This is a genomic window from Acinetobacter sp. Gutcm_16 (assembly GCF_028649355.1).
Taxonomy (GTDB): domain Bacteria; phylum Pseudomonadota; class Gammaproteobacteria; order Pseudomonadales; family Moraxellaceae; genus Acinetobacter; species Acinetobacter johnsonii.
The window spans coordinates 1-55,080 of the sequence record NZ_JAQSUV010000006.1 but is presented as its reverse complement, the minus strand read 5'-3'; the positions used below and the strand labels follow the sequence as shown (position 1 = coordinate 55,080).

Below are 55,080 nucleotides of genomic sequence, written 5' to 3'. Positions count from 1 at the left end.
CGTTCGTTTCCGTCTATCTCGTCGGTATGGGGTGCATTCTAGAGGATTTCTAAAGCTTTGCAAGTGCTTTTAACTGGTTGTTTTATCGGGTGTTGTATTTTTATGCACTAAAAAGGTTCAAAAACATGCAGTCACACACCTAACCCAATAATTTTAAAGCAAAAATATAAATTTAATATTTCTGCTCTCTTTTTTCATTACTTTTGCACTGCTGCTGCTTTAATATTCACACTGAGAATTTTAACAGGTTGTTTCGGTACATCTTGATGTGGCCCTGCACGTCCTGTCGGTACTTTAGTGATCTTATCCACCACATCCATACCTTTAGTAACCTGACCAAAAACCGCATAACCTGCGTTATTGGTACTTCTATCTAGAAAGTTATTATCCACCACATTAATAAAGAACTGACTGGTTGCAGAATGCGGTAGGTTGGTTCGTGCCATCGCCAAAGTGCCACGTTTATTCGATAAACCATTGCTTGATTCATTTTGAATGGCTGGTCGAGTTGGCTTTTCTACAAAGTCCGCAGTCATACCCCCGCCTTGCACCATGAAACCCGGAATGACGCGATGAAAGATCGTGCCGTTATAAAACTTAGCTTTCGTATAGTCTTCAAAGTTTTTTGCTGAGATGGGTGCTTTATCATTAAACAGTTCAATTTCGATGTTGCCCATTGATGTTTTCATTTCAACAATCGTGTTATTTGCCATGACCGCCATACTCATACATGTAGCCGCCACTGCAACTAAACTCTTCTTTAACATTTCGTTACTCACAGCATTCAGATGTTATTAGATTTCGGTATATTAATCGTTCAGTATAAATAAAACACTACTTCTTCTAAGAAAACGAGAATAACGATGAATGAAGCTTTAGCCCTGTCTCAATTGAGTCAATTTCCACCTTGGCATTTACAAGGTGAAGCCTTTATTTTGAATTATTGGATTAGTCCGCAATTTATTCGACAATATAAAGCGTTTCGTATTGCCCCGTCCCCGATTGGTCGTGTGGTTCAAGTCATGTTGGTGCGTTATCATCAATCCCCTGTTGGACCTTATGATGAACTACTTTTACTCGACCATCCTTTACTGAGCAAACGGCGTTTAAGTTCGATTCCTAAAATTTATGTGTCTACACAGATTTCAGTTGAACATGGTCAACAACTTTGGGGTATTCCGAAAGAGTTCGCTCAGTTTGACTGGCATACGCAGCACGAAACAACACAATGTCAACTCAGCACTCAAGACCAAACCCTGTGTTTAACACTCACCCAGTGCAAAAAGGCACGTCCGTTTTATATTAATAGTCATCACATTCCACGTTCTATGCTCAAAATACAGCAAGCATGGCAAGGTCAACGTTATGAGTTTTCTCCACAGTTTCGCGCAAAGCTAATGAAACTGAAAAAATTTGAATGGCAAAACCATACCACTCTCTTTCCAGACTTTGGCCAAGCCAAGGCTCTACAAAGTTTTTATGTCCCGAGCTTTCAGCTCGTTTTTCCAGAAGCCAAAATCCGCTCTAAATAAAAAAAGAATGTTCCACGTGAAACATTCTTTTTAAAATTCATGCTTTTTTATTTGGCATTCTTATCCCAAAATTTTCTAAAATCCTTTGCCATATCTATGGTGATTTTTTTTGCCCGACGAGAAATGATGGTGAAGTTCACAAACCCATGGGGTTGATCTAGATAATTCTGATAATAAACCTTATTGCCCTGCTGCTTTAATTTGATGGCATAAATTTCACCTTCATCATGCAATAAATCATGACCTGCGGTGATGACAAAAGCGGGTGCGACACTTTTTAATACGCCATAAGTCGGCGAAACAATAGGATCATCCAGAGCTACCTGATGTTGTTCAGCATACAACGACGTCACTCTATCGACATCTTGCCCCGTTAAGGTCAGTCCATCTTTATAAGCAAAGAACGATGGATGGCGACTTTTGAAATCGACCACGGGGTAAATTAACAGTTGTGCACTTGGCGCATAAGCTTTTGCTGCAGTTCGCTGTGCCACCACGGCACTGATATTACCACCAGCACTATCGCCTGCCACCGCAATTCGGTTTTTCAAAATTTTGAACTGACGACGGTTTTGATAGACCCACGCCAAAGCATCTTCACAAGATTGAATTAATAAATTCGGGCCAACTTCTGGCGCCAAAGGATAATCAATACTGAGCACCTGTACTTTGGCATGGATTGCAAGTAAGCGACAGACTTCATCATGACTGTCGAGACTGCCGACCACGAAGCCGCCGCCATGATAAAACACCAGCATCGGAAGTTTCTTATTCGGTGCAGGATGATAATGCCGCGCAAACACAGTTCCACTTTGTAAAGGTAGACGTAAATCCTCCACTTGTTTTACAGCACTGGGTTTGGCGGTCAACATTTGAATTTGATGATCAAACAATTTACGCGAACGGTGGTAGTCTTCAAAAATAAAGCCCGATTTGCCTTGCTTATATTGAGCTGCCATTAAGCATTTAATAAAGGGGTCCAGTTGTTCAAACTGGTAAGGATAACCCAGCGCTTTAACCAAGCCTTCTTGTGCTACCGTCGGTAAGCGATCAATCACTCGGGCCGCACTGCCTTGGCCTTGTTCCATCCATTGTTGTAAAGTTTGATTCAACACGCCCATATCAATAATATCCTTTTATCGTTCTTCATATTCTCTACATGATCAGCACTTATGTGACCATTCTCTTATATAAGTCTTCACATCAAGATACATAGCAATACGCCCTATACGCTAATCTTCTTTTAAGAGCTTGTCATTGACAATTTTTATGCCGATTTAGGAGTGTTTTGCTACTCCGTTTTATGAAGGAGACCTGCCATGACTAAAAAAATAATATTCCTCTCGCTCATCAGCACCTTGTTTGTTGGTTGTGTGGCTTTTCCTGAGGATGGCTATTATGACGGACGCTATGATTATGACGATCGACGCTACGACCAGCATGATCGCTATGAACGTGAACGAGACCGCCAACGTTGGGAATACCAACAACGACAAAACCACATTGAACGCGAACGTCGCGAGGCAGACCGAAACCGCCAAAGACATGCTGAATGGGAACGCCAAAACCGCGAACAAGAACGGCAACGTATTGAAGCTGAGCGCAAACGGATCGCTAATCAACGTCATCAAGACTGGCAACAGAAAAAGCGTGATCAAGAGCGATTAAACCAAGAACGTAAACGCTATGATGCTGAGCGTCATCAACGACAAAATGCCGAACGCAAACGTCGTGAGCAAGAGCGTCAACGAACTGAAGATCGACGCAAACAATCCAATAACGATCGCAAGCAACGTCCCGATGATCAACGCCGCGATCAAAACAAAGGTTGGGATAACTCACGTCAAGAACGATAAAATCGTCATCGCACATCAGACTGATGAAATAACACGGCTGAACAGCTTGAGTTATTTACTCCCTAAAAAAGACCTTCACGGCATCCTGTGAAGGTCTTTAACAAAGCGAATGTAAGAGAAGTTCTCTTTTAAGCTTTATTGTTGTGTTGTCGCAGGTGTAGATTGGATGGGTTCAATCTGAGCCGCAGGATCTGCTTGAACCTCGACTCCAGCACTTCCCTCAACGGTTGCTGTTGCATCTGGTGCCGTGGTCACTTGAGCAGACTCTGGTGCAGTACTGGTTTCATTTGAGCTACAGCCCACAATGGCAAATGCTGAACCTAAAAGCGCTAGAGACAATAATGCAGTTTTCTTATTTAACATTCTTTCATTTCCTTTTACGTCATACAAAAATAGCAAAGCCAAACTTTGCCCTGCCTATCTTTGTCAAATCCGAAAACTTTTACACACGTGCTGAGTTGTAGTTTTTGCAGACTCGAGTACAACTTGTGCAATTTTTTATTAATTGGGCACAAATATCACCTTAGCACTACATCTCCACAGCAGCTCAAGTTAATATGCTGATTCTGCATTATTTCTTTCTTCGGTGAGCAGCATAAATAGGAACTCTATGCTTAGCCCATCAACTCTTCAGCATTGCAGAACTCTTGTATGCTGATACACGATTAAATAATGTTATTTTTAAATTTTAAGCAAAAAAAAGCTTAACCCAAGGCGGATTAAGCTCGAAAAAACATATAAAAATAAAGAAACCACAGCCTTAAAAATCGAATTTTGAGCGCAAAGCTCGAATCACTCTGACAGCATTATACCTTTACACTGAATAAAGTACTTTTGGGAGACGTACTATTCAAAAACCTAAATCTCTAAATTAGGAGGGTTTCCCCAAGCTATCCAAATAGATCGCAGTCACCATACTTTGCTCTCTCCACAAAGTATGATCACCGCTGATGAACTCATTATGTGATTAAGCGAAAAATTAGTAAAACAGATAAATTTAATTAAAATAATTCAATGTAACGATTAGATTTTTTCAACATCAAAAAACTAAAGCCAGATTGGAAATGAACCTTCGGACAGAATAAGCACTAAGAAAGCCTGATTTCAGCAATTTTTTATCAAAAATACATGAATTAATCACTGAAGCCGCTTGAATTTTTGGCTGTTGCCCCGACCTTTTGTAGTAATCCTGAATTCAATAACGCATGGCAGTTCAGATTAACCCAGTTAACACTGATGCCTGAAGGACTGTACATGTTTAAGAACCCATTTAAACGGAGTAAATCAATGGCGACTGAGCACAATCAAGAAGCTCAAGATCTAGGGCAAGAGCAAGCGGATTCACAAACAGCGCAAACTCAAGCTGAAACGGAGCAAGCTGAAGTTTCAGTTGAGGATTTACAAGCTCAAATTACCAATCTTGAAGAAAGCTTAAAACTTGAAAAAGCACGCACTGCAAATGCTGTATACGAAGCACAAAAAAGTGTAGAGCGTATTCAACGTGAATCCGATAAGCATAAAGACACCGTTCTCGAAAAATTCGCAAAAGAGTTACTGGACTCAGTGGATAATTTAGAACGTGCCATTAGCGCATCAGGTGAAGAAAAAACACCAATGTTTGAAGGTGTGGAACTGACGTTGAAATCGTTACTGACTGCACTGGAAAAATTTGGTGTGGTTGCAGTTGATACAGCAAATGGTTTCAATGCGGACTTGCATCAAGCAGTCGGGATTGATCCAAATGCAAAAGCCAACGAGATCGGAACGGTATTGCAAAAAGGTTATACCTTAAATGGTCGTTTGCTCCGTCCAGCAATGGTCATGGTTGGCGCATAAGCCCTATAAATTGGAGAGTTTGTAAAATTTTTTCTTCATTATCACTTGAAAAAAATTGAACGGCTCTCATATCGAATAACAAGCAAAAACATTGCAAAAATTTTTGAGGAATCATCCAAATGGCTAAAATCATTGGTATTGACTTAGGTACAACAAACTCTTGTGTCGCTGTACTTGAAGGCGACAAAGTTAAAGTGATCGATAACGCTGAAGGTGCACGTACAACACCATCGATTATTGCGTATAAAGATGGCGAAATCTTGGTGGGGCAGTCTGCAAAACGTCAAGCAGTAACTAACCCTAAAAACACATTATTCGCGATCAAACGTTTGATCGGTCGTAAGTATCAAGACCAAGCGGTTCAAAAGGACATCGGTCTTGTCCCTTACAAAATCATCAAAGCAGACAATGGCGATGCTTGGGTTGATGTAAACGACAAGAAACTTGCACCACAACAAATCTCTGCTGAAATCTTGAAAAAGATGAAGAAAACAGCAGAAGATTACTTAGGTGAAACGGTTACTGAAGCGGTGATTACTGTTCCTGCTTACTTTAACGATGCGCAGCGTCAAGCAACCAAAGATGCGGGTAAAATCGCAGGTTTAGAAGTTAAACGTATCATCAACGAACCAACGGCTGCTGCACTTGCGTTCGGTATGGACAAAAAAGAAGGCGACCGTAAAATCGCGGTTTATGACTTAGGTGGTGGTACTTTTGACGTATCTATCATTGAAATCGCTGACTTAGATGGCGACCAACAAATTGAAGTATTGTCGACTAACGGTGATACCTTCCTTGGCGGTGAAGACTTCGATAACGCTTTAATCGAGTTCTTGGTTGAAGAGTTCAAGAAAGAACAAAACTTCAACTTGAAACAAGATCCACTCGCATTACAACGTTTGAAAGAAGCTGCTGAGAAAGCAAAAATCGAGCTTTCTTCATCAAATGCAACTGAAATTAACTTGCCGTACATCACGGCGGACGCAACTGGTCCTAAACATTTAGTGATCAATGTAACGCGTGCAAAACTTGAAGGTTTAGTGGCTGATTTGGTTGAACGTACCATCGAACCTTGCCGTATTGCACTTAAAGATGCAGGTCTTTCAACGTCTGAGATTTCTGATGTGATCTTGGTGGGTGGTCAGTCTCGTATGCCACTTGTACAACAAAAAGTACAAGAGTTCTTCGGTCGTGAGCCACGTAAAGACGTGAACCCTGACGAAGCGGTAGCAATGGGTGCTGCGATTCAAGGTGCGGTATTGTCTGGTGACAAAACTGACGTACTTCTTCTTGACGTGACGCCGTTGACACTTGGTATCGAAACCATGGGTGGCGTGTTAACAGCAATTATTGAGAAAAACACCACGATTCCTGCGAAGAAATCTCAAGTGTTCTCAACTGCTGCGGACAACCAACCTGCTGTAGACATTTCTGTGTTCCAAGGTGAACGTAAAATGGCACAGCAAAACAAATTGTTGGGTAACTTCCAATTGGGCGACATTCCACCTGCTCCACGTGGCGTGCCACAAATTGAAGTATCGTTCGACATTAACGCTGACGGTATCTTAAAAGTATCGGCTAAAGATAAGAGCACTGGCAAAGAGCAATCTATCCAGATTAAAGCAAACTCAGGTTTGTCTGATGCTGAAATCGAAGCAATGATCAAAGATGCTGAAGCAAATGCTGAAGAAGATCGTAAGTTCGAAGAACTTGCGAAAGCACGTAACGAAGCGGATGCATTGGTATCTTCTGCTCAAAAAGCAGTGAAAGATCTAGGCGAGCAAGTAACTGCTGACGAAAAAACTGCTGTTGAAACTGCAGTCGCTGAGCTTGAAACTTCGACCAAAGAAAATGATGTAGAAGACATCAAAGCGAAAACTGAAGCACTTCAAAACATCATCATGCCGATCACGCAACGCGCTTATGAAGCTGCTCAAGGTCAAGGCGGTGCTGAAGGGTTCGACCCGAATGCATTCGGTGGTGACGCTGGTCAACAACAAAAAGCGGACGATGGCGTTGTAGATGCTGAGTTCACTGAAGTAAAAGATGACAAAAAATAATTTGTCTCTTTAATAAAAAACCGCGCGAAAGCGCGGTTTTTTATTACCTAAATATTGTTGTTTCACATTCCACTTTTACATTAGGCTGATAAAAAATTTAGATCTCAGCCTTCAATGAAAACTGTACAGTTGTGCCTCATCGTCCTCATTACTACCTTCGGTTCTGCATGTACCACAATAAGCCCCTCCGTAGAAACAGCTAAAAACCAACATCAGCAAAGCACGCAGCAGCAGATCCAACAAGCCTTCAATCAACTCCAAACCACGGGGGTGATTGTCATTAAGGATAAACATGGCTTACACAGCTACGGCAATGACTTGAGCCGTGCTCAGACACCCTATGTACCCGCCTCTACCTTTAAAATGCTGAATGCCTTAATCGGACTAGAACATGGTAAAGCAACCAGCACCGAGGTATTTAAATGGGATGGTCAAAAGCGCAGCTTCCCTGCTTGGGAAAAAGACATGACTTTAGGGCAAGCCATGCAAGCATCTGCCGTTCCCGTTTATCAGGAGCTTGCACGGCGTATTGGCCTAGACCTGATGAAAAAAGAAGTGCAGCGCATTGGATATGGCAATCAACAGATTGGCACAGTTGTCGATAATTTTTGGTTAGTCGGTCCACTGCAAATTACGCCTGTTCAAGAAGTCCTTTTTGTAGAGAAGCTGGCCAATATACAACTCGCTTTTAAGCCAGATGTGCAACATACCGTACAAGACATGCTGCTGATTGAACAAAAACCGAATTATAAACTCTATGCAAAATCAGGCTGGGGCATGGACCTAGAACCGCAAGTGGGCTGGTGGACAGGCTGGGTCGAAACAGCAACAGGTGAAAAAGTGTATTTTGCTTTGAATATGCATATGAAAACAGGGATTTCAGCTAGCGTGCGTGAGCAACTGGTCAAACAAAGTCTGACAGCGTTGGGAATAATTTAAACCCACAAAGAAGACGCATTTTTTATGTTGCAAAGGTATTATTTACGCTAAAGTAGCTAAAAATAAAGATATATGAAGAAATATGCGTCAAAGTCTCTTGTTTGCTTTACTGGGCTTTTTAGGGTTGATTCTGTATCAAAATATACAACAGCCCCAGCTGCGTCTCAACCCACTGCTGGATCGGCTCACCCATCCTTTCGATCAGCGTATTCGCTATCGTATTGCGGAAGTCGATCCACGTTTTGCTCTTAGTGAACATGAGTTAAAGCAGATTAGCCAGCAAGCCACGGACATTTGGAAACAGGGTTTGGGCCAAGACTACTTTGTCTATGACCCTAATGCTCGGCTCAGTATTCGACTCATTTATGACCAGCGTCAAGATGAGTCGTTACAACGCCGCGATCAACTGTCTAAACTGACACAAAATGAACACGGGCTGAGTCAAAAAAATAATGAACTCAAAGCCATGCAACAAAATCTGGCACGTCACTCAGGGGCCTTAGATGTGCAAAAACAGAGTCTACAAGAACTTAGCCAAAACTATAATGCCATGATCCGTCAGTATAACCAGCACGGCGGAGTTCCTGCTTCGCAGCAAGCGGCCGTACAACAGAGTTTGGCGCAGCTGCATCAACAGCAACACGTTTTAGACCAACAAATTGCCAGCTTTAATCTGCAAGTGAATGCCTACAACCAAAAGATAGATGAGCTGAACCGTTTGGATCAAGGTCACAATCTGGCCATCGACCAGTTCAACCAGCGCTTTCAACCCCGTTTATTTGATAAAGGACTGTTCAATGGGCGTGAAATTCATATTTATGAGTTTGAGTCCAAAGAAGACTTACGTCTGACTTTAGCACATGAATTTGGCCATGCCCTCGGCATGAAACATCATAATGATCCGAAAGCCCTGATGTACCCAATGCTAGAAGAGCAAGACATCCAGCATTTTCGTTTACAAAGTGCCGATATTGCGTTGTTTAATGCCCGTTGAAGTGATGGATTGCTAAAAATAATTACCTAATTTCAATATGTGTATGAAATACAATCACAGCACATCTTGACTCGGGTTCATGTTATTGTAAATAATTGAATATCCACTAGAAGCTTTGGAGACGAATGTGAGTTACTACCATATCTTAATCGAAGTAAATGACCACATCAGTACGATTGAAGAAACTCGTGATATCGAAATCTTTGATATTGTTGAGATTCAACCTTATCTCCATTCTATTCTATTGCCCTATTTTAATGAGCAGCTGTTAGAACTTGAAGATGAAAATTTAGAGTTTAAGGATGTTTTACATCTGGAAGTGAAACAGACGCTTTTACCGATCAATGACTTGATCGAAGAAGAACAGAAACTGTTACCGAGTGACACCGATGTCACCATTACTGCCTATGAAGTTTTTAATAACCGTGACTTAAGCCAAGATGTTACCACGATTATTTTTGACTTACTCGATGCAATTAAACTCGATTGAAAGTAAATGATTGCACATAAAAAAGCCCTCATCATGAGGGCTTTTTTAATCAGATCAGGCTTAGATCGAGAAAGATGAACCACAACCACAGGTCGTTGTTGCATTTGGGTTTTGCACGATGAAACGTGAACCTTCTAAACCTTCAATATAATCCACCACTGAACCGACCAAATATTGATAACTCAATGAGTCAACCAACATTTTCACATCACCATTGATAAATTCTGCGTCGTCTTCATTTTGGTTTTCAGCAAAGTTAAAACCATAAGAAAAACCTGAACAACCACCGCCCGTGACATATACACGAAGCATTAAATCTTGATTACCTTCACTGTCACGTAATTGACGTACTTTATTTGCGGCATTGTCGCTTAGTTCAAGTGCTTGGGCATTCATCTTAGATTCCTCAGTTCGGTTCAGCTGTCTTTCAAATCAAAAAGACCATATTTCGAGTATAGCATACTCAATATATGAGCCCTATTTGAATATTTAAAGTCAAATCAGACTAATTTTCTCAAGATTGTTTGTAATTTTCATCCTGTAGTCCACATTCAAAGTTTTTCGCCGCTTGCTTACAACGGAATTGCCATAACAGTTTCATCATTCGCTTATCGTAAATACCGCGGTTGGTGAGATCAATTCGTGCTTCCCGCATCATCTTTTGATAACCGGGTTGATCTGCAGCGGGCACCTGCATCCAATATTTTTGCGGAATTTCAGCTTTCATTTTACCCAAAATACCGAATGCACGCGGCAGCTGGCCTTTGACCCATTCCCGTGATTTTTGCCCATAACCTGCAGGGAATTTATCCGGACGAATGATAATATTGCCTGTGACCTGTAAAATCGGATAATTTACAATCGCCCCTTTCGTCCCCAAGCCTTTATGTAACTCTAAGGGCTTAAAAACCGCTGCAGGCGCACCAATAATGTCGACTTGACCGTTATTGAACTTTGCACCAAAGTTCGTGACATCGGCACTCACAGCTTGCGCACCAATTTGTTGAACCATGACTTTTTGTGCTTGGTCATAGTCTAAAACCGCAATTTTCTTGCCTGCGGCTTTTGCTACGGTATTGATGCTACGGTCATTCACCAATAAAAAGGCATCCCCCACAGGAATCACACCTGCCACTTCATACTTGCCATTGACCATATGTTTAGCAAAAGTTGGGCTGGCCAAGCCTTGCATCACTTTAACCGCTAAATTGAGATCGGGAATCGCACCAATTGCGTCGAGTGAGCCTGTAAACGAATTAAATTGACGCCCGCGCATGCCTGTAACACTAATGGCATCGCATTTTCCTGCTTTAAAATCCTCAGCAATCACGGCTTCGTTTTGTCCGACCCGCAGTTCAATATCCGTGCCCCAGTTTTTAGCCGCCAACTGATAATCTTTCATCAAACTATAGACATCACCATTTTTACCGACTAAGTCGAATACACAAACCACTTGTTTGGCCTGTGCCATCGCTGTTGCAGAAATGACTAATGTCCCGATACTGAGGCTTTTCATCCACTGTTTCATGTATCTTCCTTTTGACTTATTGTTGTTTATTGTGATGAGCCATTCACTCGTGCTCTTTGTTATTTTTTAATGTCCCGACTGACACTTCACTCGGTTCAAAACCACTCATTTCCTACGCGCTATATAAATTAGCGGCATCAAGACCAATTAAATCGGTCGTTTAAAAGCAAAAAAAGAAAGCCCAATTAAACTGAGCTTTCTTTGATTACACTCGGCAAATTACTCACCACCCAGTGAGCATTCAAAGTTGGCTTTATCCACCGAGCAACGGGCTTTTTTCAACACCGACATCATTGCTGGATCATAAATGCCTCGTTTGGTCATATCCATCCGACCATCACGCAGCATTTTTTGATATTTGGTTTTGTCTTCTGCTGTGAGGTTCATTTTGTATTTTGCAGGAATGCCTGCTTCTAAACGACCAATCATCGCGATGCTTTTCGGTAGGTTTTTCACAAACCAATCTCGCGATTTTTGTCCAAAGCCTGCGGGGAATTGATCTGGGCGAATCACAAAGTCAGCTGTCACTTGTAGTACAGGGAAGTTAAACATGGCGCCGTTCGTGCCTAAACCTTTATAAATTTCTAGGGGCTTATAGGCATAAGCAGGTGCGCCGACCATATCAACTTGACCATTATTAAACTTCGCCACAAAGTTAGACACATCGGAAATCACCGCTTGCGCACCGACACGTTGCACCATGATTTTTTGGGCATCGTCATAGCCCAAGACTGCAAACTTTTTACCTGCCGCTTTTTCAATGGAATTAATACTTTTATCTCGTACAAAAATAAAAGCCGAACCTAAAGGCGCAATCCCTGCCACTTCGTATTTTTTACCGCTAAGATTGGTCACCATTTTTGCTGCATTACGCTGATCCAATGCAAAAGTAATCGCACGTTGTGCAATGGCATTGCTTGGCGCTCCGCCCAATGCATCAATAGAACCGACAAATTTATTGTACTGGCGTGCACGCATAGCGGTCATAAACACGCCATCACACTTGCCTGCTTTAAAGTCGTTGTCGGCAACGGCTTCATCCTGACGAGGGATTAAATTAATTTCAGCTCCCCAGCCTTTTGCCGCCAAAGCCCATTCTTGCGCCATTTGATACGACTCACCAGATTTGCCAAGCAAGTCAAATACACAGATGTCCACTTTGGCCGCTTGTGCTGTCGACGCTACACCCAAAGCAGAAAAAGCAGCGAGTGCGAGGGTTAATTTTTTCATTCTTGTGTCCTTGTTCGTTTTGTTGTTTGACAGGTGTCCATACACATGCAAAATATTAAGCAAGTTAAAATTAAAAAAATAGAGCATTTACTCAAAAATTACTGTCAATTGGGCAAATTTTTTTCTTTTCTCTCTTTTTTATTTTCACAGGATTAGTAAAAGCATTTTAAATTCATCACATTAAAATAAAAATCCTGCATCATCCGTTTTACATGAATGATGCTTAATATTACAAAGAAATACAGATTTTCACCTTATTCACCGCCCAATGAACATTCAAAATTGGTGCGTTCAACCGTACAGCGGGCTTTTTTCAACACGCGCATCATCCCTGGGTCATAGACCCCTTGTTTGGTTAAATCAATGCGCCCTTCCCTTAGCAAGCGCTGATATTTTTCTTTGTCTTCCTTGCTGAGTTGCATTTTGATTTTACTGGGAATGGCAGCTTCCAATCGCTGCACCATAGCAAAGGATTGCGGAATTTTTTGCAAAAACCATTGCCGTGATTGCTCGCCAAATTGAGCAGGAAAACGCTCGGGTCTGACAATTAAATCTGCAGTGACATTGACTACGGGAAAGTTAAGCATAGCCCCTTTAGAGCCTAGACCTTTTTCAATTTCTAAGGGTTTATAGGCATATGCAGGTGCAGCAACCACATCGACTTCGCCCGTATTAAACTTTTTTATAAAGTTGGAAATATCCGACATTACAGGCACAGCACCCACTCGCTCCACCATCACCCGTTGTGCCCGGTCATAATGCAGGATGGCAAATTTTTTACCTTGCGCTTTTTCGATGGTATTCAGACTTCGGTCTTTTACAAAAATATAGGCTGAACCAATCAAGCCGATACCTGCCACTTCATAACTTTCCCCTTGTAATGTGGTGGTCATGCGCTTGGTATTTCTAGGATCCAACACATATTCCACCGCCTTTTGTGCAATTTTATTGCTTGGCACTCCGCCTAAGGCATCAATCGAACCTGCGAACTTGTTATAGGTGCGCGCGCGCATTGAGGTCATATACACCGCATCGCATTTATCATTTTGAAAGGCTTTATCGGCCAAGTCTTCGTCCTGAAACGAAATCAACTGTACTTGTGCACCCCATTTTTTACTGACCAAAGCCCATTCTTCTAAGAATTTATAAGACTCCCCTGCTTTACCCAGTAAATCAAAGACACAGACCTGCTGCTTCGCCTGCACCATACTTGAGAAGCCGCACAGGGCTAGCGTCGATAAAATAAAAAATCCTTTTCTTTTCATTATTATCCCTTCATATTTTTGTTTTACTGGGAAAATATATCTGTGTGCTATTCCTCAATATAGGTCAAAAAAGGTCAATTTTTAGCTTTCCGACCAAAGGTCAAATGGTTTCATCCCCCCCTTAAAAGAAACGCTTAGAGATTTCAGTTCAGATAAATTTTGAATGTTTAGTCTTTTGCTGACGCATCCATTAGAATAGGCGCACCTTTTTCTGATATTTGATAGTTCCATGATTCAGCTTGATCAAGTTTCATTGCGCCGTGGTGGACGAGTGTTATTTCAAAAAGCATCCATGCAAATCCATCCGGGTTGGAAAGTTGGTCTCACCGGTGTCAACGGTGCTGGAAAATCAACCCTGTTTGCTGCGCTCTTAGGCTCGATAGGTCCTGATGATGGCACCCTAAGCCGCCCTGCCGTATGGACGGTGGCACACATGGCACAGGAAGTAAAAGCCTTAGATATGGCCGCGATTGATTTCGTCCTGACCGGTGATGAAGAATATTGGAACATTCAACAACAGCTCAACCATCCTGAACAGTTAACTGACACTGAACTGGCTGATTTACATGGCCGATTCGACGAAATTAACGGTTATTCCGCGCCCGCTAAAGCCGCTCAGCTTATGGCGGGTCTGGGTTTTATGGAACATCAAAACCAACTCTTGGTTTCGAGTTTCTCTGGTGGATGGCGAATGCGTTTAAACTTAGCGCGTACCCTGATGAGCCGTTCGGATCTATTATTACTGGATGAACCGACCAACCACTTAGATCTCGATGCTATTTTATGGTTAGAAGATTGGTTAAATGCCTATACGGGCACCCTGATTTTAATTTCGCATGACCGTGATTTCTTAGATGCCATTACCAACCGTATTTTACATATCGAAAATCAAGAACTCACCCTCTATAGCGGCAACTATTCCACCTTTGAAACCACTCGTGCAGAACGTTTAGCACAACAACAACAAGCCTATGAAAAACAGCTCGAAACACGGGTACATATTCAAAAATATATTGACCGTTTTAAAGCCCAAGCCACTAAAGCACGTCAGGCACAAAGCCGAATTAAACAATTGGAACGGATGCAGCTGCTGGCCCCTGCGCATGTCGACACCCCGTTTACCTTTAGCTTCCGTGAACCCACCAAAATGAGTTCACCACTGCTGACTTTAGAGCAGGCTGATATTGGTTATGGCGACAAACTGATTGCCACCAATATCAATATACAAATCACCCCGACGAGCCGAATTGGCTTATTGGGGATGAATGGTGCAGGTAAATCAACTTTAATCAAATCTTTGGTTGGTGATTTACCTTTATTGGCAGGACAACGCAAAGCCTCAGAACTGCTGAATATTGGCTATTTTGCACAGCATCAAATGGATTCACTGGATGAGTCGGCCAGCCCAATGCTGCAATTGGCACGGATTGCGGATAAAAAAATCAGTGAAGCGACCTTACGTGCCTTTTTAGGCAGTTTCGGCTTTAGTGGCGAGCGAATGGATACCCCTTGCGAGAGCTTCTCAGGTGGTGAACGTGCGCGTTTGGCATTGGCTTTAATCGTGTGGTTACGTCCTAATGTCTTGATTCTAGATGAACCGACCAACCATTTAGACTTAGATATGCGCCATGCGCTGACCATGGCTTTACAAGACTATGAAGGTGCTGTGGTCTTGGTTTCACACGAACGCCAACTGATTGCCAGCGTGTGTGATGACCTCATTTTAGTCCATGCTGGAAAATCCACCGAATTTGAAGGCGATCTTCACGATTATGCCAACTGGTTACGCCAAGCGCGCCTAGAAATGATTAAACAAGGCGGAATCGTAGCGCCGATCGTATCTAAAGTCAGCACTCAAAAAACTATGGTTTCAAAGGTTGATAAAGAAGCACAGCGTAAATTGGCCGCACAACGCCGTGAACAAACGCGCCCGATTCGTAAAAACATCGAAAAATGTGAAAGTCTGCTGGCAAAACACCAGCCACGTTTACTCGACATCGAAAGTTTACTCGGTGATGCTGGCCTATATGACGCTGCACGCAAAGATGAACTCATGAAACTGATGAATGAGCAAACCGAACTTAAAAGCCAAATCAGTGAAGCAGAAGAACAAATGCTAGAGCTGATGATGGAGCTTGAGGAGCTCGAAAGCTCATTCGAAAACGAATAATCTTTCCTCATACACCCTGCCCGCCATGTTTATGCATCGCGGGCATTTTTATGTCTTAACCATTTTGATTGATTTACTTTGCTGCAACACCAATCGATTTCCAAAAACATGCCTTTCGGTCTATACATGTAATTCAATAAGACACGCATAGTCTGAGCATTTTAAAAATATAAGTGATTGAAATTAAAATTATTGCTTAATAAATAAAGCGATAAATTGATTGATTTTTATTATTTAGAAATTCTTAAAAAGCAAAAAACAAGATTGTTTAATTTAGCTTAATTAATTGAATATTCAACTATATACAGCCCTATTTCCATGCATTTCACAGCTTAAAGCCAAATATAATCTTCACAACAGACAGCGAATCTCCATCATGTGCAGACATACACCTTTCAAGACAACAAGTTTTGAATTTAAAAAGAGGGAATAAATTTAAAAGATCTGATTTAAATTTAAAAATAAGGCAGAGTTTTAAATTTAAAGACCGCACTTAAAACAGCTGTGGATAAAATTATACGTATTTTAGCAGCTGATATAAAGTGCTATTTTTATTTATCCACAGGCCAGTGCTGTTTATTTATCCAGTTGTTTTAGGCAAATCCATCCTCTTTTTTACGCTCCTTTTCCTTAATTTAATGCAGCTCTTTGTGCCTTTAAAAAACGTAATTCTTGTATTTTCCATCCCTGATCAAAGACCCATGTTTCTTGGATTTGTTGGCGATTTTCAACCAAACCGATCAACACCTGACAGCGTGTTTGGTCACGATTAAACTCAAATTCTTCAAATTCGACGTCGGGTTTTTGAGGTTTCCAAACGCCATTTTTCACAGCATGCGCGATCTTTTCATAGCGCGTATAGTTACTCTCTACACGATCAGCTTGTTCATAGACCACTTTAAAATGCTCATCTTCATATTGAGCTAAAACCTCATAATTACCCGTAAAAAATGCATTCACCCAAATGTCGCGTACTTGTTCTAGTTGATTATCCATCATAATGACCTCACATTTTGCACTGTGCAAAAGACTTGATACTCACATCATGACATCGCTATAAGTCAGTTTAATAACAGTATGCACTGTTTATATTTTATTCAAAATCATAAAAAATGCTGTAAAAAAAAGCACCCCGTAGGGTGCTTTTATGGCTCATTTTGTAAAGCACTTAGGCATCAATATCCGCATTCAGTGCATTTTCTTCAATAAATGCACGACGTGGCTCCACATCATCACCCATCAAACAAGAGAACATACGATCGGCTTCAATCGCATCCTGAATAGTAACTTGCAACATGTTGCGGTTTTCAGGATCCATGGTAGTTTCCCAAAGCTGCTCCGCATTCATCTCACCCAAGCCTTTATAGCGTTGAATCATCATGCCACGACGGGAATCAGATAAAATATGTTGCCATACCTGATGGAAGCTAGTGACTGCAATTTTGCGATCACCTTTTTGTAGGTATGCGCCATCTTCAAGCAGCGTAAACCAGCTCTTAGAGTTCTTCAACAAACGTGCATATTCACCAGAACCCAATAAGCCTGCATCTAATAAATAGCTGTGTGGTAGATTGTGTACATAGATGGTGATACGAGGCAAGTAAGTCTCGATTTTTTGACCATCTGCTAGCTGTTTTTCAAACGTTTCTAAGCTTAACTCTGGACGCAAGCTCGGTTGAATCTCTGCCACAGCACTGCGCACTTGTTCAGCCCACTGCTCGACATAAGCTCGGTCATGGTTTTGATCAAGCTTAAAGCCTTCAACCGAAATCAACGCATCTAAGACACTGGCAGGATAACGTACAGTTAAACGCTGTAGGCTCTTCTGAGACGTTTGATAATCTGCAATCACATTCGCCAAAGCTTCACCACGGATTGCAGGTGCAGCAGCACTGATATGCAATTCAAGCTCATCAATCGCGTTTGAAATTAAATAAGTTTCAAGCGCATCATTATCTTTCAGATATTGCTCTTGCTTGCCTTTTTTCAGCTTATACAGTGGTGGTTGAGCAATATAGATATAACCACGTTCCACCAGTTCAGGCATTTGACGGAAGAAGAAGGTCAACAATAGGGTACGAATGTGCGAACCATCTACGTCAGCATCGGTCATGATGATGATCTTGTGATAACGTAGTTTGTCCGGATTGTACTCTTCACGACCAATACCACAACCCAATGCCGTAATCAGCGTGCCAACCTCTTGAGATGAAATCATCTTGTCAAAACGCGCACGTTCTACGTTTAGGATTTTACCTTTCAACGGTAAAATCGCTTGCATCTTACGGTTACGACCTTGCTTAGCTGAACCGCCTGCAGAGTCACCCTCGACTAGATACAATTCAGACAATGCTGGATCTTTTTCTTGGCAATCTGCGAGTTTACCTGGTAAGCCTGCAATGTCTAATGCACTTTTACGACGCGTCATTTCACGCGCTTTACGTGCTGCATCACGAGCACGAGCCGCATCAATGATTTTGCCTGCAATTGATTTTGCAGCTTGCGGGTTTTCAAGCAAATATTCAGAGAATGATTTATTCATTGCCTGTTCAACCGCAGGTTTCACTTCACTTGAAACCAACTTTTCTTTAGTTTGTGAAGAGAATTTCGGATCAGGCACTTTCACTGAAACAATCGCAGTTAAACCTTCACGTGCATCATCACCAGAAACCGCTACTTTCTCTTTTTTGAGTAAGTTTTCGTTTTCCATGTAGCTGTTTAGACCACGCGTTAATGCCGCACGGAAACCTGCTAAATGCGTTCCACCATCTTTTTGTGGAATGTTGTTGGTAAAGCAACGTACGTTTTCTTGATAGGTATCATTCCACTGCAACGCCACTTCAACACCAATGCCATTTTCAGCCTGTACGGTGAAATGGAAAATGTCATTCAGATGGGTTTTGCCTTGGTTAATATATTTCACAAACTCAGACAGACCGCCTTCGTAGTCAAACACATGTTCTGCATGAATACGCTCGTCACGCAAAACAATGCGCACGCCCGCGTTTAAGAAAGACAATTCACGTAAACGACGTGCCAAAATATCAACATTGAAAATGGTTTGGCTAAAAGTTTCAGCACTTGGCCAAAAACGGACAGTTGTCCCTGTGGTATCCGTATCCCCCACAACAGTCAATGGGTAAACAGGATCACCGTGTTTATATTCTTGTTGATGAATATGACCTGCACGATGAATCGTCAGTTCCAACTTACGTGACAAGGCATTCACTACAGATACGCCTACACCATGTAGACCACCTGAAACCTTGTAGCTATTGTCATCAAACTTACCACCTGCGTGCAGAATGGTTAAAATCACTTCTGCGGCAGAAACCCCTTCTTCAGGGTGAATATCGGTCGGAATACCGCGCCCATTGTCCGATACGCTTACAGATTCATCTTCGTGAATCGTCACCAAAATTTCATCACAGTGACCTGCAAGCGCCTCATCGATCGCATTATCCACCACCTCAAACACCATATGGTGTAAGCCCGAACCATCATCCGTATCACCAATATACATACCCGGACGTTTACGTACTGCATCCAATCCACGTAATACTTTGATACTAGAGGAATCATAAGCTTTTTCTGTGGTTTGTTCCGTTTGAGAAGCAGCTTGTTGATCTTCTGAACTCATGGTTTCTCCCTAGCGAAAAATAGGTCTATCCCGTGATGGGTAAAATCTAAAATCATTGTGCGACAACTTGAACTTGACCGTTTTCAACACAGAATAATTGATAAGAAATAGATAAATCATGTAAGTGATTTTTGACTGATTCATACTCTAAAGTGGTAATAAAAACTTGACTACCCAGTTGGCTCAATCGCTCAATTAAACGTTGTTGTGCTGTTAAATCTAATTCTGCTGTCAGATCATCTAATAATACCACAGTTTCCTTATTACAAGCATGTAGCATTGCAATCTGTGACAGTTTTAAGGCTATGATTAACAGCTTTTTTTGTCCACGTGACAGCACGACATCGGCATCGCCAAGGCTTGTTTTTAAACGCAAATCTGCCTTGTGTGGACCATACTCGGTATATCGCCGTTCAAGGTCTTTTTGATGATGACTTTGCAGGTCATTCAGTAACCCTAACTCGGTATGAAAGCCAGGGCTATATTCTAACTGAACCTCGATATCTGGCAGCAGGTGTTTTAAATCTTGCTCAAAAAAGCCCTTCCACTGCTCCACAATGCTGACGCGCTGCGAATGCAGCATTTCCCCATAATCACTGAGCATTTTGTTCCACGGCTCCAAATCTGCCAGACTTAGATTCCGTCGTGTTTTTAGTAAACTATTACGCTGTTTTAATGCTCGTGAATAATATTGCCATGCATGATAAAACTCAGGTTCCACGTGGAACATCAGCCAATCTAATAGTTGCCGTCTAGGCTTAGCACCATGATCAATAATATCGGTACTTTGCGGATCAATCAGTTGTAAAGGAAGAATCTTAGCCAACTGACCTTGAGTGGCAATGTTGTCGCCATTGACCTTGATGAGCTGTTCACCAGACAACAGCTTTTGCATCCCAATTTTTTCAGAACTGGATTGGGCAAAGACAATCGCGTCGTGGGTATCGGTTTGAATATAGTGTTTCGGAATATGGGTCCGAAAGGAACGTCCTGTCGCCAACAGATGAATGGCTTCTAAAATTGAGGTTTTACCTGAACCATTTTGTCCATAAAAAACATTAAACGGTTGCAATCCATGGAGAGCAACCGTTCTGAGATTTCGAACACGTTCGATGTTTAAACGCGTGATTTGCATGCCTGAACCTAGGGCTTAAACACGCATTGGCATGACCACATAGGTCTGATCTTGATGAGCTGGATCTTGCACTAGAACCGATTGATTTGCTTCGGTCATCGTCATTGACACATCATCACCATCCAATGCGCCTAAGACTTCCAATATGTATTGGGCATTAAAAGACATTTCCATTGGCGCATTATTATATTGAATCGCCAAATCTTCTACGGCTTCGTCTTGCTCTGGGTTATTGGCACGTAGCTGCAAAGTATCTGCGGCAAAGTTTAAGAACACACCACGTAGTTTTTCATTACTTAAAATCGAAACACGTTGTAAAGATTGCTTAAAGACATCATGTGCAATTAACACATTTTTATCCCCACCACGTGGAATCACACGACGATAATCAGGGAATTTACCGTCAATCAGTTTAGTGGTGAAACGAACCGTTGTATCCCCTTGTTCTTTGTCACGGCTGGCAATAGAAATGGTCACATTCAATAGTTCACGACCAATCAACAACGCCAATTGTTCATCTTCAATGCTCAATAAACGCTGTAGTTCACCCACCGCTTTACGTGGAACAATCGCTTGAATCAATTGAGTAGCATTTGAGCTAGCAACAGTTTCACACAGAGCTAAGCGGTGGCCGTCTGTGGTCACTGCACGCAATTGATTATTATCAATTTCAAGCAAGGTTCCCGTGAGATAAAAACGCACATCCTGCACAGCCATAGCAAATGCAGTTTTTTCAAATAGGCGCTTTAATTCACGCTGTGTCACCGCAACTTGCGTGCCTTGCGTGTTCTCTGTGGTCAATAACGGGTAATCTTCAGCCGGTAAAGTCCCCAACACAAAACGGCTATTACCAGACTTTAAAATACAACGTTGATCTTCAGTAATTTGTAAGTCTATCAGTGCAGCAGTCGGTAAAGATTTACAAATATCCATCAACTTACGTGCAGGAACCGTGGTTTCACCCGCTTGTAAACACGCCCCTTCTGCAAGAGGGGTACTTGCAACCAATTCGACTTCTAAGTCTGAACCTGTGATCGTCAACGACGCTTGGCTTACTTGTACTTTAACATTTGAGAGAATATTTAAAGTATGGCGACGTTCAACCGCTCCTACGACATGTGATAGAACATTAAGTAAGCTTTCTTTCGCGATTTTTAAACGCACGATACATTCCTCGAAAAACTGAAGATAAAATAATAAATAAATGTGTTTTTAGCAGTGTACTATGCGGCAGAACATGCCGCATTGCAAGAATAGAATTTGAGCAATTTTGCTTAACTTTGCAGCAAACGTTGCAAGTTTTTATAGTCCTCATTGAAGATCGGATCTTCATCGCGCAGACTTAAAACTTTTTCACAAGCATGCATGACGGTACTGTGATCTCGGCCGCCAAAAGCCATACCAATTTCAGGGAAACTATCTCCCGTTAGCTCACGTGCCAAACCCATTGCCAATTGGCGCGGACGAGCATAAATACGGGTACGTTTAGGCCCAACCAACTCTTTGAGTGGGATTCTAAAGTACTCACTCACCACACGTTGAATATTTTCAGTACTGATGGTTCGTGCACGAATGGCCAAGACGTCTTTTAATGACTCACGCACAACATCCAAATCAATAGCTGTACCCTTAAAACGTGAAATGGCCACCACTTTATTCAGTGCACCTTCCAATTCACGTACGTTTGCAACCACTTGTTGCGCAATAAATAACGCACAGTTTCTCGGTAATTCCACATCATTGCTTTCTGCTTTTTTCAGCAAAATTTCAATACGGGTTTCAATATCAGGTGGCTCAACCCCAACAGACAAACCCCAAGAAAAGCGTGAAACCAAACGTGGATCCAATTCCGTTAATTCTTTTGGATAGCGATCTGAAGTCAGAATAATTTGCTTAGATTCGTCTAAAAGTGCGTTAAAAGTATAGAAAAACTCAACTAAACTCGCCTCTTTACCCGCCAGTAAATGAATATCATCGACCAACAATAGATCTAACGATCGACAATTTTTCTTAAATTCTTCCACTTTGCCTTGTTGTAAAGAACTAACAAAATCTTGAACAAAGCTCTCTGCCGTCATATACATGACACGTGCATTGGGTTTGGCTTGCAACAAGGCATTCCCCACTGCTTGCATTAAGTGTGTTTTACCTAAACCAGTGGGGCCATATAAAAATAAGGGATTGTGCTGAGAAGCACCTAACTGGGTTAAAACCTTACGACATGTTTCAGCAGCCATTTGGTTTGAACGACCTTCCACAAAAAGTGAGAAGGAAAATAAGGGATTTAACTGACGTTTACGGTTGTTTTTAGAATTACCTTCTTCTTTTTCTTTTTTCGGACGTACAACAGGTGCTGGAGCAGACTCTAAAGCAGCAGTCGTCGTTGCAGGTTGCTCACTCGCGGATAAAATTGCACCTGGACGTGAATCGACTAAAATTTCAACTTTACGTACACGCCCTTCAGAGAGCTGCTCCACTAAAATTGTAATCAATTCTAGGTGATGTTCTTGAATGTAACGTGTCCAATAGGGATTGGGAGCATAAAGACGTAGTGTGTCATTTAACTCTTCTGCAACTAAAGGGCGTATCCACATTGTAAAGACATTCCCAGATAGCTCTTGTCGCAAGCGAGTTAAGCAGTCCGTCCAAAGCATGTGAAACCCCTATTCATTCCATCGATAATTAATAAAAACACTATGTACCCACCGAAGCGGGTCGCCATTCTAACCAAGTTATCCACATCTGTCATGGAAAATTCTGCAGATATTGCTCAAAAAGCCTGCTTATGAAAATAAATTTAAATTCAAATACTGGTGTGGATAAGTTTATCCGCAAACTGTGGATAGAATATAGCATAAAGTTATCCACAAACTATTAATTTTATAAAAACAATCTTATCCACACCATATTTTATTGTTTTATAATTAAAAAATCGTCATTTCCACAGAAAAAGACCGCCCTAATAGTAATAAATTTAAATTTATAAATTTGAATTTATTTATAAGAGACCTGTTTTCTGGGGATAACTGGAGATCCAAAATGAATTTAAATTTAAAAACATGCACAGCAAGTGAATTTAAAGACTTGTGGATAATTGTGTGGGTAATCTTGTTGGTAACTTATATCACTTTAATAAACAATAATCTAGGTTGTGTATAAGAAAAAAGTGCAGTTGTTTAAATGTTTTCGAGAAAAGAGCAAGTTCAAGCTGCTGTTACAAATAAAAAGGCTTAATTTCACAAGAAAATCGGTTTTCCATTGACAGCTCAAGCAATGAACACTAAACTCGCGAACCTTCATTGAATGATCATTTTTGGAGTTTCGATATGAAACGTACATTCCAACCATCTGAATTAAAGCGTAAGCGCGTTCATGGTTTCCGTGCTCGTATGGCTACTAAAGCTGGTCGCCAAGTATTAGCTCGTCGTCGTGCAAAAGGTCGTCACAGCTTAACTGTTTAATCAATAGTTAACGCTTAAACGATTTTGGGTGTTATGACTACACTTTATGGCTTCAGCACAGAGGTTCGTATTCGCTGTGCTGCCGATTATAAAAGTGTCTTCGATGGTGCGCTTTTTAAAGTGCATCAGCCCCATTTCTTATTTCTAGCAAAACTGACCGAACAACCTCAAAGTCGTTTGGGTATTGTTGTTGCTAAAAAGAAAGTGCGTCGTGCACACGAAAGAAATAGAGTAAAACGTTTGGCTCGCGAAAGTTTTCGCTTGCATCAACAGCAATTAACTTTAGATATTGTGGTTATGCCTAAAATGGGGATAGAAACAGTGCCTAATGCAGAGTTGCACCAGCAATTACAATTTGCTTGGCAAAAATTACAACGTCTTGCCAAAAAGCATCAAAAAATAGCTCCCTCCCTGCAAAAGTAGAGATGGCCAATGGTCCGGTTACTGCATTGGTTAATTCGATTTTATCAAATTGCGATTAGTCCTTTACTTGGACCGCGTTGTCGTTATATCCCTACATGTTCTCAATATTCATTGGAAGCAGTCCATACACATGGTGCTGTGCGTGGTGTGTGGTTGGCTACTAAACGTATTTGCCGTTGTCATCCTTGGGGTGGATCGGGGTATGACCCTGTTCCAAACAAAAGGATTCGTTTTATCTCTTTTCAGCAAATAGATTCTCAAAAGCATCTGGTTGCTGTACCCTTTCGTGATTGTTTCTTGAACCAAAATCACTCTAACCACTTGGGGTAATCGATATGCAACAATGGGCCAGGTTTGCCATTCTCGGGGCCATGTTTGTTGTCGCTTATTTGCTCATTTTGGCTTGGCAAAAAGATTATGGACATGCTGAGACTCAGCCACAGCCACAACAGGCTGCAGCAGTTTCACATGAAGTATCTGCAGATTTGCCAAATGCTCAAACGGCTTCAGCAGCGTCTGATATGCCACAAGCAAATATCGCGACTCAGCAACCAGCTACAGAAGCAAAAGCATCTGTAAATCAACAGCTTATTTCAGTACAAACTGACCTTTATCATCTTTGGATTAATCCTAAAGGTGGTGATATTGTTCGTATTGAATTGTTAAACCATGACAAGAGCAAAGACAGTAACGAAGCATTTGTCATGCTTGAAAGTGATGCAAAACGTACTTATGTGGCGCAGTCTGGTTTAATTGGTCTTAATGGTCCAGACAGTAACCGTAGCGGTCGTCCAATGTATGAGATTGAAAAATCTGCTTATACATTAAATGATGCCAAAGCGGTTCAAACTGAAGATGGAAAAAGCATCAAAGTGTTAACCGTACCGATGGTACTGAAAACAGCTGATGGTGTGGAAATCATTAAAACCTTTACCTTTAAGCAAGGTGAATATCCTGTTGTTGTGAACCATAAAGTGGTGAACCGCAGTGGTCAAAACTGGCAGGGTCAAATGTTTGGTCAACTCAAACGTGACAACTCTGATGATCCAGGCAAATCGGATCAAGGTATTTTCACGCTGGGCACTTTCTTAGGTGGTGCTTGGGGTTCGCCTGAAGAACATTATAACAAGCTTAAATTTGCTAACTTCAATGAAGAAAAATTGAATGTTGAAGCGAAAGGCGGCTGGGTTGCTATGGTTCAGCACTACTTTGTGAGTGCTTGGATTCCTGGTGACTTAAAATTGACGCAAGCTAATGGTCAACCTTATGTCGCGAAATTAGAGTCGCGTAAGTCAACGGATGATATGAATATCATTGGTTTTACTTCGCCGACGATTACTGTGCCTGCCGGTACAGTGGCTGAGATTGATGCGACTTTCTATTCAGGTCCTAAAGTTCAATCTGAGTTAAAAGAGCTTGCAACAGGTTTAAACCAAACTGTTGATTACGGTTGGTTATGGCCAATTGCGAAATTATTGTTCTTGGGTCTTGAGTTCTTCCACGGTTTAGTGGGTAACTGGGGCTGGGCAATTATTTTGTTAACGGTCTTGGTGAAACTGATTCTTTGGCCATTGTCGTCTAAGAGCTATCGCTCAATGGCGAAAATGCGTGTTATTGCACCTGAAATGCAGCGTATGAAAGAAGAGTTCGGTGAAGACCGTATGCGCTTCTCTCAAGAAATGATGGCACTGTATAAACGTGAACAAGTCAATCCGCTTGCGGGTTGTTTGCCATTGTTATTACAAATGCCAATCTTCCTTGCGTTGTACTGGGTGTTGATGGAGTCTGTTGAGCTTCGTCATGCGCCATGGTTACTTTGGATTCAAGATTTGTCAGCGATGGATCCGTGGTTTATTTTACCGCTGCTAATGGGCGCAACGATGTTCATTCAGCAGTCTTTAAATCCACAACCGGCTGATCCAATGCAAGCGAAAGTTTTCAAAATCATGCCGATTGTTTTCACAGTCTTTATGTTGTTCTTCCCTGCGGGTCTCGTGTTGTACTGGATTGTCAACAACAGTATCACGATTATTCAGCAGACTTTGATCAACAAATCTGTTGAAAAAGACCGCTTGAATAAGGAAAGTGCGTCGAGTTAATCGAGGCAACTTTTCGCGAAAAGCTGAATAAATCCGCTTAAGATGGTAATCTTAGGCGGATTTTTCATTGTGTGACTTTTAAGATTTTTTAGGTGAATGTTATGTACAACCGAACCACGATTGCTGCCATTGCAACACCACCTGGGCGTGGTGGTGTGGGGGTCATTCGCCTATCTGGTCCCAAGTCATATGAGATTGCACAGGCCTTGACTCAAAAAGAATTACCGAAAGCGCGTTTTGCTGGTTTTCGCCAGTTTTATGATGCGTCTGGCGAGGTGATGGATGAGGGCTTAGCGCTTTGTTTTCCGAACCCGAACTCGTTTACTGGTGAAGATGTGGTTGAGTTGCAAGGTCACGGTGGCCCTGTCATTCAAAATGCTTTACTGGGGCGTTTGTTGGAGCTCGGTGCGATTGCAGCAAAAGCGGGTGAGTTTTCTATGCGTGCTTTTGAAAATGGCAAACTGGATTTGGTACAGGCTGAAGCAATCGCTGACTTGATTGACGCGACGTCTCAAGCGGCTGCTCGTTCTGCAGTACGTTCATTACAAGGCGCATTTTCAACTAAAGTAAATCGCGTGTTGGAGCAATTGATTCATCTACGTTTGCATGTGGAAGCTGCGATTGATTTTCCTGAAGAAGAAATTGATTTTCTCGCGGACGGGAAAATTTTAAATCTTTTAGATGGCGTTACGTCTGCTGTGAATCAAGTGCAACAATCGGCTCGTCAAGGACAGTTGCTGCGTGAAGGTTTACAGGTGGTAATTGCAGGAAAACCGAATGCGGGCAAGTCATCACTGCTCAATGCATTAGCAGGCATTGAACGCGCCATTGTGACGGATATTGCAGGTACGACGCGGGATGTCTTACATGAAAAAATTACCCTGAATGGCTTACCCATTACCTTAACCGATACCGCTGGTTTACGTGAAACCGGTGATATTGTAGAAAAAGAAGGGATTCGTCGTGCCATTAAAGAAATTGAGCAAGCTGATCTGTTACTTTTGGTTTATGACTTAAGCCAAGGCGAAGACCCACTTAAACTGGCGCAAGAATATTTTGCTGAGCATATTGAACCGAAACGTTTAATGCTGATTGGCAATAAGTGTGATTTGATGAAAACGACATCGCATATCGAAGACTTTAACGGCTTCCGTCATATTATGGTTTCGGCAAAGCAAGAAACTGGCGTTCAAGCGCTCATAGAAGCGATTACAGCGCATGCAGGCTTCCAGCCTGAAGAAGATACCTTTATTGCACGTACACGCCATTTAGACGCAATGAAACGCACTCAGCTTTACCTTGCTGAAGCGCGTGAACAATTGGTGGTGTATAACGCAGGTGAGTTGGTCGCAGAGTCGCTACGTCTGGCGCAAAATGCCCTCGGTGAAATTACAGGGGATTTTAGTGCGGATGATTTGCTTGGGAAAATTTTTGGATCGTTCTGTATTGGAAAATAATGCCGACATTTAGCATCGTGCCTATTTAGGAAGATGGATATAAAAAGCACTCAGTTTTAAAGGCTGGATGCTTTTTTATACATAGGATGGCTAGTGCTGCTATTGAGCTTCTCTTTGGCACAAAAATTTATGAGACTCCTATGCTGTAAGAAGCCAATCAAAAGGTAATTCGTCGGTAATCCCGATACTCGGGTTTCCACATATGCGCCTCAATGGCTTTTTGTAAGCTCGCTTGATCCATCAGTGGGGCAACCCCCTCCCGTATCGCGGCAAGCCCCACCTGCAAGGCGATAATTTTAGAGATGTCCTGAATGGCATCAATACTTGGCAGCAAATCATGGTCTGGGTTTTTCAGCATGGGTGAACAGCTGGCTAGTGCATTACTCGCTGCCATTAGCATTCGGTCGGTCACGCTTTTCGCACCTGCGGCAATGACACCTAGACCAACCCCAGGAAAAATATAAGCATTATTGCACTGAGCAATGGGGTAAATATGGCCCTGATGGTGTACTGGTGCAAATGGACTGCCTGTTGCGATTAAGGCTTTACCCTCTGTCCATTGAATAATATCTGCGGGGAGCGCTTCGACCTGAGAAGTGGGATTGGACAAGGGAAAGACGATCGGGCGCTCACAGTTTCCAGCCAGTGTGCGAATAATCTCTTCGCTAAATAAGCCAGTTTGTCCTGAAACTCCGATTAATACTGTGGGTTTGGCATGTTGAATGACTTCGAGCAGAGAAATCTCTGGCGCTACATTTGCCCATGTCTCAATGGCACGCAAAGGCTGAGCCAACTTGCTTTGAAAATCGAGTAAGTTGGGCTGCTGTTCAGTCATTAAACCAAAGCGATCTACCAAATAAAGACGTGAGCGTGCTTCAAGGTCGCTGAGCCCTTCAATTTTCATTTGTGCAATAATTTGTTCCGCAATACCACAGCCTGCTGAACCTGCACCTAAAATAACAATCGTTTGATCTTTGACCTGCTTTTTCACCACATGAGATGCTGCAATCAGGCTAGCTAACGCCACAGCCGCCGTACCTTGAATATCATCATTAAAACAACAGATTTGTTCACGGTAGGTAGTTAGTAAAGGCATGGCATTTTGTTGAGCAAAATCTTCAAACTGAATCAGGGCTTTCGGCCAGCGTCGTTGAATGGCACGAATCACATCATCGATAAATTGATTGTATTCATTGCCACTAATACGGGGGTGGTTCCAACCCAAATACAGCGGATCGTTGCGTAACTGTTGGTTATTGGTCCCAACATCCAGCGTAATAGGCAAAGTATAGGCTGGACTGATGCCTCCACAGGCGGTATAAAGCGACAGTTTACCAATGGGAATCCCCATGCCGCCAATGCCTTGATCCCCAAGACCTAAGATCCGCTCTCCATCGGTCATCACGATAACTTTGACATTTTTGCGGTTCACGTTGTGTAGAATTTCATCAATATGCGCGCGATCTGGGTAGGAAATAAAAATGCCACGATGTCGGCGATAAATATCGGAAAAACGTTGGCAGGCCTCACCCACAGTTGGGGTGTAAATGATCGGCATCATTTCACTTAAGTGATGTTTGAGCAGATGGTAAAACAGAGTTTCGTTGGTATCTTGGATATTGCGTAAATAGATATGTTTGTTGATGTCATCATTAAAAGATAAATACTGCTGATAGGAGCGGCGACTTTGTTCCTCAATGGTTTCGATCACGTGTGGAATTAGGCCGTGTAAATTGAAGGTATTGCGTTCTTGTATTGAAAATGCAGCTCCTTTATTCAACAACGGCAGTTCTAAAAGTGAATGAGCTGCATAGGGAATATAGAGCGGTTTTTTTATGGTTACATGATCCATCATGAGCTTGATCTCGTTACATCGATTGCAATGTCCGTATTCTGCTGAAAGAAGTATGGATTAAACGTCGAGACGTTGTGGTGAATAGGGACACAAGTGAAGAGAAATGCCTGATTTGGCTGTGATGTGTCTGACCAAATGCAGGCTTAGAGTTAAAATAAAGAGAGATAGACAACACCAAACAGGATCGTTTGAGGTGCTGTCTGTAAAGCACTATTTAATAAAACTCAGTTCTTTACTAATCCGGTCCAGCACTGGTTTCTTTTTGGCTTGGAACTGGTTTTTATTTTGCTGAATAAGATTATTGCCATGGGTATCAATCGAGATGATCAGTGGGCCAAATACCTTGACGCGGTTAATCCATAAGGTTTCAGGCATCCCGAGGTCTTGCCATTCAGCGCCTTCAATTTCCTCGACTTGAGTGGCTGCCAGTACCGCACATCCTCCAGGGAAAATCGCATGGACTGCTTTGTGCTCCTGACAGCCTGCGACAGTCTCAGGGCCCATGCCACCTTTACCCACAATCAGTTTCACCCCAGTTTGTTTGATAAATTCGCGTTCAAATTTTTCCATACGCATACTGGTGGTGGGCCCAATGGAGACCATTTCAAAACCGCCATCATCCTTTTTACGCACGATGGGGCCGGCATGGAAAATCGCACCGCCTTCTAAATTCACGGGAAGTTGTCGACCTTGTTCAATTAAGCGGCGATGTGCCACATCACGACAAGTAACTAAACGTCCAGTTAGATATACCACGTCACCAATTTTAAGATCGGCTAAGTCTTCATCACGTAATGGGGTGGTCAGTACTTTTTTCATAGCACAACTCCTTCGTGTGACAGAATTTCGTAAGACATATCAGGGTTAATTTTAATTTTGCCACGGCGGTGTGCCCAGCAACCGGTGTTGACTGCCACGCCAATGGTGGATGGGTGACGAGCCGAAGACTCAATATTGACGCCCATGACGCTGTTATTGCCTGTTAAGCCCTGTGGGCCAATGCCAATTTCATTCAAGCCTTGTTCCAGCAAGTCTTCCATCAGTGCAGCACGAGGGTTATCACTTCTTGAGTCTACAGGGCGCATAATGGCCAGTTTGGACAAGCGTGCAGCGGTTTCAACTGAAGTGGATACCCCGACACCGACCAGTAATGGCGGGCAAGCATTCACACCACGCTCGGTAATCACATCCATTACGAACTCAGCTACACCTTCGTAGCCTTGACCTGGCATCAAAACTTTAGCTGCACCTGGCAAGGTACACCCGCCACCTGCCATATAGACATCGATGGTACAGGTATCCTGTTCAGGGACGATGCGCCAGTCTAGCCACGGAATTTGAGTGCCCGTATTGGTGCCTGTGTTTTTCTCATCAAAGGTTTCAACTGCATTGTGGCGCAAGGGGCCTGTACGGGTCGCCTCTTCGGTCGCTTCACGTAAAATTTCCTGCAATTCGCCCAACAGTGGGAAATGTGCACCCGCTTCAACAAAATATTGAATCACGCCGGTGTCTTGGCAGCTGGGACGGTTTAGTCGATCTGCTGCTTCTTGGTTTTCATCCATTGAATCATAAATTGATTTGGCCAATGGGTTGGTTTCCAATGTTTTCAGCTCAATCAGTTTGCTTTTGACATCTTTGGGTAAACGTTTGCCAATATAGGCTGTAAATTTGGCCATGGTGTCCGTGAGGGACTGTACGGCAAGTTCTTTGTCCATGGGAGGCTCCTTGTTAAGCGTTCAATTCGCTCGAATATCGAATAAGGTAAAAATGAAGATCATGAATTACTCAATTCAGCCGAATTGGCTTTGTTTTTTTGAGTAAAACTTAAAACGAGAGTCAGGACGGTAGATAAAATCAGCAGACCTGCGACGAAATACAAACCGCCTGCAAAGCTTCCAGTTTGGTCTTTAACCCAACCGATCATGGCTGGACCCGCAAAGCCACCTAAGTTCCCAATCGAGTTAATGGTTGCGATGCCTGTCGCTGCTGCGGCACCCGATAGAAACATGGTTGGCATACTCCACAGTGGTGGTTTAGAGCAACTGATGCCGACGTTGACAATGGTTAATGCTGCAATCAGGCCAAACATACTGCCAGTACTGGCTGCAATCGCGAGCCCCACAGCTGCGGTTAAACAAGCCAAAGCCACATGCCATGTACGTTCATTGGTTTTGTCGGAATGGCGTGACCACAGAATCATGGCAACCACAGAGATAATAGGAGGAATAGAGTTCAATAGACCGACGGTCATTGAGCTGACACCCAGTTCCTTAATGATTTGAGGCGCCCAAATGCCAAGGGTATACAGCCCCGCTGAGGTACCGAAATAAATGAGTGCTAGAGCAAGCACACGTGGATTGGCGAGTCCGCGTAAAATACTGTGATGCTGTTGCCCCCCCTTATTGGCATCTTCTGCTTGCATGGTTTTAACCAACCATTCACGCTCATCGGGTTTTAACCACGCGGCTTTTTCAGGTCGATCTGTCATGTAGAAAAACACTACGACGCCTAGGATCACCGCAGGAATGGCTTCAATCAGGAACATCCATTGCCAACCTGCTAAGCCCATGATGCCGTGCATTTCCAGTAATGCTGCTGAAATAGGAGAACCAATCGCTGTGGCTATAGGGGCGGCAGCCATAAATAAGGCAATTACCCCTGCTCGGTTTCGTGCAGGGAACCAGTAGCTTAAATACAAAATAATGCCGGGGAAAAAGCCTGCTTCGGCGACACCGAGTAAAAATCGCATAACATAAAAGCTGGTTGAGCTTTCGACAAAGGCCATCCCGCCAGCAATAATGCCCCAAGTCACCATGACCCGTGCAATCCAAATGCGAGCGCCAACTTTGTGCAAAATAATGTTGGAGGGAACTTCAAAGAGGAAATAGCCCAAAAAGAAAATTCCTGCACCAAAACCGAGAATCGAAGCTGTAAAGCCCAAATCTTCTTTCATGGTAATGGCAGCAAAACCAATATTGACCCGATCAATATAGGCAATTAAATATAAAATCATGATAAACGGCACAATACGCCAAGTGATTTTGCGTAGCGTCCGTTTCTCGATATCCATGTCCATGGCTTATCTCCATATCAGTAGCGATTACCTCCCGATTGGGTCGAAGTCACACCGCAATCGAGTTTGGCGAAACAGCTCCCCGTTTGTGCACCGTTGTCCTTACACGGTGGACTTTATGACTCACTTAAGTTTCCTTGCTTGGGTGAGATATGTTGTTTGGGGGGTAACGTGATAGGGATATTAGAGACTTTGCAAAACCGATGAATCGATATAAAGTTAAATCACTCTTGCAAAAAACTGAATAATCATGAGCTCAGATACCGAATTAGCATTTTTTTGTTTACTAATAAAACAGGGCAGTCTGGTTGCAACAGCGCGTGAGCTGAATTTAACGCCCCCTGCCGTATCACGACGTCTGACACAAATGGAAGAGCGTTTAGGGGTTCGGTTGTTGAATCGGACCACCAGACGCATCAGTTTGACCAATGAAGGCGAAATTTATTTTGAGAATGCTTCGCGAATCTTGAAAGAAATTGAAGAAATGGAACAGCAAGTGGCACGCAGTCGCACCACACCTAAGGGCTTGCTGCGAGTGAATGCACCGTTTGGTTTTGGTCGAACCTACATTGCTCCTGCGATTTCAGACTTTGCGCGAAAATTTCCAGATATCGAAGTCCAGTTACATCTGACTGATCGCCCGATTCATCTGCCGAATGATGCGATTGATGTCTCGATTCACTTTGGACAGGTACCGGACTCACGACTAATTGCGAAAAAAATTGCGGCCAATCGACGGCTTCTATGTGCTTCTCCGCGTTATTTGGCACACGCTGGGGCACCACTTACGCCACGCGAACTGACCCTGCACCAATGCATTGTGTTAAGACAAAATGATGCGGCATATGCGAACTGGCGTTTAACTCAAGGGGATAAGGAAGAGACCATTAAAGTGCATGGAAAATTGAGTAGCAATGATGGCCAAGTCACCATTGGTTGGGCACTCGATGGTCATGGAATTTTAATGCGTGCTGAATGGGACGTGGCCAAGTATTTAAAAAGTGGTCGTTTAGTCCAAGTTTTGCAGGACTATGAGACGCCCCCTGCCGATATCTATGCGATTTATATGGATCGGCTCGAGCACTCACCAAGAGTGTCCTATTTTTTAGAACATTTAAGCCAGTATTTAAATGAACATACGGACTTAGCCCATGCCAACAAGAAAAGAACCTAAGTTATAGCAAGGATCAACTGAAAAATGGCATCTGAAGAACGATCTAAATCCAAATGATTTTGACTTCGCTCTTTCTATGCAGAAGCTAGACGTATACTGCTTTTATGCGCAAACCACAGATAAAAACACAATAAAGCGATGGCAATGCAAAAGCTAATGACCCCGAAACTTAATCCAAAGTGATCTGCCAGATATCCGACGGCCACAATGGGCACAATCGTACCCAAATAACCAATAAAAAGATAAGTCGACATCACTGCAGCACGATTCTCTAAGCTGGTCATGGCATGAATGAGACCAAAGGAACCAATCAAGGTCAGGCCATGTCCGACACCAACGAGAAAATCACTGATAAAGAAAAATGCACTCAGTTGAAATAGCATACACAGCGCCAAAATGCCTAAGCTTGCAATCAAGGTAATTAAGCCATAGTTGAGGCACTTATAAGCAGGAATACTTCTAGCAAAATACTGCACCACGGCAGAGATAATGAGAATACTGGTAATGGCTGAACCGCTAATGAGGGGGCCGTGCCACGGCAAAATATCCCGCACAAATGACGGGGATAAGGATGCAAATAAACTAAACGCGGCAAAGGCACTAAATGCGGTAAATCCAACGATCAAAAACAACTGATGATATTGCACTTCTGGTCGGAGTAGCTTGGGGGCAATACTAAAGGGCTGTGAGGTAAACGTAGGAGACTCAACCCAAAATAAACCAAAGAAACACAGTACAGCGCCAAGAATAACGGGTAGATAAGGACTGACCAACGGATATTCTGAAAATTGAGCTATCAGGCCACCAATCAGTGGGCCTAAGCCAAAGCCTACTGCGGTAATAATCGAACTGAGTTGTGGTGCAATCTGTTGATGGCTTTTGGGCACGGTATACATCAGTCCCAGTAAGGCCGAAGTGGTCATCAAACCAGATGCAATACCAATAATAAAGCGCCCCAAAGATAAAATGAGAGCATCAGAAGCATAAGCGGAAATCACCAACCCGATGCTAATAAACACCAACCCTACTTGTAAGGTGCGTAAATAGCCAATGCTATTACTGGTCCGGCCAAGAAACAGTAAAGTAGCGAGACAACCAAACATATAAGCCACAAAAATATAGGTGATCTGACTCGGCACCAGATGCCATAAGGCTTGATACAGCGGGTAAAGTGGACTGGCTAAGGCAGTCCCCATCGTTCCCATCATTAAGGCGAGGCTGACCATACAAAATGGACGCCAAGAAGTGCTTGTTGTCATGCAAATGCCATGCGGCTCTCTCGGTCAAAACAAGAATATTTTGATGCCCAAGAGAAAAAGGATAGAGTGCAACAGTGTATCGGTTTGTGGAAAAAATGGTCAACTAAAAACTTGAAAAAGAACGCAATAAAACTTAGCTATAGCGTTTCAGCAGTTTTAAGAACTCAGCCAACTCCTCTTCATTGACCTGTTCAGCTTGTGCTAATACATGATGGCGTAAGTGTGCTTCAACCAGTTCATTCATCAGCCCATTGACCGCGCCTTTAATAGCAGCGACTTGCTGTAAAACGTCGATACAACTGGCATCGGGATGTGTGATCGAGAGTTCAACGGCGTTGACCTGTCCTTGTAAGCGTTTCACACGGTTTAAAATTTTTTTATCTTCATGCAAATGACTCAACACATTGCTCCAAAAATAAATATACTAAGGGGGAGTATATTGGTGAATGATTTTAAATGCAAAATACCCCATCACGTCAGCATACGCATCATTTTGATGACGGTAATCCACTGGCACAAAAACGGATTTTAATGGCGACCATTTTAACGGCAGTCATGATGTTATTAGAAGTGATTGGTGGATGGATTTTCCAATCAATGGCTTTGTTGGCGGATGGTTGGCATATGAGTTCGCATATGTTAGCACTGGGTTTGGCTTATTTTGCCTATCGTGCTGCGCGGCATTATGCCCATGATCAGCGCTTTAGTTTCGGTACATGGAAAATTGAAATTCTTGCAGGTTACAGCAGCGCTATTTTGTTGATGGTGGTGGCGGGTTTTATGGCTTTTCACTCGATTCAGCGTCTATTCTCGCCTGTACAAATTCATTATAACGAAGCGATTCCAATTGCGATTTTAGGCTTATTGGTGAATTTAATCTGTGCATGGTTGCTGCACGATGGTCACCATCACCATCACCATCACCATCACCATCACGCTCATGATCATGCAGTAGAAGTACATAGCCATCATCATGATTTAAATCAGAAAGCTGCATTTATGCATGTGGTGGCAGATGCCGTGACTTCCATTTTTGCCATTATTGCGCTGATTTTTGGTAAATATTTGGGTTGGGATTTTCTCGATGCTGCTCTTGGGATCGTAGGATCAATACTGGTGGCTAAATGGGCACTGAGATTAATGCAAGAAACGGGAAAAACCTTGTTAGATGCTGAAATGGATCATCATGTGGTGGATGAAATTCGCGAAGTGTTGGCAGAGCTACCGCAGACGACCTTGACCGATTTACATGTTTGGAAAGTAGGCAAAGGCAAGTTTTCCTGCATTTTGGCCTTAGAAACGACGGTAGACTTAACTGCGGATCGCGTGCGGGCAATGCTCTCGATTCATGAGGAAATTGTTCATGTCTCGGTGGAAATTAATAGCAAGGCTCTAACTGTTCCACGTGAAACTTTGGCCAGTTCATAAGCACGGCGTGTTGGGTTTCGGTAAAGCCGTGGAAAAAATGATTCAATGCTTGAATAATACGCTCTACACTAGCGCCGTGGTTCTCCGATTGAAAGAGCAAAAAGTGATGATAAAAAAACTGGGTTTGGCACTACTCACAAGTGCAATTGCAAGCATGAGTATGGCCAGCGTAGAAAGTGTTCAAGCCAACTTAAAAAAGAATTATCCAAATATTAATGTTCAAAATATCCAAAAAACAGAAATGTCGGGCATTTATAGCGGATCTTTAGATGGTGAAATTGTGTATTTAGGCGAAGCGGCTGAGCATGTGATTGCAGGTTCGATGGTGCGCTTAAAAGATCAGAAAAATTTAAGTGCTGCCTTATATGTGCAACAAAACTCGCTTGATTGGAACAAGCTGCCGCTAAAAGATGCCATTAAAAGCGTTAAAGGCAACGGCAAACGCCAATTGGCGGTTTTTTCAGACCCAAACTGTCCTTACTGTAAGCAGTTAGAGGCTGAACTGAATAAACTGAATGATGTGACCATCTACACATTTATTTATGCTATTAAGGCGCAATCGATTGCACCGTCGAAACAAGTGTTTTGTGAAGCAGACCCTGCCCTCGCATGGAAAAATTTGATTGCGAAAGGGACCCAACCGACGTCGAAAAAACCGTGTGCCAATCCAATTGAGCGCAACATTCAACTCGGTCGTAGTCTGGGTTTACAAGGGACGCCCGTGGTTATTTTCTCAAACGGCTTTAAAGTGAATGGTGCTGTACCTTCAACCACCATTGAAAATATGTGGCGTGAACTGGGCTTATAAGAGTTCAAATATACAGATAAAAAGCACCTGAAACGGTGCTTTTTTTAATGGCTGCGTTTAGGTTTTTTTGGTGACCATGTTGTAGATGAATAAAATAACAATCGCCCCAATAACTGAAGCAATAAAGCCTGCGGCAGAGCCTTCACTATAGAGACCGAGTAAACGACCACCATAAGTGGCTACGAGAGAACCTGCAATCCCCAGTAAAGTGGTGACAATAAATCCCGCTTTGTCATCGCCAGGATGGATAGCACGTGCGATGAGACCTGCAATAAAACCAATCACGATTGCAACAATAAGTGACCACATGAGCCAGCTCCTTTTTTATCATGTCTTTGTTTTTACATCATGTGCAAAAATATCATCGGGCATAATGCGACTGTGCAGTAGAGCGAATCTGCTAAAAACTGTATGTTTTATGTACTTAGGTAATAGTGAAAATAAAAAAAAGTGGCCTTCGGCCACTCTTTTCTCGATTGATCTTAAAGACCAATTTCACCAATAAATGGCAAATGACGGTACTTTTGGTCGTAGTCTAAGCCATAACCCACAATGAATCGATCTTCGACATTGAAGCCTAAAAACTTCACATCGAGTTCAATTTCACGGCGTGAAGGTTTGCTGACTAAGGTGCAAAGTTCAATTGAGTTGGGAGAGCGTGTTTCTAAAATTTCTAATACTTTGCTCAAGGTGTTGCCTGAGTCGATGATGTCTTCAATGACCAAAACATCTTTACCGCGAATTTCACCGTCTAAATCTTTTAAAATTTTTACATCACGTGAAGATACCGTACCGCCGCCGTAGCTCGAAACCGTCATGAAATCGAGTTCATGTGGTTTTGAAATGGTACGACATAAGTCTGCCATGAAAATGACTGAACCACGTAATAAACCAATCAGTACGAGTTCCTTATCACTGTTTGCATAATGCGCATCGATTTGTGCACCAAGCTCTTTTACTTTCGCTTGAATCTCTTCAGTAGAAATCATTACGCTCATTTGAACGGTCATGGGTAGATACCTAAAAATTAAAAAAAATCAAAAATAAAAAAGGCGTTGACCTGCAACACCTCTATATATGTATTAATTTTAATATATCTCTAAACGAGATGCACCCCCTTTTGCCCGCTGGAAATGTAATCATTTCATTGCAGGCGGGATGCAGCTTGGTTTAGAGGCGAAAATCAAAGTTGTTTCAAAACTCGATTAGCTGCTTAAATTTTCGCTATTTGCTACTTAGTTTTGCACATAGGCTTTCTGACCAAAAATATAAGTCGCATGAATATTACGGTCATCACCCATGGTCATTAGGGCAAATAACGCATCTTCAATCCCTTTTGCACGTTGTTGACGTAATGCTTGCAACGCAGTTGCTTTGAGATCGAGCACCACAAAGTCGGCTTCTTTGCCCAAATTAAAGTTACCGAGTTTATCATCCAAGCTCAGAGCTTTGGCACCGCCCAGCGTAGCGTGGTAGAGCGACTCAAATGCGGACAGTTTATCGCCCTGAAGCTGCTGCACTTTATAAGCTTCATTGAGGGTTTGTAGTTGGTTAAAAGAGGTTCCTGCACCAATGTCTGTACCCAGCCCAACTTTTACCTGTTTTTCCCAAGTCTTATTCAATGGAAATAAACCACTGCCTAAAAATAGGTTGGAAGTCGGACAGAAAGCAATGGCTGAATCCGTCTGGTGCATGCAGTCCCACTCAGCATCTTCTAAGTGCACGCAGTGGGCAAAGACCGAATGCGAACCGGTTAAGCCAAAGTGATGATAAACATCGAGATAACCTTGCTGTTCAGGGAATAAGTCTTTTACCCAAGCGATTTCATTTTTATTTTCACTTAAATGCGTATGCACATATACATCTGGGTATTCAGCTTTGAGCTGGCCTGCTTTAGCCAATTGCTCTGGTGTTGAGGTTGGAGCAAAGCGTGGCGTAATCGCATACAGGTTACGACCCTTGCCATGCCATTTCTCAATCAGTGCTTTAGAGTCTGCATAAGCACTGTCAGGCGTGTCGCACAGGTCTTCAGGTGCATGACGGTCCATCATAACTTTACCTGCGATCAGGCGCATCTGGTGCTGCCCTGCTGCTTCAAATAAAGCATCGACTGATTCGCTATGCACAGTACAGAAGACCAAGGCTGTGGTGGTGCCATTTTTTAGCAGTTCTTGCACAAAGAATTGGGCAATCTGGTCGGCATAGGCTTTATCTGAAAATTGTAATTCAGTTGGGAAGGTATAGGTATTGAGCCATTCGAGTAGCTGTTCACCATAGGCCCCCACCATTTCTGTTTGTGGAAAATGAATGTGGGTGTCGATAAAACCTGGCACAATCAATTGTTCTGGATAGTGCTGAACCTCGACGCCAACAGGAAGGTGCTGTTGCCCCTCCTGCCAAGATCCAAACCATTGGATTTTGCCATTTTGGCTAATCAGTAAACCATCTTCTACGTAACGCACTTGGTCGTGAATTTCACGCGCTTGGGCAACCGTATTCTGAATATCTAGGAAGCGACCGCGAACCGCCGTCGTTGCAACTACAGAAGACATTTTAAACCTGCGTTTTGACTTTTTTTCGATTGATTGTACCGTAAACTGGATTTTTTTCACGGCTATTTACTGAAGTTTTTATTTGGGTTGTGAACGCTAGATTTTAAATGAAAGACTGGAGCGGTATTTTCTAAAAAATTGAACTGTTTTGAGGCCAGTCATGTACCTGTGCCATCGATAAGATCATGATTTTTTATGCAATACATAAGCACAAGCTTTGAGCTTAAATGATTCAATCTATTCGCAAAATTTTGTTGAGAAAGTCTTTATCTTTAAATGCTGAATCAGTACAGTGTCGGCATTGATAAAATAAGAGACAATGACCGGCATGTATTTTTGGAATACCAAAGCATTAGCACATGAATTATCTAGCAATACCCTCGATAAAAAGCATTATAAAAATTATTACTTAGTCACAGCGTTACTGGTTTCAGTGGTGTATTACTACGGCATGTATTCGCCCTATGGTGATGTCCGTGTGATTGGTATTGAGGGACTTCTGACTTTATTGATTATGTTTATCGGGATTCAAAGCGCTTACAAAGCCAATGGCGGTGATGAGGGTGAGCATTTCTTAGGTCGAATCACAGCGTTGTCTTTTCCCATTTTGGTACAAACCACTGTGGCTGGTGTTGTATTTGGTGCAGTGTTATTGGGGCTTTATTTTGCATTTAATCTAGAAGGCACAGCGTTTGATGATTGGTATGAATGGACTATTTCACTGTTTACCATCTTCCTGCAAATCTTGTTTTTCACGCGTTTAGTGTCTTATATGAAGCGGGTTAAAGCGCATACCATTTAAGCTTGAAAAAAATATTGTCTTCGAATGTATGCCTGCCAGTTTTAGAGTTGACAGGCATTTTCTTTTTCAATTTAAACTTTATTTGATACACGGAAGCGTCATCCGCAACCTGCGTAGTGTTTGGAATAGATTGTTTTTGCAACACAAATTTTTTAATTATAGAAAGTGAATAGGTTTTGCGGAGGACAAATGCTTTCCTTACGAAGCTTCGCTTCTCATTTGGCGAAACAAAAGAATAATTGAGCTCCCAGTATCGAACTTAAAAAAGATAAGACTCTGTCGTGAATAACCTAAAAGTGATGGTGCTCCTACTAAAACGCCTGAACAGACCCGCATTAATCTTTGGACACTTATTTTAAATAGGTGATTTAGAGCGCCACTTTATTCCACAAAATAATGCGCAGCAAAATGCGCATCATTGCCAATCACATCAAACACATCTTCACGCAGTGACATCCCCGCACATTCATCTCCGACCATCCAAAGTCCCAAGGTGGGCAGCATGCCTTCATGCAACGGAGTTTTTACCCAGCGCTGCATGACATAACCATATTTGTCGTAGTCATCGAAGTAAAAACTACCTGAGGCTGCGCCGCAATCGACATTGTTTTGTAGGATATGAATATTTGCGCCTTCGCGCGCTAAGATGGGCTTACGCACCCATTTCCCTGCGTAGTGGGCGTGGGCATCATAAGCATGGGTTTCTAACAAGAATGGATGATTTGGAAAGCGTTTCCATAGCTCGATCAATAGGGCTTTATTGGAGAGCAGCATTTTCCAACACGGTTCAATCCATTCAGTTTCGGGTTTGAGAAACTGTGAAAAATTTTCTTCCCAAATCCATTCCCACGGATACAGCTTAAATAAATGCTGAATCTCTTGCTGATGCAAATCGACAAAGGCTGTGCCATTCCAACCGATATTTTCCATCGACAGTTCGCTGACATTTAAGCCTGCCTGAAAAGCGGTATCCATGAGGTATTCTAAATTGCCCCAATCTTCACGCCCTGCTTCTTGGCAGGCTGCGAAATGGACACGGCTACGCGCAGGATAGAGCTGTTTCCACCGCTCAATCAGCTTTTCATGAATGCTATTGAACTGATCACGGTTTGCAATATTTTCGACCTGTTCAATCCAGTGCCACTGTGCAACAGAGGCTTCGAGTAAACCCGTTGGCGTATCGGCATTGTATTCTAGCATTTTGATGGCTTGACCATCATAGGCAAAATCGAAACGGCCATACAGCATCGGCGCTTGGTTTTTCCATGAGTGCTCAATCAAAGGAATCGCTGCTGGGGGAATTTGAAAATATTCGGGATAATGACCGCGTTGAATCATATCCCCTGCCACTTCAAGGCACATCTGGTGTAATTCGTTCGAGGCATCTTCTAGCTGTTCAATTTGCTTGAGACTAAACTCATAAGCCACCCCTTCTGACCAATACATTGAACCATCCCGCGACGGCAAGTTGTAGTAGTCAAAACCAATCTCTTGATGTGCTTGTTGCCAGTTTGCGCGCTCAGGCAGTAGAACTCGTTTCATGTATTAACCTCCGAATGAGCCCCCGCCACGGCCGAAGCCTCCACGAATGGGTTGGGATTTGGCATGGCTAAAAACATGAGTCGAGATTCTGGGTGCGCCCGTCGAATGACGTCCGCGAGCTTTCAAGACTTGGCCCATGTAACGGACTTTACGGTTGTTCTTATAATATTGTGGGCCGATATAAACCCCAGTAGAGCCACTATAGCTCGATTCACTATTTTCGTTAGCAGGTTCGCATAGTTCAAAATGCCAGTCTTGGTAGCAGTTGTATTGGTTATTGTAAACATCCTGTTGTAGGGTTTTAGAACCGCTACATGCCGTGAGTAAAACGGGCACTACAACAAGAGTTAATTTTTTGGTACGCATGGATGAGCAACCTTCGGGTTCTTTTATTTTTACAGGTAAAACCAAGGGTTTTAAGCCCGCTTATCATAGGGAGCTGTTTGCATAAAGTACAGTGCATTTGCACAGAAAATCATAGGATTAAGTCTTGTGCATACTAAAATTTGGTCATAAAAAAAGCCTTCACAGAGGAAGGCTTTTTAAAACATTAGAGGGTGGTTTGATGATGTTTCTTACTGTATCGAATCGACAAGATCGCAGTAATGGTCAGCACCAACACAATAAAGCCCAGTGAAATCCAAATTGGCATGTGGAACACATCCAGCATGAGCATCTTAAAGCCGATAAACACCAAGATAATACCTAAACCATATGGGAGATAATGCATCTTGGTTGCTGCACCAGACAACAAGAAGAACATCGCACGTAGACCCAAAATCGCCATTAAGTTTGCAGTCAACACAATAAACGGATCAGAAGTCACCGCGAAAATTGCAGGAATGGAATCCACTGCGAAAATTACATCCGACGCTTCAACTAAAATCAACACCAAGAACAGCGGCGTTGCCCATAACATCCCGTTTTGACGGACAAAGAACTTATTGCCATGCATTTGCGGGGTAATCCGCATATGTTTACGCAACCATTTTAAGATCGCCATGTCTTCGATATTGGTTTCTTCTTCGTTTTGCCCTTTGAAGAATTTGAAACCTGTATACACCAAGAACGCACCGAAGATATACAGAATCCATGAGAACTCTTGTACAAACCACGCGCCAATAAAAATAAAGATGGTACGTAGAATAATCGCGCCCAATACACCATACAGCAATAATTGGCGTTGTAGTGCAGGTGGGATGGCAAAAGCAGCAAAGATCATCAGCCAGACAAAGACGTTGTCGACAGCTAAAGATTTTTCAAGTAAATAACCTGCGAAATACTCCATGACCTTGGTATTGGCCACAGTGACACCTGCAGTTTGTTGTAGATAAAGCCAGAGACCTGCACCAAAGAGTGATGCGACGGAAACCCACGCAATACTCCATAACGCGGCTGTTTTGATTTTAACTTCTTGGCCTTCTTTTTGTTTAAAGCCTAAAAAGTCGATCAGTAGCATCACGGTAACAATGCCGAAAAAAGCAAGGTATAGCCATAAATTGCCGATAGATTCCATGAAATCCTCCACATCCAGCAATCGGCCACAAAAAAACCTTGACCTGCTGCCAGATGAAATAAAACATCTGTGACAACATGATCAAGGTCTTGCCTACATTTTAGCGTATGTATTTTGTGCGCTAAAATGCTCAGATACCGACTTTTTGCAAAGTGTAATGACGATAATCTGACACGTGAAAGTTATGCATGGCATTGATTTTTCACGTTTGGAGGAGGCTACTCCCCTTGTTCAACATAAATTTGGTTTTGGATTTGATCCAAAAGTGAGCTAAGCATCGCATATTTTTATGGTTTGAGCAAATATTAAAGAAAATTGTAGATGAAATATAAATGAGACAAAATTTTGCTTCAATTTGTGGCAAGCTAAAAAAAACAGTAAACCAAAGAGGAATAATAATGAAAATTCAACATCAAGAAATAGGTAGTAAAGGCGAAGTTTTTGTTGAGCAAGAAAACGAGCGTGTGGCGGAAATGACCTATAGTTGGGCGGGGGACGATAAATTTATCATTGATCACACTTGGGTCAGTGAGTTGCTCCGTGGGCAACATGTGGGACGTCAGTTATTGGATGTTTTGGTTAACTTTGCCCGTGATAAGGGTGTGAAAATTTTACCTTTGTGCCCTTTTTCCAAATCGGTATTCGACAAAGATCCATCTATTCATGATGTTTTATTCCACTAAGATAGAGAACGATAAATCAATCCATTCAACGAGTATGCTATGCAATTTCAACATGTAGATCGTGATCAAAAAGGTGAGTTTTTTTTAAATAATGCAGAAGGTCAGCGCATTGCTGAAATTAGTTATCTTTGGCGGGATGACACAACCATTGATGCCAACCATACTTGGGTCGATGATTCACTGCGGGGTCAAGGTGTGGCGCGTTTGCTGTTGGATACTCTGGTTGATTTTTCACGTGAGAAAAACCTGAAAATTATCCCGACCTGTTCTTATGTCGATGTGATGTTTCGCCGTGAGAAAAGTTTTGAGGATGTTGCGGCTTAATTGTTCGCCATTCATCGTAATTCTAAATGTTAAGCTAAAATGAGATCGATATAGCTGCCATTACAGTTCTATTTTGTGTTTTGCAGCGCTGAATGATGGTGAAAAAGTATATGAAGACGCTTTTATCTATTGCCCTATTCTGTTCAGTTGCCCCTTTATTGCATGCTGAAGATTGTGTAAAACTTGAGGAAAAGGCCGAACAAAAAGAAGTTCAGATCATTCCACGTTGGGGCATGAAAGTGATTGCTCCCACCAGAGTATATTTTCATTCAGCACCGAGCAATGCTTGTAAAATCAAAGATCTGTTTATGATTAAAAATGACCATATCACTGCTTATAGCACCTATGATGATGGCCAAGAACAGTGGGTTTCGATCATGTATTTCAGCAAACGCTTGGGAGACACGGTTCAAGGTTGGGCAAAACTAAAAGACTTTGAATATACGGGTACGATGTCTGGTTTTTAATTGGATAAGCTTGTAAAAAACCCGCCATATGCGGGTTTTTTCTTCTAGTGGGTACCGCTTATTCTGCGTTTAGGGCACTGATTAATTTTTGGTGTAAGCCACCGAAGCCGCCATTAGACATGATCACGACAGCATCGCCCTCGCCTGCTTCACTGACGATGGTATGGATAATGTCATCTAATGTACGTGCGACCACGGCCTTGTTGGGTGCAGCCGCAATGACAGGTTGCAAGTCCCAGTCCAAACCTTCTGGTTGATACCAAATCACTTCATCGGCCAAACGTGCAGAGTGCGCAAGTCCATCCTTATGGCTTCCCATGCGCATGGTATTTGAACGAGGCTCAATAATTGCCCACAACTTACGTTCGCCTAAACGCTTACGTGCGCCTTCTAGCGTTGTATCAATTGCGGTTGGGTGATGGGCAAAGTCATCATACACTTCAACGCCACGCACCGTGCCTAAAAGCTCCATACGGCGCTTCACGCCACCAAAGTTAGACAGTGCTTCGCACGCTGTTTCAATGCTCACGCCGACGTGTTCAGCCGCAGCGATAGTCGCCAAAGCATTGGCTACGCTGTGCTGCCCTGTCATGTTCCATTGCACCGTGCCTTTCACCACGCCGTGTTGGAGTACTTTAAAGTGTGAACCATCAGCACTGAGTTGTTCGGCATACAATTCAGACTTGTCGTGGGCCTCTAAAGAGGTACGAACCACAGGCGTCCAACAGCCTTGCTCTAAAACTTCATCAATATTGCTTTCAGTAATCGGAGCAATGATACGACCCTCACTTGGAATGGTACGAACCAAGTGATGGAATTGTTTTTGAATCGCTGCTAGATCATCAAAAATGTCGGCATGGTCAAATTCAAGGTTATTTAAAATGGCTGTTTTAGGATGGTAATGCACGAACTTCGAACGTTTGTCGAAAAAGGCAGAATCATATTCATCGGCTTCGACACAGAAGTATTTACCAGCACCTAAACGTGCACTTTCAGAAAAACCTAACGGTACACCGCCAATTAGGAAACCTGGCTCTAAACCCGCCTGATCCAATACCCAAGCCAACATGGTAGTGGTGGTGGTTTTACCATGGGTTCCTGCTACGCCAAGTACGTGTTTGCCTTGGAGCACATGATCGGCCAAAAATTGTGGGCCTGAAATATATGGCAAGCCTTCATTGAGCATGTATTCAACGGCATCAATCCCGCGTTTCATCGCATTGCCGACGATGACCAAATCAGGATGAGGTTGCAAATGACTGCGGTCATAACCTTGCATTAAGGTAATGCCTGCATTTTCGAGCTGGGTCGACATAGGAGGATAAACGTTTAGATCCGAACCCGTCACTGTGTGGCCAAGATCGCGTGCTAAAAGCGCTAAAGACCCCATAAAGGTGCCACAAATACCCAAAATATGCAGATGCATTCCGCCTCACTCCACTGCTTTTATAGACACATCACGTATTGTTGGTGCTGTTGTCGTGATTAATTCGATGTGAAAGCAACCATAGCAAGGCGCTTAGCGAAAAGATAGTGATTCTTGTATCTAATCGTTTAATTATTCTGCGGCTTGAACAACGCTTTTATTTTGTAAAAAAGTCGGCTGAAAAGTGCAATATTTGCTGAATTTTTTAGCAAAAAACGTAGAATAAAATGCTCCTGAATTCGGCGATCTTGCTTCATGTCCCTGCCCTTTATTTTATTGATTATTGCCAACTGTTTTATGACACTTGCATGGTATGGACATTTAAAATTTTTGCCGGGTGTGCCGCTTTGGCAAGCCATTTTATTTAGCTGGTTCATTGCGTTGGTGGAATACAGTTTTATGATTCCTGCGACCCGTAAGCTGTCACAGCAAGGCTGGTCGATGGGTGAAATGAAAATCACCCAAGAAGTAGTGACGTTATTGGTTTTTGTACCGTTTATGCTTTTCTTATTCAAACAGCCTTTTAAGCTCGATTATTTGTGGGCAGGACTGTGTTTATTTGGTTGTGTGTATTTTGTTTTTCGCAGCCAATAAATCAAAAAATGAGGCTACAGTCCTCTTTTTATTTAAGTTTTATGCTACACGATAAAAAAACAAGAAAAATCTGCATTTAGTTGCACGGTTAAATTTTGGAGAGCTGAAAAATCAGTCTATAATACGGGGCTCTTATTAAAGCTTGGCGCTAGTCGAGATTTATCTCTCTTAACTATCTCTGGAAACATTGCAATGAATGCGGCCGCTTCACAAGACACTCCTCTCGTTGGAATTATCATGGGTTCTCAATCAGATTGGGCCACTCTCGAACACACTGCCAATATGCTTAAGCAACTTGGTGTCCCATTTGAAGCGGAAGTTGTGTCTGCGCACCGTACGCCAGATCGTCTTTTTGAATATGCTGAACAAGCACGTGACCGTGGTATCCAAGTGATTATTGCGGGTGCAGGCGGTGCGGCGCATTTACCGGGAATGTGTGCGGCGAAAACTGATTTGCCTGTACTGGGTGTGCCAGTGAAGTCTTCGATTTTAAACGGTGTCGATTCACTGTTATCCATTGTGCAAATGCCTGCAGGTATTGCAGTGGGTACTTTGGCAATTGGTCCAGCAGGTGCAACCAATGCCGCGATTATGGCAGCGCAAATTTTAGGTCTGACACGTCCTGAAATTGCAAAAAATGTAGCCGATTTCCGTGCTGCACAAACCGACAAAGTCGCAAGCAACAATATTCCAGGCCAAGCTTAATACGGGGCATTCCTCATGAATAAAACCATCGGTATTTTTGGTGGTGGGCAGCTGGGTCGCATGATGGCGCAAGCGGCTTTGCCACTAAATATTCAATGTACGTTCTTTGATGCGAGTACAGACTGCCCTTCAGCGGCTTTAGGAACCGTGATTTCAAGCAAAACTGAAAATGGTTTACAAGACTTTATTGCTAGTGCCGATGTCTTCAGCCTTGAGTTTGAAAATACACCTTTGTCTGATGTTGATGTTTTGACCAAGCAAAAAGATATGCATCCGCCGCGTCAGGCTTTAGCCATTGCACAGCATCGCTTGTCTGAAAAAGCGTTATTTGATGCGCTTGAGATTCCTGTTGCACCTTATAAAGCGGTAGATTCACTAGAAAGCTTAAGCGCTGCGGTTGCTGAGCTAGGTTTACCGATTGTGCTGAAGACAGCCACAGGTGGCTATGATGGCAAAGGTCAATTTGTATTGCGCTCTGAACAACAAATTGAACATGCATGGGCTGAATTAGGCCCTGCTGGAAGTTTAATTGCAGAAAGCTTTGTGACCTTCTCGCGTGAAGTTTCGATCATTGCGGTACGTGGTCAAAATGGAGATGTGAAAACGTGGCCATTGGCTGAAAACCATCACCATCATGGTATTTTGTCGCATTCGATTGTCCCAGCACCGAATAGTGCGGACTTACAACCCGTTGCACAAGACTATATCACTCGCCTATTGAATCATTTGAATTATGTTGGCGTGTTGACCTTAGAACTGTTTGTCACAGACAAAGGTTTGTATGCCAATGAAATGGCGCCACGTGTGCATAACTCAGGACACTGGTCGATTGAAGGCGCAGTATGCTCTCAGTTTGAAAATCATATTCGTGCAGTCGCAGGCTTACCCTTGGGTTCAACTGAAGTGGTTCGCCCTACGGTCATGATCAATATTATTGGTCAGTATCCACAGTCTGAACAAGTCTTGGCCTTAGAAGGTGTACATCTACATCTTTATAATAAGGAAGAACGTGAAGGTCGTAAGATTGGTCACCTGACTTTAATGCCGAATGATACAGCTCAACTCACGACGCTATGTCGTCAGTTGGCGAAAATTTTACCAAATCCATTGGCACTGAGCGAAGATATGACCATCTAAAGCTTCAGTTGTTGTTAAAAAAGGCGATCACAAGAGTGGTCGCTTTTTTATTTAGATTCATTCAGGCATGATTGCGCCTCTTCGAAAAAAGTGACCGTTAATCGGATCAAATTTAAAATAAATTGCATGTTTTTTATCCGTTTAGATAAAATCAGGGTATAGAAAAATAAACTGAAAGCAAAATAAAGCGAGTTTTGTGCAGAGAAGTACGTTTAAAACAAAGTCCATAATTGAATGTGACACTGATTTTCACCTAAAAAAGCTGAAACAGCAGAAATCTCGGTTAACTTGGGTCTGTGGATATCTTTGTAAGCGTGTTTTGAATTCAAAAGTGCATTTTAAATTTAAATCGAATGTTTAAATTCAAAAGTGTTGATGCTTTTTGAATTTAAATTCAAAAGAATAAATTTAAAGACCGCTGAATGAATTTGAGAGTTTGAATTTAAAAATGTTGAGTTTGGGTTTTGAAGGTTAATTCTCTATATGTTGTTGATTGTTAGTGTTAAATAAAATTTGTGGATAAATGAATTTAAAACAAGATGATTGAATTTAAAGTGCTTGCTGAGTCAGAGATTGTTTTTGAATTCAAAAGTTGAGGTTTGTGGTGCTGTGGATAATTTGGTTTAAATTTAAAAGATGGTTTTGAATTTAAACCAGAATGAATATTCATTTACGTTTTGATTCAGAAAAGTGAAATCGAAAGTGTTAAGGTAAAAAGCATAATTTAGAGATAAAGAATCATTAGGGATTTTATGCACCGTTTTGCTTTTCTTTTAGGTTCATTTTTTTTAGCGGCGACTCAGGCGAATGCTGAGCTCATTATTAATGGTCAAAAAATTACAGGCAGTTCAAATGTCGTAACTTCCGATTATAGCCCTCAGAACTCATTTCAAAGCTGTATTACCAACTTAAAAAGCCAAGCGATGGCGAATGGTGTGTCTGCCTCTAGTTATGATCGCTACACGCAAAATTTAACGCCAGATTATTCTGTGATTGAAAAATTAAATTACCAACCTGAATTTTCCACGCCGATTTGGGATTATTTGTCAGGATTGGTGGATGATGAGCGTGTTGCTGTGGGTCAGCAAAAATTGGCGAAGCATCGTGAAGTGTTGAATCGTGTTGCGGCAGTGTATGGTGTGCCTGCGGAGACCGTGGTTGCCGTGTGGGGCGTGGAAAGTAATTTTGGCGATATTTCAGGTAAATATCCATTATTACAAGCGCTAGGCACATTGAGTTGTGAAGGGCGCCGTCAAAGCTATTTCCGTGGAGAGTTTTTTGCCGCGATGCGCATTTTACAGCGTGGCGATTTAACTGAATCACAACTGAAAGGCTCGTGGGCAGGTGCGTTTGGCCATACCCAGTTTATGCCATCGACGTATGAGGAGCTGGCCGTCGACTTTGATGGTGATGGACGCCGTGATTTGGTGTCGAGTACTACAGATGCTTTGGCATCAACAGCCAATTTCCTCAAAAAACGCGGTTGGCAAACTGGGCAGCCTTGGGGCTTTGAAGTAAAAAATCCGCAAGCGATTTCTCTGAGTGGTGAAAGTCGTCGCAATAAGAAGTCATTGTCTTACTGGGTGCAGAATGGCTTGGTACGCGCAGATGGCTCAGCGTTAATTCAAGGCAATTTATCTTCTAGCTCGCAAGCGGGGTTGATGGCACCTGCTGGTGAAAATGGTCCACTATTTTTAGTGTTTAAAAACTTTGATGCAATCTATAGTTATAACGCAGCAGAAAGTTATGCATTAGCGATTGCGCATTTGTCAGACCGTTTACAAGGGCAAGGTGGGTTTAGTACAGCTTGGCCAACCGATGATGCAGGCACCTCACGTTCTGAACGTCGTGAAATTCAGCAGTTTTTACTGAATCGTGGCTATGATATTGGCGCGGTGGATGGTTTGATTGGTGATAAAACTCGTCAAGCGATTCGACAGGAACAAATCCGTTTAGGTTTAAGTCCGACGGGACGAGCCGGACAGCAAATTTTAAAAGCCTTTCGGCAGGAAAATGCCAAGTTGATGATGCGTTAACATTAACAGCAAAAAATCGCTGAGATAGATAAAAAGCCAGTTGGTTATGCACCAGACTAGCTTTTTTGATTTGCTTGGGTTGCGTCTAAAAGACCAGAAGCACTTTGATGTTTAAACCGCGGTAATCGTTCCGAGAATACGGTTACCTTGTGCGCCTGTCACTGTTGGTAAGTTGCCGCTGAGTTGTTGGATAAAGCGCATGGCCAACCAAGCAAAGGCAGTCGCTTCCACCCAAGTTGGGGCTAAGCCAATCGCGGAGGTGGTTTGTACAGACCAATTGTGCTTACGTAAGCGCCAACGTAATTGTTCTAAAAGGTGTGAATTATAGGCACCACCACCACAGACGTAGACTTCACCGGTATCCATATCGGAGCGATAGATGGCTTTTTTAATGGCGCGCGTGGTGAGCTTCATTAAGGTGGCCTGAACATTTTCAGGACTATCTTCAAGCTCGTCATATTCAAGGTCATTGCGCCAGTCTGCAATTTGTTCATCTAGCCATTCGAGGTTGAAGTCTTCACGGCCGGTACTTTTCGGTGGTTCTTTGGAAAAATACTCATGTGATTGTAGGCGATCGAGTAGGCTACGAATCGGATGGCCATAAGCTGCCCAATTGCCATTTTCATCATAGGGCTGTCCAGTAAAGCGTTCACACCAAGCGTCCATTAAAATGTTGGCTGGGCCTGTATCAAAACCGTAGACCTGATCAGGTTGGCCTGCGGGCAACATGCTGACATTGGCGATGCCGCCTAGGTTTAAGATGACGCGATGAATACTTTCATGTTGAAACATATCTTGGTGAAAAGCAGGAACCAGCGGGGCACCTTGGCCACCTGCGGCCATATCACGACGTCGAAAATCTGAAATCACAGGAATTTGGGTGATTTCGGTGATGATGTTTGGGTCACCAATTTGCAGGGTAAAGCCATGCTCTGGGCGGTGGCGAATGGTTTGTCCATGTGAGCCAATCGCTTTGATTTGACTACGATCTAAATGACTTTGCTCAATCAGTTGATTGATGCCTTCGCCAATCATCTTTGCTAAAGCCACATCTGCCTTGCCCATACGGTCGATTTCGTTGTCACCGGGCAAGGTGAGTGCCATCAGTTCATCGCGTAAATCTGGGTCGAAAGAAAGAGTGAGGGTGGCGTGAAGCTGCAATGGATCAAAAGAAGCAGCAACAATATCAACACCATCCATGCTGGTGCCGGTCATTACCCCAATATAGATCGCTGTCATGATTATTCTAAAGCCTGCAATGTGCTGAAAAAGTGTTAGTATATCGCACAAATTGAATAACTGATGTGTTTGGGTTTTGTGATGTCAAATTTCCTGCCGGCTGAAGAACAACTTGCTCTCATTCAACGAGGCACGCATGAAATTATTTCTGAAGAAGATCTTCTGAAGAAATTAAAAGAAAATCGTCCTTTAAAAATTAAAGCGGGCTTTGACCCGACTGCGCCTGACTTGCACTTGGGGCATACGGTTTTAATTAATAAATTGAAAACTTTCCAAGACTTGGGTCATGACGTGACCTTCTTGATTGGGGACTACACCGCGATGATCGGTGACCCGACTGGAAAAAGTGCAACACGCCCACCATTGTCGCGTGAGCAAGTGCTTGAAAATGCAAAAACGTATCAAGAACAGGTGTTTAAAATTCTTGATCCAAATAAAACCAAAGTGCGTTTTAACTCTGAATGGTTTGCCGAAAAAACGGCTGCTGACTTGATTCAATTGGCCTCACAGCAAACGGTTGCACGTATGCTTGAGCGTGATGACTTCACCAAGCGTTATAACAACCATCAACCGATTGCAATTCATGAGTTTTTGTATCCATTGGTTCAAGGCTATGACTCGATTGCCCTTGAGGCGGATGTTGAATTAGGCGGTACAGACCAAACCTTTAACTTATTGATGGGGCGTACACTTCAAGGTCGTTATGATCAAGAAGCACAAGTCTGCATTACTGTACCAATCCTTGAAGGTTTAGACGGTGTGAACAAAATGTCTAAGTCTTTGGGTAACTATATTGGCGTATTTGATGCACCAGGCGCGATGTATCAAAAAGTCCTTTCGATGCCAGATGCATTAATTGAACGCTATTTCGATTTACTCAGCTTTAAATCCGTTGAAGACATTAAAGTCCTGCTAAACGAAATTGCTGAAGGGCGTAATCCACAAGAAGTGAAAAAGATTCTTGCGCTTGAGTTGGTAGAGCGTTTCCATGGTGCAGAAGCGGCAGAAAATGCACATAAAGGTGCAGGCAATCTGATTACTGAGGGTGAGTTACCCGAAGGAACACCTGAAGTGACAATTTCACGTGCAGAATTTGGTGGCGAGTTGTTTATTGCAACAATTCTTCGCGTAGCGGGCTTAAACCCAAATGCTGCAGCGGCAAAAGATGCCGTGGGTCGTGGTGCGGTCAAAGTCGATTGGAACGTGGTCGATATGAGTTTCTCTGTTAAAGAAAATGTCACTTTAATTATCCAGTCGGGTAAAAAAGCCATTGCGAAAGTCACTTTTACAGACTAAGTCAGTGCATATATATGCTTTAAGTTATTGATATAAAAGCAGGCTTCGGCCTGCTTTGTATTTTTTAATCTTTATAAAAAAATCAAATAAGTAAATTCAAAAAAAACCTTATAAAAACAATGCTTAATTTTTTCCAAAAATATTGCAATTTAAAATGAGTGTGTATAAGATTTCAACGTCTAGTTGATGTTTTTAACATCGCTAGAAGGGGCAATAAGAATAACTCTCCACAGTTTTCAAGTCTCTTCCCTAAGGGGCTTTTTAAGATAACTACAATAATGACATCTATGGATCAGATAACGATCTAACTCCGAGGAAGAGGTTTTGGGAGAGATCTCTTCCTTTTTTATTGGCAAAAATTTAGTTTTTAAAATCAGTTTCTCGCAGACAAATAACGAGTTGTCATAAAAGTTAGGTGCAACAGACTTTTCAATAAAGATGGTCATTACCTTACAGTATATAGCACAGCGTTTTCTACTTATATCCAGATGCTCTGTATCATTAAGCTTTATCGTGGCTGTTATTTCAGCTCTGTCTTGAATTATTTTGATTGAGATGTGCATAGAAGAGGGTTTTGCTATGTATGCGAATGAAATAAAAACAGACTAAGCACTCCATTCTTGTTAAATAATTAGGTGCCTTTGTAGCGATGTGGCAGTTTTTCAGCTTAGGCATGTATCAAATATAAAAGAACTACGTCTTTAGAAAGATGATTTATCAAAAATACAGAGATGAAATAAATACTGGGCGATTTTAAGTCTGAAAATGTTGCTAGAAGATTGATAAGACTCATCCTAAAGAAAAAATAAATGTTAAGGCTTAAATTTTAAACTTAAAAGACTTTTAAAGATTGGAAATGCAATGCTCATCTTGAAAGAAATAAGAGAAAAAATGATAAATATGATCAAAAAATAGATGAAAAATACGATTTTTCTTAAGTTTTGTAGAAAAAACCAACGCCCGTTTCAAATAAGTGAATTTGGGGGTTGCAAAGCTTTAGAAATCCTCTAGAATGCACCCCATACCGACGAGATAGACGGAAACGAACG

At 42.4% G+C, this 55,080-nt stretch carries 51 protein-coding genes; 25 read left to right on the top strand and 26 right to left on the bottom strand.

Going from position 1 to position 55,080, the window contains the following annotated elements:
- Nucleotides 1-197: 197 nt before the first annotated feature.
- Nucleotides 198-767, bottom strand: coding sequence for a peptidylprolyl isomerase (locus PTT44_RS00295; protein ID WP_168159884.1), 570 nt, complete (start codon nt 765-767; stop codon nt 198-200).
- Between the two features lie 96 nt (nt 768-863).
- Between PTT44_RS00295 and PTT44_RS00290 the strand changes: the two genes are divergently transcribed.
- Nucleotides 864-1,532: an acetoacetate decarboxylase family protein gene (locus PTT44_RS00290; RefSeq protein ID WP_168159885.1), complete on the top strand. Its 669-nt coding sequence runs from the start codon at nt 864-866 to the stop codon at nt 1,530-1,532.
- Between the two features lie 47 nt (nt 1,533-1,579).
- Here the strand turns inward: PTT44_RS00290 and PTT44_RS00285 are convergent, their stop codons facing one another.
- Nucleotides 1,580-2,653 (bottom strand): alpha/beta hydrolase, encoded by a 1,074-nt coding sequence (locus PTT44_RS00285; RefSeq protein ID WP_168159886.1) that lies wholly within the window; start codon nt 2,651-2,653, stop codon nt 1,580-1,582.
- 198 nt (nt 2,654-2,851) lie between these two features.
- Between PTT44_RS00285 and PTT44_RS00280 the strand changes: the two genes are divergently transcribed.
- Nucleotides 2,852-3,388 (top strand): hypothetical protein, encoded by a 537-nt coding sequence (locus PTT44_RS00280; RefSeq protein WP_168159887.1) that lies wholly within the window; start codon nt 2,852-2,854, stop codon nt 3,386-3,388.
- A 135-nt stretch (nt 3,389-3,523) separates the two neighbouring features.
- Here PTT44_RS00280 and PTT44_RS00275 read toward each other — a convergent pair whose 3' ends face one another.
- Nucleotides 3,524-3,751 carry a hypothetical protein gene (locus PTT44_RS00275; RefSeq protein ID WP_004697397.1) on the bottom strand — a complete coding sequence of 76 codons (228 nt, stop codon included), beginning with the start codon at nt 3,749-3,751 and terminating at the stop codon, nt 3,524-3,526.
- A gap of 924 nt (nt 3,752-4,675) precedes the next feature.
- On the opposite strand from PTT44_RS00275, the gene grpE reads away from it, so the two are divergent.
- From grpE to PTT44_RS00250, 5 genes are all read left to right on the top strand, one after another.
- Nucleotides 4,676-5,224 carry a nucleotide exchange factor GrpE gene (grpE, locus tag PTT44_RS00270; RefSeq protein WP_168159922.1) on the top strand — a complete coding sequence of 183 codons (549 nt, stop codon included), beginning with the start codon at nt 4,676-4,678 and terminating at the stop codon, nt 5,222-5,224.
- A gap of 119 nt (nt 5,225-5,343) precedes the next feature.
- On the top strand, nt 5,344-7,284 hold the full coding sequence (gene dnaK, locus PTT44_RS00265) for a molecular chaperone DnaK (RefSeq protein ID WP_062031141.1): 1,941 nt from the start codon (nt 5,344-5,346) through the stop codon (nt 7,282-7,284).
- A gap of 114 nt (nt 7,285-7,398) precedes the next feature.
- Nucleotides 7,399-8,223 carry an OXA-211 family carbapenem-hydrolyzing class D beta-lactamase gene (gene blaOXA, locus PTT44_RS00260; RefSeq protein WP_168159888.1) on the top strand — a complete coding sequence of 275 codons (825 nt, stop codon included), beginning with the start codon at nt 7,399-7,401 and terminating at the stop codon, nt 8,221-8,223.
- 82 nt (nt 8,224-8,305) lie between these two features.
- Nucleotides 8,306-9,217 carry a matrixin family metalloprotease gene (locus PTT44_RS00255; RefSeq protein WP_168159889.1) on the top strand — a complete coding sequence of 304 codons (912 nt, stop codon included), beginning with the start codon at nt 8,306-8,308 and terminating at the stop codon, nt 9,215-9,217.
- Between the two features lie 115 nt (nt 9,218-9,332).
- Nucleotides 9,333-9,707 (top strand): hypothetical protein, encoded by a 375-nt coding sequence (locus PTT44_RS00250; RefSeq protein WP_005401765.1) that lies wholly within the window; start codon nt 9,333-9,335, stop codon nt 9,705-9,707.
- Between the two features lie 60 nt (nt 9,708-9,767).
- Here PTT44_RS00250 and erpA read toward each other — a convergent pair whose 3' ends face one another.
- From erpA to PTT44_RS00230, 4 genes are all read right to left on the bottom strand, one after another.
- Nucleotides 9,768-10,103 carry an iron-sulfur cluster insertion protein ErpA gene (gene erpA / locus PTT44_RS00245; RefSeq protein ID WP_004697409.1) on the bottom strand — a complete coding sequence of 112 codons (336 nt, stop codon included), beginning with the start codon at nt 10,101-10,103 and terminating at the stop codon, nt 9,768-9,770.
- A gap of 118 nt (nt 10,104-10,221) precedes the next feature.
- The gene (locus tag PTT44_RS00240) at nt 10,222-11,223 is read right to left on the bottom strand and encodes a putative solute-binding protein (protein WP_435781945.1); all 1,002 of its coding nucleotides are present in this window, start codon (nt 11,221-11,223) and stop codon (nt 10,222-10,224) included.
- 231 nt (nt 11,224-11,454) lie between these two features.
- Nucleotides 11,455-12,465 carry a putative solute-binding protein gene (locus PTT44_RS00235; RefSeq protein WP_125281102.1) on the bottom strand — a complete coding sequence of 337 codons (1,011 nt, stop codon included), beginning with the start codon at nt 12,463-12,465 and terminating at the stop codon, nt 11,455-11,457.
- Between the two features lie 254 nt (nt 12,466-12,719).
- A complete protein-coding gene (locus PTT44_RS00230; RefSeq protein WP_273795502.1) occupies nt 12,720-13,730 on the bottom strand; it encodes a putative solute-binding protein in 1,011 nt (336 codons plus the stop codon).
- 229 nt (nt 13,731-13,959) lie between these two features.
- Here PTT44_RS00230 and PTT44_RS00225 point away from each other — a divergent pair, with 229 nt between their 5' ends.
- A complete protein-coding gene (locus tag PTT44_RS00225) occupies nt 13,960-15,900 on the top strand; it encodes an ATP-binding cassette domain-containing protein (protein ID WP_273795501.1) in 1,941 nt (646 codons plus the stop codon).
- A 630-nt stretch (nt 15,901-16,530) separates the two neighbouring features.
- On the opposite strand, the gene PTT44_RS00220 is transcribed toward PTT44_RS00225, so the two are convergent.
- The 5 genes from PTT44_RS00220 to dnaA form a co-directional block, all read right to left on the bottom strand.
- The gene (locus PTT44_RS00220) at nt 16,531-16,899 is read right to left on the bottom strand and encodes a hypothetical protein (RefSeq protein ID WP_168159892.1); all 369 of its coding nucleotides are present in this window, start codon (nt 16,897-16,899) and stop codon (nt 16,531-16,533) included.
- A gap of 169 nt (nt 16,900-17,068) precedes the next feature.
- Nucleotides 17,069-19,540, bottom strand: coding sequence for a DNA topoisomerase (ATP-hydrolyzing) subunit B (gene gyrB / locus PTT44_RS00215; protein WP_168159893.1), 2,472 nt, complete (start codon nt 19,538-19,540; stop codon nt 17,069-17,071).
- A gap of 52 nt (nt 19,541-19,592) precedes the next feature.
- On the bottom strand, nt 19,593-20,675 hold the full coding sequence (gene recF, locus PTT44_RS00210; protein ID WP_168159894.1) for a DNA replication/repair protein RecF: 1,083 nt from the start codon (nt 20,673-20,675) through the stop codon (nt 19,593-19,595).
- Between the two features lie 15 nt (nt 20,676-20,690).
- A complete protein-coding gene (gene dnaN / locus PTT44_RS00205) occupies nt 20,691-21,839 on the bottom strand; it encodes a DNA polymerase III subunit beta (RefSeq protein ID WP_159127930.1) in 1,149 nt (382 codons plus the stop codon).
- Between the two features lie 110 nt (nt 21,840-21,949).
- Nucleotides 21,950-23,329 carry a chromosomal replication initiator protein DnaA gene (gene dnaA / locus PTT44_RS00200; RefSeq protein WP_168159895.1) on the bottom strand — a complete coding sequence of 460 codons (1,380 nt, stop codon included), beginning with the start codon at nt 23,327-23,329 and terminating at the stop codon, nt 21,950-21,952.
- A gap of 672 nt (nt 23,330-24,001) precedes the next feature.
- Here dnaA and rpmH point away from each other — a divergent pair.
- The 5 genes from rpmH (at nt 24,002) to mnmE (ending at nt 28,115) form a co-directional block, all read left to right on the top strand.
- Nucleotides 24,002-24,136, top strand: a complete 135-nt coding sequence (rpmH, locus tag PTT44_RS00195; RefSeq protein ID WP_000831329.1) for a 50S ribosomal protein L34 — start codon at nt 24,002-24,004, stop codon at nt 24,134-24,136.
- Between the two features lie 33 nt (nt 24,137-24,169).
- Nucleotides 24,170-24,559: a ribonuclease P protein component gene (gene rnpA / locus PTT44_RS00190; RefSeq protein ID WP_039890852.1), complete on the top strand. Its 390-nt coding sequence runs from the start codon at nt 24,170-24,172 to the stop codon at nt 24,557-24,559.
- A gap of 9 nt (nt 24,560-24,568) precedes the next feature.
- Complete coding sequence (yidD, locus tag PTT44_RS00185) at nt 24,569-24,889, top strand: membrane protein insertion efficiency factor YidD (RefSeq protein ID WP_004977726.1); 321 nt, start codon at nt 24,569-24,571, stop codon at nt 24,887-24,889.
- A 5-nt stretch (nt 24,890-24,894) separates the two neighbouring features.
- Complete coding sequence (gene yidC, locus PTT44_RS00180) at nt 24,895-26,658, top strand: membrane protein insertase YidC (RefSeq protein WP_004697434.1); 1,764 nt, start codon at nt 24,895-24,897, stop codon at nt 26,656-26,658.
- A gap of 101 nt (nt 26,659-26,759) precedes the next feature.
- On the top strand, nt 26,760-28,115 hold the full coding sequence (mnmE, locus tag PTT44_RS00175) for a tRNA uridine-5-carboxymethylaminomethyl(34) synthesis GTPase MnmE (protein ID WP_168159896.1): 1,356 nt from the start codon (nt 26,760-26,762) through the stop codon (nt 28,113-28,115).
- A 157-nt stretch (nt 28,116-28,272) separates the two neighbouring features.
- On the opposite strand, the gene PTT44_RS00170 is transcribed toward mnmE, so the two are convergent.
- From PTT44_RS00170 to PTT44_RS00155, 4 genes are all read right to left on the bottom strand, one after another.
- Nucleotides 28,273-29,970, bottom strand: coding sequence for an NAD-dependent malic enzyme (locus PTT44_RS00170; RefSeq protein ID WP_435781943.1), 1,698 nt, complete (start codon nt 29,968-29,970; stop codon nt 28,273-28,275).
- Nucleotides 29,971-30,180: 210 nt separating this feature from the next.
- Nucleotides 30,181-30,789, bottom strand: a complete 609-nt coding sequence (gene ttdB, locus PTT44_RS00165; RefSeq protein WP_168159910.1) for a L(+)-tartrate dehydratase subunit beta — start codon at nt 30,787-30,789, stop codon at nt 30,181-30,183.
- The gene (gene ttdA / locus PTT44_RS00160) at nt 30,786-31,685 is read right to left on the bottom strand and encodes a L(+)-tartrate dehydratase subunit alpha (RefSeq protein WP_062031161.1); all 900 of its coding nucleotides are present in this window, start codon (nt 31,683-31,685) and stop codon (nt 30,786-30,788) included. The genes ttdB and ttdA overlap by 4 nt, the downstream gene beginning before the upstream one ends.
- Before the next feature lie 59 nt (nt 31,686-31,744).
- On the bottom strand, nt 31,745-33,046 hold the full coding sequence (locus PTT44_RS00155; RefSeq protein WP_168159911.1) for an MFS transporter: 1,302 nt from the start codon (nt 33,044-33,046) through the stop codon (nt 31,745-31,747).
- Nucleotides 33,047-33,293: 247 nt separating this feature from the next.
- Here PTT44_RS00155 and PTT44_RS00150 point away from each other — a divergent pair, with 247 nt between their 5' ends.
- The gene (locus PTT44_RS00150; protein ID WP_168159912.1) at nt 33,294-34,217 is read left to right on the top strand and encodes a LysR substrate-binding domain-containing protein; all 924 of its coding nucleotides are present in this window, start codon (nt 33,294-33,296) and stop codon (nt 34,215-34,217) included.
- Between the two features lie 74 nt (nt 34,218-34,291).
- On the opposite strand, the gene PTT44_RS00145 is transcribed toward PTT44_RS00150, so the two are convergent.
- Nucleotides 34,292-35,476 (bottom strand): MFS transporter, encoded by a 1,185-nt coding sequence (locus tag PTT44_RS00145; RefSeq protein WP_435781944.1) that lies wholly within the window; start codon nt 35,474-35,476, stop codon nt 34,292-34,294.
- Between the two features lie 133 nt (nt 35,477-35,609).
- Nucleotides 35,610-35,876: a metal/formaldehyde-sensitive transcriptional repressor gene (locus PTT44_RS00140; RefSeq protein WP_168159913.1), complete on the bottom strand. Its 267-nt coding sequence runs from the start codon at nt 35,874-35,876 to the stop codon at nt 35,610-35,612.
- A gap of 56 nt (nt 35,877-35,932) precedes the next feature.
- Here PTT44_RS00140 and dmeF point away from each other — a divergent pair, with 56 nt between their 5' ends.
- On the top strand, nt 35,933-36,904 hold the full coding sequence (dmeF, locus tag PTT44_RS00135; protein WP_273795500.1) for a CDF family Co(II)/Ni(II) efflux transporter DmeF: 972 nt from the start codon (nt 35,933-35,935) through the stop codon (nt 36,902-36,904).
- Between the two features lie 106 nt (nt 36,905-37,010).
- The gene (locus PTT44_RS00130) at nt 37,011-37,712 is read left to right on the top strand and encodes a DsbC family protein (RefSeq protein ID WP_004697476.1); all 702 of its coding nucleotides are present in this window, start codon (nt 37,011-37,013) and stop codon (nt 37,710-37,712) included.
- A 57-nt stretch (nt 37,713-37,769) separates the two neighbouring features.
- On the opposite strand, the gene PTT44_RS00125 is transcribed toward PTT44_RS00130, so the two are convergent.
- The 3 genes from PTT44_RS00125 to guaD all read right to left on the bottom strand — a co-directional run bounded on the left by PTT44_RS00125 (nt 37,770) and on the right by guaD (nt 40,264).
- A complete protein-coding gene (locus PTT44_RS00125) occupies nt 37,770-38,021 on the bottom strand; it encodes a GlsB/YeaQ/YmgE family stress response membrane protein (RefSeq protein WP_004977734.1) in 252 nt (83 codons plus the stop codon).
- Between the two features lie 173 nt (nt 38,022-38,194).
- Nucleotides 38,195-38,722, bottom strand: coding sequence for a hypoxanthine phosphoribosyltransferase (gene hpt / locus PTT44_RS00120; protein ID WP_004697480.1), 528 nt, complete (start codon nt 38,720-38,722; stop codon nt 38,195-38,197).
- Between the two features lie 225 nt (nt 38,723-38,947).
- Entirely contained in the window at nt 38,948-40,264 is a 1,317-nt protein-coding gene (gene guaD, locus PTT44_RS00115; RefSeq protein WP_168159915.1) for a guanine deaminase, read from the bottom strand.
- A gap of 328 nt (nt 40,265-40,592) precedes the next feature.
- On the opposite strand from guaD, the gene PTT44_RS00110 reads away from it, so the two are divergent.
- Entirely contained in the window at nt 40,593-41,066 is a 474-nt protein-coding gene (locus PTT44_RS00110) for a hypothetical protein (RefSeq protein WP_058870669.1), read from the top strand.
- A gap of 381 nt (nt 41,067-41,447) precedes the next feature.
- Here PTT44_RS00110 and PTT44_RS00105 read toward each other — a convergent pair whose 3' ends face one another.
- The 3 genes from PTT44_RS00105 to PTT44_RS00095 form a co-directional block, all read right to left on the bottom strand.
- Nucleotides 41,448-42,608, bottom strand: coding sequence for a glutathionylspermidine synthase family protein (locus tag PTT44_RS00105; RefSeq protein WP_168159916.1), 1,161 nt, complete (start codon nt 42,606-42,608; stop codon nt 41,448-41,450).
- 3 nt (nt 42,609-42,611) lie between these two features.
- The gene (locus tag PTT44_RS00100) at nt 42,612-42,974 is read right to left on the bottom strand and encodes a hypothetical protein (protein WP_168159917.1); all 363 of its coding nucleotides are present in this window, start codon (nt 42,972-42,974) and stop codon (nt 42,612-42,614) included.
- A 184-nt stretch (nt 42,975-43,158) separates the two neighbouring features.
- Nucleotides 43,159-44,124, bottom strand: a complete 966-nt coding sequence (locus PTT44_RS00095; protein WP_004697489.1) for a TerC family protein — start codon at nt 44,122-44,124, stop codon at nt 43,159-43,161.
- 398 nt (nt 44,125-44,522) lie between these two features.
- Between PTT44_RS00095 and PTT44_RS00090 the strand changes: the two genes are divergently transcribed.
- The 3 genes from PTT44_RS00090 (at nt 44,523) to PTT44_RS00080 (ending at nt 45,598) form a co-directional block, all read left to right on the top strand.
- Nucleotides 44,523-44,807, top strand: coding sequence for a GNAT family N-acetyltransferase (locus PTT44_RS00090; protein WP_159126921.1), 285 nt, complete (start codon nt 44,523-44,525; stop codon nt 44,805-44,807).
- Between the two features lie 39 nt (nt 44,808-44,846).
- On the top strand, nt 44,847-45,131 hold the full coding sequence (locus PTT44_RS00085) for a GNAT family N-acetyltransferase (RefSeq protein ID WP_087015030.1): 285 nt from the start codon (nt 44,847-44,849) through the stop codon (nt 45,129-45,131).
- A 92-nt stretch (nt 45,132-45,223) separates the two neighbouring features.
- The gene (locus tag PTT44_RS00080; protein ID WP_168159918.1) at nt 45,224-45,598 is read left to right on the top strand and encodes a hypothetical protein; all 375 of its coding nucleotides are present in this window, start codon (nt 45,224-45,226) and stop codon (nt 45,596-45,598) included.
- A 58-nt stretch (nt 45,599-45,656) separates the two neighbouring features.
- Here the strand turns inward: PTT44_RS00080 and mpl are convergent, their stop codons facing one another.
- Nucleotides 45,657-47,024 (bottom strand): UDP-N-acetylmuramate:L-alanyl-gamma-D-glutamyl-meso-diaminopimelate ligase, encoded by a 1,368-nt coding sequence (gene mpl, locus PTT44_RS00075; RefSeq protein WP_160362282.1) that lies wholly within the window; start codon nt 47,022-47,024, stop codon nt 45,657-45,659.
- 255 nt (nt 47,025-47,279) lie between these two features.
- Between mpl and PTT44_RS00070 the strand changes: the two genes are divergently transcribed.
- The 4 genes from PTT44_RS00070 to PTT44_RS00055 all read left to right on the top strand — a co-directional run bounded on the left by PTT44_RS00070 (nt 47,280) and on the right by PTT44_RS00055 (nt 51,496).
- Nucleotides 47,280-47,618, top strand: coding sequence for a DMT family protein (locus tag PTT44_RS00070; protein ID WP_168159919.1), 339 nt, complete (start codon nt 47,280-47,282; stop codon nt 47,616-47,618).
- Nucleotides 47,619-47,810: 192 nt separating this feature from the next.
- Nucleotides 47,811-48,323, top strand: coding sequence for a 5-(carboxyamino)imidazole ribonucleotide mutase (purE, locus tag PTT44_RS00065; protein WP_004697498.1), 513 nt, complete (start codon nt 47,811-47,813; stop codon nt 48,321-48,323).
- A gap of 15 nt (nt 48,324-48,338) precedes the next feature.
- The gene (locus tag PTT44_RS00060) at nt 48,339-49,460 is read left to right on the top strand and encodes a 5-(carboxyamino)imidazole ribonucleotide synthase (RefSeq protein ID WP_168159921.1); all 1,122 of its coding nucleotides are present in this window, start codon (nt 48,339-48,341) and stop codon (nt 49,458-49,460) included.
- 752 nt (nt 49,461-50,212) lie between these two features.
- The gene (locus tag PTT44_RS00055; protein ID WP_126039058.1) at nt 50,213-51,496 is read left to right on the top strand and encodes a lytic murein transglycosylase; all 1,284 of its coding nucleotides are present in this window, start codon (nt 50,213-50,215) and stop codon (nt 51,494-51,496) included.
- 111 nt (nt 51,497-51,607) lie between these two features.
- Here the strand turns inward: PTT44_RS00055 and PTT44_RS00050 are convergent, their stop codons facing one another.
- Complete coding sequence (locus PTT44_RS00050) at nt 51,608-52,735, bottom strand: anhydro-N-acetylmuramic acid kinase (protein WP_126039055.1); 1,128 nt, start codon at nt 52,733-52,735, stop codon at nt 51,608-51,610.
- Between the two features lie 63 nt (nt 52,736-52,798).
- Here PTT44_RS00050 and tyrS point away from each other — a divergent pair, with 63 nt between their 5' ends.
- Nucleotides 52,799-54,031, top strand: coding sequence for a tyrosine--tRNA ligase (tyrS, locus tag PTT44_RS00045; protein ID WP_101495492.1), 1,233 nt, complete (start codon nt 52,799-52,801; stop codon nt 54,029-54,031).
- Nucleotides 54,032-55,080 lie beyond the last annotated feature (1,049 nt).

Coding starts and splice junctions, on each gene's coding strand:
- PTT44_RS00295 (WP_168159884.1), bottom strand. CDS start 767: ATGTTAAAGAAGAGTTTAGTTGCAGTGGCGGCTACATGTATGAGTATG.
- PTT44_RS00290 (WP_168159885.1), top strand. CDS start 864: ATGAATGAAGCTTTAGCCCTGTCTCAATTGAGTCAATTTCCACCTTGG.
- PTT44_RS00285 (WP_168159886.1), bottom strand. CDS start 2,653: ATGGGCGTGTTGAATCAAACTTTACAACAATGGATGGAACAAGGCCAA.
- PTT44_RS00280 (WP_168159887.1), top strand. CDS start 2,852: ATGACTAAAAAAATAATATTCCTCTCGCTCATCAGCACCTTGTTTGTT.
- PTT44_RS00275 (WP_004697397.1), bottom strand. CDS start 3,751: ATGTTAAATAAGAAAACTGCATTATTGTCTCTAGCGCTTTTAGGTTCA.
- grpE (WP_168159922.1), top strand. CDS start 4,676: ATGGCGACTGAGCACAATCAAGAAGCTCAAGATCTAGGGCAAGAGCAA.
- dnaK (WP_062031141.1), top strand. CDS start 5,344: ATGGCTAAAATCATTGGTATTGACTTAGGTACAACAAACTCTTGTGTC.
- blaOXA (WP_168159888.1), top strand. CDS start 7,399: ATGAAAACTGTACAGTTGTGCCTCATCGTCCTCATTACTACCTTCGGT.
- PTT44_RS00255 (WP_168159889.1), top strand. CDS start 8,306: ATGCGTCAAAGTCTCTTGTTTGCTTTACTGGGCTTTTTAGGGTTGATT.
- erpA (WP_004697409.1), bottom strand. CDS start 10,103: ATGAATGCCCAAGCACTTGAACTAAGCGACAATGCCGCAAATAAAGTA.
- PTT44_RS00240 (WP_435781945.1), bottom strand. CDS start 11,223: ATGAAAAGCCTCAGTATCGGGACATTAGTCATTTCTGCAACAGCGATG.
- PTT44_RS00235 (WP_125281102.1), bottom strand. CDS start 12,465: ATGAAAAAATTAACCCTCGCACTCGCTGCTTTTTCTGCTTTGGGTGTA.
- PTT44_RS00230 (WP_273795502.1), bottom strand. CDS start 13,730: ATGAAAAGAAAAGGATTTTTTATTTTATCGACGCTAGCCCTGTGCGGC.
- PTT44_RS00225 (WP_273795501.1), top strand. CDS start 13,960: ATGATTCAGCTTGATCAAGTTTCATTGCGCCGTGGTGGACGAGTGTTA.
- PTT44_RS00220 (WP_168159892.1), bottom strand. CDS start 16,899: ATGATGGATAATCAACTAGAACAAGTACGCGACATTTGGGTGAATGCA.
- gyrB (WP_168159893.1), bottom strand. CDS start 19,540: ATGAGTTCAGAAGATCAACAAGCTGCTTCTCAAACGGAACAAACCACA.
- recF (WP_168159894.1), bottom strand. CDS start 20,675: ATGCAAATCACGCGTTTAAACATCGAACGTGTTCGAAATCTCAGAACG.
- dnaA (WP_168159895.1), bottom strand. CDS start 23,329: ATGCTTTGGACGGACTGCTTAACTCGCTTGCGACAAGAGCTATCTGGG.
- rpmH (WP_000831329.1), top strand. CDS start 24,002: ATGAAACGTACATTCCAACCATCTGAATTAAAGCGTAAGCGCGTTCAT.
- rnpA (WP_039890852.1), top strand. CDS start 24,170: ATGACTACACTTTATGGCTTCAGCACAGAGGTTCGTATTCGCTGTGCT.
- yidD (WP_004977726.1), top strand. CDS start 24,569: ATGGTCCGGTTACTGCATTGGTTAATTCGATTTTATCAAATTGCGATT.
- yidC (WP_004697434.1), top strand. CDS start 24,895: ATGCAACAATGGGCCAGGTTTGCCATTCTCGGGGCCATGTTTGTTGTC.
- mnmE (WP_168159896.1), top strand. CDS start 26,760: ATGTACAACCGAACCACGATTGCTGCCATTGCAACACCACCTGGGCGT.
- PTT44_RS00170 (WP_435781943.1), bottom strand. CDS start 29,970: ATGATGGATCATGTAACCATAAAAAAACCGCTCTATATTCCCTATGCA.
- ttdB (WP_168159910.1), bottom strand. CDS start 30,789: ATGAAAAAAGTACTGACCACCCCATTACGTGATGAAGACTTAGCCGAT.
- ttdA (WP_062031161.1), bottom strand. CDS start 31,685: ATGGACAAAGAACTTGCCGTACAGTCCCTCACGGACACCATGGCCAAA.
- PTT44_RS00155 (WP_168159911.1), bottom strand. CDS start 33,046: ATGGACATGGATATCGAGAAACGGACGCTACGCAAAATCACTTGGCGT.
- PTT44_RS00150 (WP_168159912.1), top strand. CDS start 33,294: ATGAGCTCAGATACCGAATTAGCATTTTTTTGTTTACTAATAAAACAG.
- PTT44_RS00145 (WP_435781944.1), bottom strand. CDS start 35,476: ATGACAACAAGCACTTCTTGGCGTCCATTTTGTATGGTCAGCCTCGCC.
- dmeF (WP_273795500.1), top strand. CDS start 35,933: ATGCAAAATACCCCATCACGTCAGCATACGCATCATTTTGATGACGGT.
- PTT44_RS00130 (WP_004697476.1), top strand. CDS start 37,011: ATGATAAAAAAACTGGGTTTGGCACTACTCACAAGTGCAATTGCAAGC.
- PTT44_RS00125 (WP_004977734.1), bottom strand. CDS start 38,021: ATGTGGTCACTTATTGTTGCAATCGTGATTGGTTTTATTGCAGGTCTC.
- hpt (WP_004697480.1), bottom strand. CDS start 38,722: ATGACCGTTCAAATGAGCGTAATGATTTCTACTGAAGAGATTCAAGCG.
- guaD (WP_168159915.1), bottom strand. CDS start 40,264: ATGTCTTCTGTAGTTGCAACGACGGCGGTTCGCGGTCGCTTCCTAGAT.
- PTT44_RS00110 (WP_058870669.1), top strand. CDS start 40,593: ATGTATTTTTGGAATACCAAAGCATTAGCACATGAATTATCTAGCAAT.
- PTT44_RS00105 (WP_168159916.1), bottom strand. CDS start 42,608: ATGAAACGAGTTCTACTGCCTGAGCGCGCAAACTGGCAACAAGCACAT.
- PTT44_RS00100 (WP_168159917.1), bottom strand. CDS start 42,974: ATGCGTACCAAAAAATTAACTCTTGTTGTAGTGCCCGTTTTACTCACG.
- PTT44_RS00095 (WP_004697489.1), bottom strand. CDS start 44,124: ATGGAATCTATCGGCAATTTATGGCTATACCTTGCTTTTTTCGGCATT.
- PTT44_RS00090 (WP_159126921.1), top strand. CDS start 44,523: ATGAAAATTCAACATCAAGAAATAGGTAGTAAAGGCGAAGTTTTTGTT.
- PTT44_RS00085 (WP_087015030.1), top strand. CDS start 44,847: ATGCAATTTCAACATGTAGATCGTGATCAAAAAGGTGAGTTTTTTTTA.
- PTT44_RS00080 (WP_168159918.1), top strand. CDS start 45,224: ATGATGGTGAAAAAGTATATGAAGACGCTTTTATCTATTGCCCTATTC.
- mpl (WP_160362282.1), bottom strand. CDS start 47,024: ATGCATCTGCATATTTTGGGTATTTGTGGCACCTTTATGGGGTCTTTA.
- PTT44_RS00070 (WP_168159919.1), top strand. CDS start 47,280: ATGTCCCTGCCCTTTATTTTATTGATTATTGCCAACTGTTTTATGACA.
- purE (WP_004697498.1), top strand. CDS start 47,811: ATGAATGCGGCCGCTTCACAAGACACTCCTCTCGTTGGAATTATCATG.
- PTT44_RS00060 (WP_168159921.1), top strand. CDS start 48,339: ATGAATAAAACCATCGGTATTTTTGGTGGTGGGCAGCTGGGTCGCATG.
- PTT44_RS00055 (WP_126039058.1), top strand. CDS start 50,213: ATGCACCGTTTTGCTTTTCTTTTAGGTTCATTTTTTTTAGCGGCGACT.
- PTT44_RS00050 (WP_126039055.1), bottom strand. CDS start 52,735: ATGACAGCGATCTATATTGGGGTAATGACCGGCACCAGCATGGATGGT.
- tyrS (WP_101495492.1), top strand. CDS start 52,799: ATGTGTTTGGGTTTTGTGATGTCAAATTTCCTGCCGGCTGAAGAACAA.